Consider the following 57,671-nt stretch of genomic DNA (forward strand, 5'->3'; position numbering starts at 1 on the left):
CGGCAGCCACGGCGGGCGGGTGCCGTCCGCCGTGATCACCTGGTACGGGCCGGGGTTGCCCGCCAGGGCCTTCTCCACCAGGCGGGCCCGGTGCGGCTGCTTCTCCGAGGCCAGCAGGAAGGCGCCGCGCTCCGCGGCGAGCGCGGCGAGCAGCGCCGCCTTGCCGCCCGGACCGGCGCAGCCGTCCAGCCACCGGGCGTCGCGGCCCTCGACCGGTACGTTCGCCAGCGCCATGGCCACCAGCTGGCTGCCCTCGTCCTGGACGCCCGCGCGGCCGTCGCGGACCGCCTCCAGCGCCCCCGGCTCACCGCCCTCGGCCATCCGGACGGCGTACGGCGACCAGCGGCCCGGCAGCGCCGAGTCCTCGCCGACCGCCTCCAGCAGCTCCTGCGGAGTGGACCGGCCGGGCCGCGCGACGAGGGTGACCTCGGGGCGCTCGTTGTCGGCCTCGAGGAGGTCCTCGATACCGGCCCGGCCGCCGCCCAGGGAGTCCCACAGCGCGGAGACGACCCAGCGCGGGTGCGAGTGGACGATGGCGAGGTGGTCCTCGGCGTCCACGTCGTACGGCGGGGCGACCTGCTCCAGCCAGGCGTCCATGTCCTTCGCGGCGATCTTGCGCAGGACGGCGTTCACGAACTTGGCACGGCCGTCGCCCAGCACCACGCGGGCCAGCTCCACGCTCGCCGAGACGGCGGCGTGCGAGGGGATGCGGGTGCCGAGCAGCTGGTGCGCGCCGAGCGCGAGGACGTCCAGTACCGGCGGGTCGACCTCGCGCAGCGGCCGGTCGATGCACGCGCCGATGATGGCGTCGTACGTGCCCTGGCGGCGCAGCGTCCCGTAGACCAGCTCGGTCGCGAGCGCCGCGTCGCGCGCGTCGAAGCTCTCGTCCTTGCGGGCCTTGCGCAGCAGCGGCGGCAGCACCAGGTTCGCGTACGCGGCCCGCTCGTCCACCGCCCGCAGCGCCTCGAAGGCGAGGATCCGGACGGGGTCCTTCTTGGGCCGGCGGTACGGGTTGGCCTGCTTGCCGCCCGCGGCGGCGGGACGGCGGGGCTGTTCGCTCACGTGAAAGGTGCTCCGGAATTACGAGACGAGATGGAGGTGAGATCAAGCGGGTATCGGCTCAGCCGATGAGGCTCTGATACGCCAAAGCGACGAAGGGATGAAGCGATGACGGGACGAACCGATGAACTGTTGGACTGCCGAACTGCTGAACCGGTGAACCGGTGAACCGGTGAACCGGTGAAGCTACCGATCAGCCTACGTCGGCCCCGCCCAGCCGCTCGCCGGGAGCGATCCGCACGCCGCGCGCCCAGTCCGCCGCCTTCATCGGCTTCTTGCCCTGCGGCTGCACCCAGAGCAGCTCCACGGCGTGCGAGCCGGTCCCGACGTGGACGTTGTTCTTGGCGGGCGCCAGCTCGCCGGGCGTCAGGTCCGTGCGGTCGGGCACCAGGGCCATCGAGATCAGCTTGAGCCGCTCCCCGCGGAACACCGTCCACGCGCCCGGCGCGGGCGTGCAGCCGCGCACGACGCGGTCGGCGCGCAGCGCCGGGGCCGTCCAGTCCACCCGGGCGTCCTCGACCGAGATCTTGGGCGCGAGCGAGATGCCGTCGCGGTGCTGGTCGACGGCGCGCAGGGTGCCGTCCTCGATGCCGTCCATGGTGGCGGCGAGCAGACCGGCGCCGGCGAAGGCCAGGCGGGTCAGCAGGTCGCCGCTGGTGTCGGTGGGGCGGATCTCCTCGGTGAGGATGCCGTAGACCGGCCCGGAGTCCAGGCCTTCCTCGATCTGGAAGGTGGACGCGCCGGTGACCTCGTCCCCGGCCATGATCGAGTGCTGGACGGGCGCCGCTCCGCGCCAGGCGGGCAGCAGCGAGAAGTGCAGGTTGACCCACCCGTGGCGGGGGATCTCGATGGCGCTCTTGGGGATCAGGGCGCCGTAGGCGACGACCGGGCAGCAGTCCGGGCCGATCTCCCGGAGCCGGGCCTGGAACTCCTCGTCGCGCGGCCGGGCCGGCTTGAGCACCTCGATCCCGGCTTCCTCGGCACGTTCGGCCACCGGGCTCGCCACGAGTCGCCGACCGCGGCCCGCGGGCGCGTCCGGGCGGGTGATGACGGCGGCGACCTCATGGCGCCCGGAGGCGATCAGGGCGTCCAGGGCGGGTACGGCGACCTCGGGGGTGCCTGCGAAGACGAGCTTCACCGGTGTCTACCTCGCTATCTCGGCTGTCAGCAGCGCACCAGTCTATGGGTCGCCCGGGCGGCCCCCCACCGGCGGCCGCCCGCCCCCGGACCACCACCCACACGGGGGGCGTACGCACACGCGCGCGCCTCTCGCATATGCCGACACGCCCCCACAGCGTGACCAACGCGCCACGTGACGCGTTGGTCAAGAGAGATTGACCCGAAGCGGGCCGCGTGTGAACGGTGTGTGCGGCCCGATCCGCTCCTCAGCACCGGTTCGAGAGGCTTCTTCATGGCCGACCACGCCACCCACGACGCCCAAGCACGGGCCAGCCTGCACCTGCTGGTGCGGGACATCGAGCGGGTCCGCCGGCAGGTGGACGCACTGCGTACGCTCACCGCCCAGCTGGGCAACGTGTACCGACCGCGCCGCTCCGGCCCCTCCACGGGATTCGTCGTCTACGGGCGCGCGCCCGCCCCCACCGTGCGCCTGGCGCAGGAACTGCGGGACAGCGTCGAGACGCTGGTCACCGCCGCGGTGGACTTCGACCGCTCACTCGGTTTCTCGTGGGACGCGGTCGGCTCCGCCCTCGGGGTCACCAAGCAGGCCGTGCACCGGCGGTACGGGGCCCGGCGTGCGCAGGCCTCCGAGGCGGCGGAGCCGCTGGCCGAGGGCTCGACCACACGGACCCTGGGCATGCCGCCGATGTCCCCCATGCCCACCATTCCGGCGGCCCGCTCGGTCCCGCCGCAGCCGCAGCGCGAGGAATCCGCCGCCGCCGCCGCGGCCGCCTCCCTCCGCCCCCCGGCCTTCCCGGGCCCCCGCAACGGCTGACCCACCCCACCCGAGCCCCCAGCGGAAGCCACACCCAGCCCCGCCGCGTTTGAGGCGCCCCCGCAGCCGCCCACAGCCCCCGGCGGGGCCCTCAATCGCCGGGCAGGCTGAACCGCCACCACCCCCAGCCCCGCCGGCGATCGAGGCGCCCCCGGGGGGCCCACGCAGCCGCACACGGCCTCCGGCGGGCCCTCGAACGCCGGGCAGGCTGAACTAGCCCAGCCACCCCAGCCCCGCCGGCGATTGAGGCACCCCCGCAGGGCCCACGCAGCCGCAGACACACACGGCCGGACAGGCCGCCTCAGCCGATGTCCAGGGGGTCGATCCGCACCCGGATCGCATCCGCCGCCGCCACCCCCCGGGCAGTCCTCGCGGCCTGGGCCGCCTTGAGGGCCGCGGCGAGGGCGGCCCCACTCCCCGGCGGCACCCGCACCAGGGCCCGCTCCCCGGGCGAAGGCTCCCCCCGCCGCCCGTACACCGGTACCGGCCCCAGCACCTCCGCATCCTCCGGCAGCCCGGCCCCCGCCAGGAACGCCTCCAGCGCCTCCCGCCGCCCCGCCACGGCGGCCATCCGCGAGACCGGCGGGAACCCCAGCTCCGCCCGCTCGGCCAGCTCCCGTACCGCGTGCCCCACCGGATCCCACCGCACCAGCGCCTGCACCGGCCGCAGCGTCGGTTCGGCGACCACGACCACCTGGCCGTCCCCCCGCACCAGCGAGGCGGCGGCGATCCAGCGCCGCAGCGCCTCCTCCCCGGCCCGCAGGTCGGGCCGCGACAGCATGGCCCAGCCGTCGAGCAGCAGCCCCGCGGCGTACCCGGCGCCCTCGGCCACCGGCTCCGCGCCCGGCGTGCACACGATCAGCGCCGGCCGGTCGGGCACCGAATCCAGCACGTGGTCCCGCCCGGACGTCCGCACCGGCACCGCCGGAAAGGCCCGCCCCAGCTCCTCGGCGGTCCGCCGCGCGCCGACCACCTGGGCCCGCAGCCGTACGGACCCGCACTCCTCGCAGTGCCAGGACGGCTCCCCGCGCCCGCACCAGCCGCAGTGCAGCTCCCGCTCGTCGGGCGCCTCCAGCGGCCCGGCGCAGTGCCGGCAGCGGGCCGGGGTCCGGCACCGCTCGCACGCGAGCCGCGGTACGTACCCGCGCCGGGGCACCTGGACGAGGACCGGCCCGGTCTTGAGCCCCTCCCGTACGGTCTCCCAGGCCAGGCTGGGCAGCCGCGCGGCCCGCGCGGCCTCGTCCCGGGCCAGCAGTTCGTCGCCCACGGTCCGGATCCGGGGCGCGCATTCCCGTACCCGCTCCCGGTCGGCGGCCAGCGGCCGGGCCCAGCCGGACTCGACCAGCTGGGCGGCTTCGACGGTGCAGCTGGTGGAGCCGACGAGGAAGGCGCAGCCGTCGGTGACCGCGCGCAGCTCGAGCACTTCCCGCACGTGCGGGAAGGGGGCGTGGTCATCGCTGTGGCTGGAGTCGCCGTCGTCCCAGACGGCCACCAGGCCGAGATTCCGCACCGGCGCGAACATCGCGGCCCGGGTGCCGATCACCGCCCGGACCGAGCCGCGGTGGACGGCGAGCCACTGCCGGTAGCGCTTCTCGGGTCCGGATTCGGCGGTCAGCAGGGCGTGCCGTCCCGCGCCCAGCAGCGCGGTCAGCGCCGCGTCCACCCGGGAGGCGGTGCGCCCGTCGGGCAGGACGGCGAGGGCGCCGCGGCCGGAGGCGAGGGTGGCGGCCATCGCCCGGGCCAGCTCGTCGGCCCAGCCGGGCCCGGGCAGCGCCGTCCACACCGCGCGCGGGTCGCCGCCGCCCGCCAGGGCCCGCAGGAAGGCCGGCCCGGCCGGATAGCGCTCCCAGCCGCCGGGCTCGGGCGCGGCGGGCGCGGGCAGCGGCTCCGGCGAGGGCTTGGCCTCGGCGCGGGCGTTGCGCGGCGGGAGGGCGAGCTGGAGGACGTCCGCCAGGCTGCCGGCGTACCGGTCGGCGACGGCCCGCGCGAGGGCGAGCATGCGCGGCCCGAGGACGGCCTCGGGCGAGACGACCTGGGCGAGGGCGGCGAGCGGGCCGTTGTAGTCGGTGTCGGCGCGCCGCTCGACGATGAACCCGTCGATGAGGCCGCCGCCCTCGCGGCGGCCGCCGTGCACCTGGTGGGAGCCCGCGCCGAAGCGGACCCGGACCCGCACCCCGGGCTGCGCGGCCTCCGAGAGGTCCTCGGGGACGGCGTAGTCCCAGAGCTGGTCGAGGTGGAGCACACCCTTGTTGACGAGGATCCGCGCGACGGGCAGCTCCCGGGCCAGCGAGGCGCCGCGCCAGGTGCGGGGCTTGGCCTTGGGCGCCTTGGCCTTCGCCTCGGCGACCATCTCCCGCATCAGCGCGAGCTGTTCCGGCGCTCCGCCGGTCTCGGGTTCGGGTTCGTTCTGGCTGCTCACACCGGAATTCTCGCCCATGCCACCGACAGCCACGGTACGGACGGGCACGGTACGGACGGACGCGGCGCCCACGACGGCGAACGGCCCCGGACCGTGAGGTCCGGGGCCGTTCGCGGCGAACCGGTGGGGGCGGGCCCCCGGCGGACCGGCTTACAGACCGGCGGCGGCGCGCAGCGCGTCGACGCGGTCGGTGCGCTCCCAGGTGAAGTCCGGCAGCTCACGGCCGAAGTGGCCGTAGGCGGCGGTCTGGGCGTAGATCGGGCGCAGCAGGTCGAGGTCGCGGATGATCGCGGCCGGACGCAGGTCGAAGACCTGGGCGATCGCGTCCTCGATCTTCTGCACCTCGACCTTGGCGGTGCCGAAGGTCTCGACGAAGAGACCGACGGGCTCGGCCTTGCCGATCGCGTACGCGACCTGGACCTCGCAGCGCGAGGCCAGACCGGCGGCGACGACGTTCTTGGCGACCCAGCGCATGGCGTAGGCGGCCGAGCGGTCGACCTTGGACGGGTCCTTGCCGGAGAAGGCGCCGCCACCGTGGCGGGCCATGCCGCCGTAGGTGTCGATGATGATCTTGCGGCCGGTGAGGCCGGCGTCGCCCATCGGGCCGCCGATCTCGAAACGCCCGGTCGGGTTGACCAGCAGCCGGTAGCCCTCGGTGTCCAGCTTGATGCCGTCGTCCACGAGCTGCTTGAGGACGTACTCGACGACGAACTCGCGGATGTCGGGAGCGAGCAGCGAGTCGAGGTCGATGTCCGAGGCGTGCTGCGAGGACACGACGACCGTGTCGAGGCGGACGGCCTTGTCGCCGTCGTACTCGATGGTGACCTGGGTCTTGCCGTCGGGGCGCAGGTACGGGATGGTCCCGTTCTTGCGGACCTCGGACAGGCGGCGCGAGAGCTTGTGCGCGATGTGGATCGGCAGCGGCATCAGCTCGGGCGTCTCGTCGCACGCGTAACCGAACATCAGGCCCTGGTCGCCCGCGCCCTGCTTGTCCAGCTCGTCCTCGTCGCCCTCGACCCGGCTCTCGTACGCCGTGTCGACACCCTGCGCGATGTCCGGGGACTGCGCGCCGATGGACACCGAGACGCCGCAGGAGGCTCCGTCGAAGCCCTTCTTCGAGGAGTCGTAGCCGATCTCGAGGATCTTGTCGCGAACGAGCTGGGCGATCGGGGCGTAAGCCTTCGTCGTCACCTCGCCCGCGATGTGCACGAGACCGGTGGTGATCAGGGTCTCCACCGCGACGCGCGAGGTGGGGTCTTCCCTGAGCAGGGCGTCGAGGATGGTGTCGCTGATCTGGTCAGCGATCTTGTCGGGGTGGCCCTCGGTAACGGACTCCGAGGTGAAGAGGCGGCGGGACACATCGCTCCCTGGGGTTGCAGCGGCTGCTGGCTGATCAATTGGCGGAACACTACCGGGAGCTGCGCCTGGCCGTGTTCCTGGTGCAGTTTATCGGTCGCCACCGTTTGCCGGACCACCCGTCTCGCCTTGTGGGAGGCGTGTGACCTGCGGCACTGCATCTTGGACCCTATCTTGGCCCATCGAACAGCGGGTGAAAAGGTCCGACTTCTCAGGCGCGTCGGAGCGTGACGGGCGGTGCGAGCCGGGGCACCACCTGGTCCCAGATGACATCGGCGAGGGCTTCCTTGGGTCCATAGGGGACAGCCACATCCTCCCCATGAGAGGCAAGGATCACAGCCTCGTTCTCCTCGGAACCGAAGGTCTTGGTCTCGCCGACCTCATTGACGACGAGGAGGTCGCAGCCCTTGCGGAGCAGCTTCGCCCGCCCGTTGGCGAGTACGTCGTCGGTCTCGGCGGCGAACCCGACCACGATCTGGCCGGGCACGGAACGCTCGGCGGAAAGCTCCGCGAGTACGTCAGGATTGCGGACCAGGGCGACGGGCGCGGGCTCCTGCCCGTCCTGCTTCTTGATCTTGCCCTCGGCGTAGGCGGCGGGGCGGAAATCGGCCACGGCGGCGGCCATCACCACCGCGTCCGCGTCGGCGGCCGCCTTCAGGACGGCCTCCCGCAGCTGCAGGGCCGTCCCCACGCGCACGACGTCCACCCCGGCGGGGTCGGCGAGCGCCGCGTTGGCCGCGACCAGGGTGACCCGGGCGCCGCGCGCGACGGCCGTCCGGGCGAGGGCGTACCCCTGCTTGCCGGAGGAGCGGTTGCCGAGGAACCGGACCGGGTCCAGCGGCTCGCGCGTACCGCCCGCGCTGATGACCACGTGCCGACCGGCCAGGTCGGGCGCCTGCGCCCCGCCCGCGCGGCCGCGGCGCAGGACGTGCCGGCAGACCTCGAAGATCTCCTCGGGGTCGGGCAGCCGCCCCTTGCCGGTGTCCTTGCCGGTGAGCCGCCCGACGGCGGGCTCGATGACGACGGCGCCCCGGCGGCGCAGCGTGGCCACGTTCTCCTGGGTCGCGGGGTGCTCCCACATCTCGGTGTGCATGGCGGGCGCGAAGACCACCGGACAGCGGGCGGTGAGCAGGGTGTTCGTGAGCAGGTCGTCGGCGAGGCCGTGCGCGGCCTTGGCCAGCATGTCGGCCGTGGCCGGGGCGACCACGACGAGGTCGGCGCCCTGCCCGATCCGCACGTGGGGCACCTCGTGGACGCTCTCCCAGACCCGGGTGGAGGCGGGATTCCCGGACAGCGCGGCCCAGGTGGCCTCGCCCACGAAGTTCAGCGAGGCCTCGGTCGGCACCACGCGGACGTCGTGCCCGGACTCGGTCAGCCGGCGCAGCAGCTCGCAGGCCTTGTAGGCGGCGATCCCGCCGCTGACCCCGAGTACGACCTTCGGCTTGTCCACTGCTACTCCCACGGATCCATGAGACATGTCCGAGTCATGGCTCACACCACGACATGACACACCACAGGCCCGGCAGTCGGTCTACCGGGCCTGTGATGACAAAAATTAGGGTGTCGCGTTCCGCTTAGGTGGCCGGGGCCTCGATGGCCTCGGAGGTCAGCAGACCCGCGTTGATCTCGCGCAGCGCGATCGAAAGGGGCTTCTCGTGGACGTGGGTGTCCACCAGCGGCCCGACGTACTCGAGCAGGCCCTCACCGAGCTGCGAGTAGTACGCGTTGATCTGACGGGCACGCTTGGCCGCGTAGATCACGAGGCTGTACTTCGAGTCAGTGGCCTCGAGCAGCTCGTCGATCGGCGGGTTGATGATGCCCTCGGGCGCAGACATGGAAGAGGACACGCTCTACCTTCCGAAGATGGGTAATGATCAAACTAGGATCAAACAACTTCCATCAAGGCTAGCAGCTCACGGGCTACGTCCTCGACGGAGGTGTTGACAAGGGTGGTGTCGAACTCGGATTCCGCCGCGAGTTCGATCTTCGCGGCCGCCAGTCGGCGCTCGATGACCTCGGCCGACTCGGTCCCGCGACCGGTGAGCCGACGGACCAGCTCCTCCCAGCTGGGCGGAGCCAGGAAGACCAGCTGGGCCTCCGCCATCGACTCGCGGACGAGCCGGGCGCCCTGCAGGTCGATCTCCAGCAGTACCGGCTCGCCGTTGTCCAGGCGTTCCAGCACCGCGCCGCGCGGTGTGCCGTAGCGGTTGCCCGCGAACTCGGCCCACTCCAGCAGCTCGCCATTGGCGATCAGCTTGTCGAACTCGTCGTCGGTGACGAAGAAGTAGTGGACTCCGTGACGCTCACCGGGCCGCGGCTTGCGGGTGGTGGCCGAGACCGAGAGCCATACTTCGGGGTGAACCTTGCGCATATGCGCGACGACCGTGCTCTTACCGACCCCGGAGGGGCCGGAGAGCACGGTCAGACGCGGACGAACCTCTGCTGCCATAGAGCGATTATCCAGGCTCCCAGGCATGCCTGAGAACACCGGGAGAACTTCGGGTGACGCGTCAGGCGCCACTACCGCCGAACTCGCGCTCCAGGGAAGCGATCTGGTTGGAACCGAGACCTCGGACACGCCGGGACTCGGAAATGCCGAGGCGCTCCATGAGCTGCTTGGCGCGGACCTTGCCCACGCCGGGCAGAGACTCCAGGAGAGCGGACACCTTCATCTTGCCGATGACGTCGTTCTCCTGTCCCTGCTTGATGACTTCGTGCAGGGAGGCACCGGAGTGCTTGAGTCGATTCTTCACCTCGGCCCGCTCCCGGCGAGCCGCGGCGGCCTTTTCGAGCGCGGCTGCGCGCTGTTCAGGGGTAAGGGGCGGAAGAGCCACGCCTACGTCACCTCGGATGTCGAACTGTCGGATACGGACCGGTGGGGAACACAAGGCACCTCACCAGGCGAGCCCCACGAACGACGGTCCCGCAGGTCCGCCGTTCGTTCACTCTGGTCGGAGACTAGCGGCCAAGGCCGCTCCAGTCAGCGAGAACGGACGAAAAGTCCTGGTCAGCCTCCACTGAACCGTACATCACGGACAAAGTACCCCTGTTTTGTCCGGCGAAGGCCGTACGAATTCGTCAGGTGGTGCGATGAACGGGTCCGCGGCCGGGCGATCAGGCCGAGGCGACCGCCTTGCGGATCTCGTCCGCGAAGGTCAGGGCCGAGGCGCGCAGCGCGGCGGCGTCCGGGCCGTGGCGCAGCACCCCGCGCGAGACGTTCGGTACGACGTTGCGCACGGCCGCGCCGAAGACGGCCGGGAGGTCGGCGGCGCTCGCTCCCTGCGCGCCGATGCCCGGGGCCAGCAGCGGGCCGTTGATGTCGAGGTCGAAGGAGGACAGGTCCCCGAGGGTGGCGCCCACGACGGCCCCGAAGGAGCCCATCGGGTCGGCGCCCGCGTTCTCCGCGGCCAGGTGCGCCAGCATCGTCGCCCCGATGGTCCGGCCGTCCTCGCGCACCGCCCGCTGGACCTCCGCGCCCTCGGGGTTGGAGGTGAGGGCCAGCACGAAGAGGCCCGCGCCCGACTCCCGCGCCAGGTCCACGGCCGGCGCGAGCGAGCCGTAGCCGAGGTACGGGGAGACGGTCAGCGCGTCGGAGAAGAGCGGCGAGGCCGGGTCCAGGAAGGTCTGGGCGTACGCGGCCATCGTCGAGCCGATGTCCCCGCGCTTGGCGTCCATGACCACGAGGGTGCCCGCGGCGCGGGCGTCCGCGACGGTCCGCTCCAGCACCGCGATGCCCCGGGAGCCGAAGCGCTCGAAGAAGGCGGCCTGCGGCTTGAAGACGGCCACCTGGTCGGCCAGGGCCTCCACGACGGTCCGCGAGAACCGCTCCAGGCCCGCGATGTCGTCGTTCAGGCCCCAGGAGGCCAGCAGGGCCGCGTGCGGGTCGATGCCGACGCACAGCGGGCCGCGGGAGTCCATCGCCTCGCGCAGACGGGTACCGAAGGGGGTCACGGTCGGGCTCGCGGTCACTTGGCGGCCTTTCGGGTCTCGGCGCCGACGGCCTCGGCGAGGGTGGCGTACGGGCTGTTGGCGAGGCGCGCGGCCAGGCCCTTGTGGAGGGCGCGGGCGTAGAACGGGCCCTCGTAGATGAAGGCGCTGTAGCCCTGCACCAGCGTCGCGCCCGCCAGGATCCGCTGCCAGGCGTCCTCGGCGTTCTCGATGCCCCCGACGCCCACGAGGACGATCCGGTCCCCCACACGGGCGTACAGGCGGCGCAGGACTTCCAGGGAGCGGGCCTTGACCGGGGCTCCGGACAGGCCGCCGGTCTCCTTGACCAGTTCGGGCGCGGACTTCAGGCCGAGGCCCTCGCGCGCGATCGTGGTGTTGGTGGCGATGATCCCGTCCAGGCCGAGCTCCAGCGCCAGGTCGGCGACCGCGTCCACGTCCTCGTCGGCGAGGTCGGGGGCGATCTTGACGAGCAGCGGGACGCGGCGGCCGGTCACCGTGCGGTCGGCGGCCTCCCGTACGGCCGTCAGCAGCGGGCGCAGCGACTCCGTCGCCTGGAGGTTGCGCAGGCCCGGGGTGTTCGGCGAGGAGACGTTGACGACCAGGTAGTCGGCGTGGCGGGCGAGGCGCTCGGTGGAGGCGACGTAGTCCGCCACGGCCTCCTCCTCGGGCACGACCTTCGTCTTGCCGATGTTGACGCCGACGACCGTCCTGAAGACCGGCCGACGGGTCGCGAGGCGTTCGGCGACGGCCGCCGAGCCCTCGTTGTTGAAGCCCATGCGGTTGATCAGCGCCCGGTCGGGGACCAGCCTGAACAGCCGCTTCTTGGGGTTGCCGGGCTGCGGCTCGGCGGTGACCGTGCCGATCTCGATGTGGTCGAAGCCGAGCATCGACATGCCGTCGATGGCCACGGCGTTCTTGTCGAAGCCCGCCGCGAGGCCGAAGGGGCCGTGCATCCGCAGGCCGAGGGCCTCGGTGCGCAGCTCCTTGTAGCGGGGGGCGAGGGCGGCCGCGACGAAGGTGCGCAGGCCCGGCGTGCGGGCGGCGAGGCGGATCCACCGGAAGGCCAGGTAGTGCGCCTGCTCGGGGTCCATCCGCTTGAAGACCAGGTTGAAGAAGAGTTTGTACATGGGCTGAGGATCCTTCTGCGCTCATGAAGAGGGGGACACCCGGCGCGCGTACGGCGCGTCCGGTGTCCCCCTGCTTCTCTACGGCTGTCAGTCGCGGGCGGCGGTCAGGTGCTCCGCGTGCTCCTGGAGCGAGCGGACGCCCACGTCGCCGCGGTTGAGCGCGTCGATGCCCTGGACGGCGGCGGCGAGCGCCTGGACCGTGGTCAGGCACGGGACGCTGCGCGCCACGGCGGCCGTACGGATCTCGTAACCGTCGAGGCGGCCGCCGGTGCCGTACGGGGTGTTGACGATCAGGTCGACATCGCCGTCGTGGATGAGCTGGACGATGGTCTTCTCACCGTTGGGGCCCTCGCCCTCGCTGAGCTTGCGCACCACGGTGGCGTTGATGCCGTTGCGGCGCAGCACCTCGGCGGTGCCCGAGGTGGCTAGCAGCTCGAAGCCGTGGGCGACCAGCTCGCGCGCCGGGAAGATCATCGAACGCTTGTCGCGGTTGGCGACGGAGATGAAGGCGCGGCCCTTGGTGGGCAGCGGGCCGTAGGCGCCGGCCTGCGACTTGGCGTACGCCGTGCCGAAGACCGAGTCGATGCCCATGACCTCGCCGGTGGAGCGCATCTCCGGGCCGAGGACGGTGTCCACGCCCGCGCCGTGGATGTCGCGGAAGCGGCTCCACGGCATCACGGCCTCCTTGACGGAGATCGGCGCGTCGAGCGGCAGGGTGCCGCCGTCGCCGTTCTTCGGCAGCAGGCCCTCGGCGCGCAGCTCGGCGATGGTGGTGCCGAGCGAGATCCGCGCGGCGGCCTTCGCGAGCGGGACCGCGGTCGCCTTCGAGGTGAAGGGGACGGTGCGCGAGGCGCGCGGGTTGGCCTCCAGGACGTAGAGGATGTCACCCGCCATCGCGAACTGGATGTTGATCAGACCGCGTACGCCGACACCCTTGGCGATGGCCTCGGTGGAGGCGCGCAGCCGCTTGATGTCGTAGCCGCCGAGGGTGATCGGGGGCAGGGCGCAGGCGGAGTCGCCGGAGTGGATGCCGGCTTCCTCGATGTGCTCCATGACGCCGCCGAGGTACAGCTCGGTGCCGTCGTAGAGGGCGTCGACGTCGATCTCGATGGCGTCGTCGAGGAAGCGGTCGACCAGGACCGGCCGGGTGGGGCTGATCTCGGTGGACTCGGCGATGTACGACTCGAGGCGGGTCTCGTCGTAGACGATCTCCATGCCGCGGCCGCCGAGCACGTACGAGGGGCGGACGAGGACCGGGTAGCCGATCTCGTCGGCGATGGCCTTGGCGCCCGTGAAGGTGGTGGCGGTGCCGTGCTTGGGGGCGGGCAGCCCGGCCTCGGCGAGGACCTGGCCGAAGGCGCCGCGGTCCTCGGCGGCGTGGATGGCCTCCGGCGGGGTGCCGACGACGGGTACGCCGTTGTCCTTGAGCGCCTGGGCGAGACCGAGGGGGGTCTGGCCGCCGAGCTGGACGATGACACCGGCGATCGGGCCCGCGAGGGACTCGGCGTGCACGATCTCCAGCACGTCCTCGAGCGTCAGCGGCTCGAAGTACAGGCGGTCGGAGGTGTCGTAGTCCGTCGAGACGGTCTCGGGGTTGCAGTTGACCATCACGGTCTCGTAGCCCGCGTCGCTGAGCGCGAAGGAGGCGTGGACGCAGGAGTAGTCGAACTCGATGCCCTGGCCGATGCGGTTCGGGCCGGAGCCCAGGATGATCACCGCGGGCTTCTCGCGCGGGGCGACCTCGGACTCCTCGTCGTAGGACGAGTAGAAGTACGGGGTCTTCGCGGCGAACTCGGCGGCGCAGGTGTCGACCGTCTTGTAGACCGGGCGGACGCCGAGCGCGTGCCGGACCTCGCGGACGACGTCCTCGCGCAGGCCGCGGATCTCGGCGATCTGGGCGTCGGAGAAGCCGTGGCGCTTGGCCTCGGCGAGCAGCTCGGGGTGGAGCTTCTCGGCGGCGGCCAGGTCGTCGGCGATCTCCTTGATGAGGAACATCTGGTCGACGAACCAGGGGTCGATCTTCGTGTACTCGAAGACCTCTTCCTGGGTGGCGCCGGCGCGGATGGCCTGCATGACGGTGTTGATGCGGCCGTCGGTCGGGCGGACCGCGGTGCGCAGCAGCTCGTCCTTGTCGCCCGGCTCGCCGACGAAGGTGAACTGCGAGCCCTTCTTCTCCAGGGAGCGCAGGGCCTTCTGGAGGGCCTCGGTGAAGTTGCGGCCGATGGCCATGGCCTCGCCCACCGACTTCATGGTGGTGGTGAGGGTGGAGTCGGCGTTCGGGAACTTCTCGAAGGCGAAGCGCGGGGCCTTGACGACGACGTAGTCGAGGGACGGCTCGAAGGAGGCCGGCGTCTTCTCGGTGATGTCGTTGGGGACCTCGTCGAGCGTGTAGCCGATGGCCAGCTTGGCGGCGATCTTGGCGATCGGGAAGCCGGTGGCCTTCGACGCGAGCGCCGAGGACCGCGAGACGCGCGGGTTCATCTCGATGACGATGACCCGGCCGTCGGTGGGGTCGATCGCGAACTGGATGTTGCAGCCGCCGGTGTCGACGCCGACCTCGCGGATGATCGCGATGCCGATGTCGCGCAGCCGCTGGTACTCGCGGTCGGTGAGGGTCATCGCCGGGGCGACGGTGATCGAGTCACCGGTGTGGACGCCCATCGGGTCGAAGTTCTCGATGGAGCAGACGACGACGACGTTGTCCTTGGTGTCGCGCATCAGCTCCAGCTCGTACTCCTTCCAGCCGAGGATGGACTCCTCCAGGAGCACCTCGGTGGTCGGGGAGAGCGTGAGGCCCTGACCGGCGATGCGGCGCAGCTCGTCCTCGTTGTGGGCGAAGCCGGAGCCGGCGCCGCCCATGGTGAAGGAGGGGCGCACGACGACGGGGTAGCCGCCGAGGGTGTCGACGCCGGCGATGACGTCGTCCATCGTGTGGCAGATGACCGAGCGGGCGGACTCGCCGTAGCCGATCTTGGCCTTGACGGCCTCGACGACGCCCTTGAAGAGGTCGCGGTCCTCGCCCTTGTTGATGGCCTCGACGTTGGCGCCGATCAGCTCGACGCCGTACTTCTCCAGCACACCCTGCTCGTGCATGGAGATCGCGGTGTTGAGCGCGGTCTGGCCGCCGAGGGTCGGCAGGAGCGCGTCGGGGCGCTCCTTCGCGATGATCTTCTCGACGAACTCGGGGGTGATCGGCTCGACGTACGTGGCGTCGGCGATCTCCGGGTCGGTCATGATCGTCGCCGGGTTGGAGTTCACCAGGATGACGCGCAGGCCCTCGGCCTTGAGGATGCGGCAGGCCTGGGTGCCGGAGTAGTCGAACTCGGCTGCCTGGCCGATGACGATCGGGCCGGAGCCGATGACCAGGACGGACTGGATATCGGTGCGCTTAGGCACGATCGGCCTCCATCGGTGCGGTGCTCATCAAAGACGTGAAGCGGTCGAAGAGGTAGGCGGCGTCGTGCGGGCCCGCCGCCGCTTCGGGGTGGTACTGGACGCTGAAGGCCGGCTGGTCGAGCAGCTGGAGACCCTCCACCACGTTGTCGTTGAGGCAGACGTGGGAGACCTCGGCGCGGCCGTAGGCGGTGTCCGAGACCTTGTCGAGGGGCGCGTCCACGGCGAAGCCGTGGTTGTGCGCGGTGATCTCGACCTTGCCGGTGGTGCGGTCCTGCACCGGCTGGTTGATGCCGCGGTGGCCGTACTTCAGCTTGTAGGTGCCGAAGCCCAGCGCGCGGCCCAGGATCTGGTTGCCGAAGCAGATGCCGAAGAGCGGGGTCTTGCGGGCGAGGACGCCCTGCATGACGGCGACCGCGTGGTCGGCGGTGGCCGGGTCGCCCGGTCCGTTGGAGAAGAAGACGCCGTCGGGGTTCACGGCGTAGACGTCCTCGACCGTGGCGGTCGCGGGCAGCACGTGCACCTCGATGCCGCGCTCGGCCATCCGGTGCGGGGTCATGCCCTTGATGCCGAGGTCCACGGCGGCGACGGTGAACTTCTTCTCGCCGATCGCGGGGACGACGTACGTCTCCTTGGTGGCGACCTCGGCGGAGAGGTTCGCGCCCTTCATCTGCGGGGCGTCCTGGACGCGCGCCAGCAGCGCGGCGTCGTCGGCGACGCTCGCGCCGGAGAAGATGCCCACGCGCATCGCGCCGCGCTCGCGCAGGTGGCGGGTCAGGGCGCGGGTGTCGATGCCGGAGATCCCGACGACGCCCTGCGCGACCAGCTCCTCGTCCAGCGAGCGCTGCGAGCGCCAGTTGGAGGGGACCCGGGCGGGGTCGCGGACGACGTATCCGGCGACCCAGATGCGGGCGGACTCGGGGTCCTCGTCGTTGACGCCGGTGTTGCCCACGTGCGGGGCGGTCATCACGACGACCTGGCGGTGGTACGACGGGTCGGTCAGCGTCTCCTGGTAGCCGGTCATGCCGGTGGAGAACACGGCTTCGCCGAAGGTCTCCCCCACGGCCCCGTAGGCGCGCCCGCGGAAGATGCGGCCGTCCTCCAGGACGAGTACGGCGGGAGCTTTGGCTGCTCCCCTGGTGGAGGTCGTCATCGTTCGGCGCCTTCCGTCGTGGTGGATTGGTTCATGAGGTTGATGGCTTCGACCCAGGCGGCGTGTTCGGCCGCCCGGTCGGAGCGGAATCCGGAGTCGATCAGCTTGTCGCCGTGCGCCCAGGTGACGACGAGCAGACCGCCTTCGGTCAGTACCTTGCCCGCGATTCCCTTGTCGAGGCGGGCGCCGCGCAGCTGCGCGGCCGGTACGAAGAAGTCGGTGGCACCCGGACGGACCACGTCGAGGCCCGTGTCGGTGAGCGTCAGCTCGACCCGGCTGCGGATGCCCAGGCCGTGGGCGACGATCCGGTCGAGCCACTGGCCGGCGGTCGTGGAGCCGTGGTACCGGCCGGTCAGGGCCAGCCGGTGCTCGGGGAGACCGCTCGGAGCCGTGGGCAGCGCGGGCAGATCGTTCTGCAGTGCGCCGCGCCACTTCCAGCCTTGCCGCATCAGCCAGTACACGAACGCGATGAAGACGAGCAGACCGAGGACCCACGCGATGCGCGCGTCCCAGTCCGTCACCTCCGCCGACCGTCGTTCGGCGGCCTCGGCGGCCAGTTGGATTACTGCAGGTGTCACGCCAGTTTCCCGTCCACGACCGTTGCCCGGCCCCGCAGGAAGGTGTGAGTGACGCGTCCCGGAAGCTCACGGCCCTGGTAAGGCGTGTTGCGGCTGCGGGAGGCGAAATGTGCGGGGTCCACGACACCACGGTACGAGGTATCGACCAAGGTCAGGTTCGCGGGTTCACCTGCCGAGACGGAGCGGCCGTGGTTCTCCAGGCCGCCGATGCGCGCCGGGCGGAAGGACATCCGGTCGGCGACGCCCGCCCAGTCGAGCAGGCCGGTCTCGACCATCGTCTGCTGGACGACGGAGAGCGCGGTCTCCAGGCCCACCATGCCCATGGCGGCGGCGGCCCACTCGCAGTCCTTGTCCTCGTGCGGGTGCGGGGCGTGGTCGGTGGCGACGATGTCGATCGTGCCGTCGGCGAGCGCCTCGCGCAGGGCCATGACGTCGCGCTCGGTGCGCAGCGGCGGGTTGACCTTGTAGACCGGGTCGTACGAGCGGACCAGCTCGTCGGTGAGGAGCAGGTGGTGCGGGGTGACCTCGGCGGTCACGTCGATGCCGCGGGACTTGGCCCAGCGGACGATCTCGACGGATCCGGCGGTGGAGAGGTGGCAGATGTGCACCCGGGAACCGACGTGCTCGGCGAGGAGCACGTCGCGGGCGATGATCGACTCCTCGGCGACGGCGGGCCAGCCGCCGAGGCCCAGCTCGGCGGAGACGACGCCCTCGTTCATCTGGGCGCCCTCGGTGAGGCGGGGCTCCTGGGCGTGCTGGGCGACGACGCCGCCGAAGGCCTTCACGTACTCCAGCGCGCGGCGCATGATCACGGCGTCGTCGACGCACTTGCCGTCGTCGGAGAAGACGGTGACGCGGGCGGCGGACTCGTGCATGGCGCCCAGCTCGGAGAGCTGCTTGCCCTCCAGGCCGACGGTGACGGCGCCGATGGGCTGCACGTCGCAGTAGCCGGACTCCTTGCCCAGGCGCCAGACCTGCTCGACGACGCCGGCGGTGTCGGCGACCGGGAAGGTGTTCGCCATGGCGAAGACGGCGGTGTAGCCGCCGCTGGCGGCCGCGCGGGTGCCGGTGAGGACGGTCTCGGAGTCCTCGCGGCCCGGCTCGCGCAGGTGGGTGTGCAGGTCGACCAGGCCGGGGAGCAGGACCTGGCCGTCGGCCTCGATGACGGTCGCGTCGCCGGCCTCGATGCCGATCCCACTCCAGTCGATTTCGCCCTGCCGGGCGGTGGCGGCGATGGTCTCGCCGTCGATCAGGACGTCCTGCGCCTCGCCGCCGAGCACCTTCGCGCCACGAATAAGGATCTTGCTCATCTTTACTTGCTCTCCGAATCGACGGGGCGGGCGTGGCTGACGGCGGACTCGTTGCCGCCCAGAAGCAGGTACAGGACCGCCATGCGGATGGACACGCCGTTGGCGACCTGCTCGACGACGGTGCAGCGGTCGGAGTCGGCGACCTCGGCGGTGATCTCCATGCCCCGGACCATCGGGCCGGGGTGCATCACGATGCCGTGCGCGGGCATCTTGGCCATGCGCTCGCCGTCGAGGCCGTAGCGCCGGGAGTACTCGCGCTCGGTCGGGAAGAAGGCGGCGTTCATCCGCTCTCGCTGCACACGCAGCATCATGACCGCGTCGGACTTCGGCAGCACCTCGTCGAGGTCGTACGAGACCTCGCAGGGCCAGGTCTCGACGCCGATCGGGACCAGGGTGGGCGGGGCCACCAGGGTGACGTGCGCGCCGAGGGTGTGCAGCAGGTCGACGTTGGAGCGGGCGACGCGGCTGTGCAGGACGTCACCGACGAGGGTGATCCGCTTGCCCGCGAGGTCCTGGCCGAGCGCGTCGGGGCCGACCAGGCGACGGCGCATGGTGAACGCGTCGAGCAGCGCCTGGGTCGGGTGCTGGTGGGTGCCGTCACCGGCGTTGATGACCGGTACGTCGATCCAGCCCGAGGTGGCGAGGCGGTAGGGGGCCCCGGAGGCGCTGTGCCGGATGACCACGGCGTCGATGCCCATGGCGTCCAGGGTCTGGGCGGTGTCCTTGAGGGACTCGCCCTTGGAGACGCTGGACCCCTTGGCCACGAAGTTGATCACATCGGCGGAGAGGCGCTTCTCGGCGGCCTCGAAGGAGATGCGGGTGCGGGTCGAGTCCTCGAAGAAGAGGTTGCAGATGGTCAGGCCGCGCAGGGTGGGCAGCTTCTTTATCGGCCGGTCGGCGACCCGTGCCATTTCCTCGGCGGTGTCGAGGATGAGGACGGCGTCGTCGCGCGAGAGATCGGCGGCCGAGATGAGGTGACGCTTCATCTGGGTGCTCCGTTGAGTCCGTGGGTCGGGGAGGGCTGGCGGGCAGGCTGGATTGCGGGCGGGCGCCGCCGTGGGCGGACGTCCGCGCGGGCCCCACGAGCGGGGACCCTCACGGGTGGGGGCTACTGCCCGCCTGCCGGGGCGGTCCGCTGGCCGAGCAGTACGGCGTCGCGGCCGTCCTCCTCCTGGAGCTGGACCATGACGGTCTCCCGCAGCGAGGTGGGGAGGTTCTTCCCGACGTAGTCGGCGCGGATCGGCAGTTCGCGGTGGCCGCGGTCGACGAGGACCGCGAGCTGCACGGCGCGGGGGCGGCCGATGTCGCCGAGGGCGTCGAGGGCCGCGCGGATGGTGCGGCCGGAGAAGAGCACGTCGTCGACGAGGACCACGAGCCTGCCGTCGATGCCGTCACCGGGGATCTCGGTGCGGCCGATCGCGCGGGCCGGCTTCATCCGCAGGTCGTCGCGGTACATGGTGATGTCGAGGGAGCCGACGGGGACCTTGGTGCCGGTGATCTCTTCGAGCTTGGCGGCGAGCCGGCGGGCGAGGAAGACACCGCGGGTCGGAATGCCGAGGAGCACCACGTCGTCGGCGCCCTTGGCGCGTTCGACGATCTCGTGGGCGATGCGGGTCAAGACCCGCGCGATGTCCTGCGCCTCGAGTACGGGGCGGGCGGCATCGGCGTCGTGCCGGTCATGCTGAGCGTCCATGAAAAGGACCTCCTTCTCCGCCTCACGGGACGGACCTTAAAGGACGTCTGGCCGACCGCCAGAGGCAGCCGGGTCGTACGTCGTCCACGGTACCAGGGCCGCCCGGGACCGCCGGACCGGGGCGGCGCGAGCCCTCCCGGGAGGGCGATGGAGACCATTCGGCTTGACGCATCCAAGTAACGCTGCGTAACCTCACAGTGAGTTACCAGCCGCGCGGCGCAGCCGCACGTTGTCCACATCATCACAGCGTCACAGCGTCCGGGAGCGTTATGTCCAGCGAATACGCCAAGCAGCTCGGGGCCAAGCTCCGTGCCATCCGCACCCAGCAGGGCCTTTCCCTCCACGGTGTCGAGGAGAAGTCCCAGGGCCGGTGGAAGGCCGTGGTGGTCGGTTCCTACGAGCGCGGGGACCGCGCCGTGACCGTCCAGCGCCTCGCCGAGCTGGCGGACTTCTACGGTGTGCCGGTGCAGGAACTCCTGCCGGGCACCACGCCGGGCGGGGCGGCCGAGCCGCCGCCGAAGCTCCGTCTGGACCTGGAGCGCCTGGCCCACGTGCCGGCCGAGAAGGCGGGCCCGCTCCAGCGCTACGCGGCGACGATCCAGAGCCAGCGCGGCGACTACAACGGCAAGGTGCTGTCGATCCGCCAGGACGACCTGCGCACCCTCGCGGTCATCTACGACCAGTCGCCCTCGGTCCTGACCGAGCAGCTCATCAGCTGGGGCGTGCTGGATGCGGACGCCCGCCGTGCCGTGACGCACGAGGAGATCTGAGCGCTCTGAGCTCCGGGCCCAGGCCCAGCAGAAACGTTACCGGTGGGGGCCGGGAAGCCATGTGCTTCCCGGCCCCCACCGGTTTTTTCACCTCGTCCTCCGGGCGCGGACACGCGCAGGGCCCGCAGCGCGATGCGCTGCGGGCCCTGCGCGTGCCGACGGCCGGTCCGGAGCGCTAGTCGCGCTCGTCCCGCCGGAGCTTCGGCTTGAGGTCCTTGAAGCGGGCCAGCAGGCCGTTCACGAACCCCGGGGACTCGTCGGTGGAGAATTCCTTGGCGAGCTGGACGGCCTCGTCGATCGCCACGGCGTCCGGGGTCTCGTCGACCCAGATCAGCTCGTAGGCACCCAGCCGCACGATGTTCCGGTCCGCGACCGGCATGCGGTCGAGGTCCCAGTCCACGGCGTAGGTGACGATCAGGTCGTCGATGCGGTCCACCTTGTCGGCGTACCCCTCGACGAGGTTCATCGTGTACTCGCTCACCGCGGGCTGACGGCCGTCGGTGTCGTTCCGTGAGTGACGGACCCAGTCGGCGAGGACCTCACGCACGGGCACACCGCGCTGATCGGCCTCGAAGAGGATCTGGAAAGCACGCTTGCGGGCGTTGCTCCGGGCTCCCACGGTTAGCTGTTCACCCGGCCGAGGTAGTCGCTGGTACGGGTGTCGACCTTGACCTTCTCGCCGGTGGTGACGAAGAGCGGGACCTGGATCTCGTGACCCGTCTCCAGCTTGGCGGGCTTGGTGCCACCGGTGGAGCGGTCGCCCTGGACGCCCGGGTCCGTGTGCTCGATCACGAGCTCGACGGCGGCCGGGAGCTCGACGTAGAGCACCTCGCCCTCGTGCTGCGCGACGGAGGCGGTGAAGCCCTCGATCAGGAAGTTGGCGGCGGAGCCGACAGCCTTGCGGTCGACCATGAGCTGGTCGAAGGTGCTCATGTCCATGAAGACGAAGTAGTCGCCGTCCATGTACGAGAACTGCATGTCACGGCGGTCAATGGTGGCCGTCTCGACCTTGGTGCCGGCGTTGAACGTCTTGTCGACGACCTTGCCGGACATCACGCTCTTGAGCTTGGTGCGCACGAAGGCCGGGCCCTTGCCGGGCTTGACGTGCTGGAACTCGACGACGGACCAGAGCTGGCCCCCGTCGAGCTTGAGCACCATGCCGTTCTTGAGGTCGTTCGTGGAAGCCACGGTTGCGAAATCTCCTGGACTGGTGGACCACGGGTGGCGCGCACAGCAAAGCTAGAGCGCGAGCAGCTCCTTGGTCGTGATGGTGAGTAGCTCGGGTCCGCCGTCCGCCTCAGGGCGTACGACGAGCGTGTCATCGATCCGGACGCCGCCCCGGCCCGGGAGGTGAACCCCCGGTTCGACGGTGACCGGCACGCAAGCGTCCAGTTTACCCATTGCTGTAGGTGCAAGCTGCGGGTCCTCGTCGATTTCGAGGCCGACGCCGTGTCCGGTCCACGGAGCGAGGGCCTCGCCGTGGCCCGCGGAGTCCAGTACGGACCGTGCCGCGTGGTCCACGTCGCGGTACGCGGCCCCGGGCACCAGGGCCTCGCGGCCCGCCCGCTGAGCGGCGAAGACGAGGTCGTACAGCTCGATCTGCCAGTCCGCCGGGGTGGTGCCGATCACGAAGGTACGGCCGATCTCACACCGGTAGCCCCGGTAGTTCGCGCCCAGGCAGACGGAGAGGAAATCCCCTTCCTCCACCCGGCGGTCGGAGGGCCGGTGCCGGGAGCGGCCGGAGTGCGGGCCGGTGCCGACGGACGTGGGGAAGGCCGGGCCGTCGGCGCCGTGGTCCACGAGCCGCCGCTCCAGCTCCAGGGCGAGGTGGCGTTCGGTGCGGCCTACGAGAATGGACTCCAGGAGTTCGCCGAGGGCCTGGTCGGCGATCTCGGCGGCGATCCGCAGACAGGCGATCTCCTCCTCGTCCTTGATCAGCCGCTGCTGTTCGACGGCGAGCCCGAGGTCGGTCAGCCGCAGCCGGGGCGCCACCGAGCGCAGCGCCCGGTGCCGGGCGACCGTGAGGTGGTGTTCCTCGACGGCGAGCGCGTCGGCGCGCAGGTCCGTACCGCAGGCGAGGTCGGCCGCCGCGACGGCCGGATCGGCGCCGGTTCCGGACAGGACGGACAGCCGCAGGTGTTCGTCGATCCGGCCCTCGTCCGCTTCGCCCGTGGGCGAGGTGGCGCAGAAGAGCACGTCGTCGGCGGGCCCGATCAGCAGTACCGCGCCCTCCGGGAACGCCCCCGCGAGGTAGCGGACGTTGGCCGGACGCGTGATCAGTGCGGCGGAGTTGCCCGCCGCGGCACAGCGGTCGCGAAGCAGGGCCCGACGGGCCGCGTACACGTCTGACATGTCTTCGAGCGTACGAGCGCCCCGCCCATCCGGCCTGGCGAGCGCGTCCGGACGGGGCGCGGGCCCGCGGCGGCGGCGGCCTGGGTCACCAGCCGCCCGGGGCCGCGATGGCGCGGGCCAGGACCTCGTCGAGGGCGCGGGCGGTGCCCTCCACGTCGAGGTGGGAGTTGTCGATGATGGGCAGGCCGGAGCCGTACCAGCCCGCCATCCGGCCGTGGATCCGGGCGACTTCCTCGTCGGTGAGGCGGCGGTTGCCCGAGCGGGCCGCGTTGCGCTCCAGGACGATCTCCAGGCCGGGCAGCAGGACCACTGGCAGCAGCCCGGGCCCCACGTGCCGCTTCCAGCCGCCCAGGCCCACCACGGGCCGGTCGGGGAAGACCGCGTCGTCGAGGATGCAGGAGATCCCGTTGGCCAGGAAGTTGCGGGCGGCGAAGCCGCAGGTGCGGCGGGCGAGGCGGTACTGGGCCTCGGAGTGGTCGTTCCAGCCCGCCTGGGGGTCGGCGAAGCCCGAGCAGACCCATTCGCGCACGTCGTCCAGGCTGATGTGCGCGGTCGGCACCTGCCGGGAGCCCGCCCAGTGCCGGGCCACGGTGGTCTTGCCTGCGCCCGCGGGGCCGATGAGCAGGACGGCGAGGGTGGCGACCCCGGTACCGGGGGCGGGCGGGGCCACCGCCGGGAGCGGGATGTGCCCGGTCGCCTCGGGTACGGGCGCCACCGGGCCCGTGGGCCGCGTGCCCGTGCCGGGGACGTAGGCGGGCTGCTGCGGCGCCCCGTGCGGCGGGGGCACGGACAGCGGCGGGCCCTGCGGCGGACCCGCCGGGCGGGGCGGACCGGCGGGGTGCGGCGGGCTCGCCGGATGCGGCGGCCCGGCCGGGGCCGACGGGGGGTGCGGCGGACCGGCATGCGGCGGACCGGCGTGGGGCCGCGGCGGGCCCGCCGGGTGCGGCGCGCCGGCGGGCGGCGGCGCCCAGCCGGGCACGGGGGCTATCGGCGGCTGCGCGGGGGCGGCCGGGTGCTGTCCCGGCTCGCCCCATCCCCCCATTCCGTGCTGCATCCCGTGCCACTCCGTCTCGTTCGGGCGAGGACTGATGCGAGAACGTTATCTCAGCCCGCGGGCAGTTCCTCCGCCAGCGCGTGCAGCGCGAGCCGGTAGGAGCCGAGCCCGAAGCCCGCGACGGTCCCGGTCGCCACCGAGGCGATGACCGAGGTGTGCCGGAATTCCTCCCGGGCGTACGGGTTCGAGATGTGCACCTCGATCAGCGGCGCGGTGCGCTGCGCCGCCGCGTCCCGCATCGCGTACGAGTAGTGCGTGAAGGCACCGGGGTTGATGACGACCGGGATCTTCCCGTCCGCCGCCTCGTGCAGCCACCGCACCAGCTGGCCCTCGTCGTTGGTCTCGCGGACCTCGACCTCGAAGCCCAGCTGCCTGCCGAGGCTCTGGCAGCTCTCGACGAGCCCCGCGTACGAGGTGGCCCCGTACACGTCGGGCTCGCGCGAGCCGAGCCGGCCCAGGTTCGGGCCGTTCAGCACGAGCACCCTGCGGCTCACGCGGACACCTCGCCGTAGGCCGCGATCAGCACGGCCGGGTCCGGTCCCTCCAGGACGGTCGGCTTGGCCAGCCCGTCCAGCACGATGAAGCGCAGCAGGTCTCCGCGGGACTTCTTGTCGACCTTCATGGTCTCCAGCAGCTTGGGCCACTGGTCGCCGCGGTAGGTCAGCGGCAGGCCCACCGAGGCGAGCACGCTCTTGTGCCGCTCGGCGGTCGCGTCGTCGAGCCGTCCGGCGAGCCGTCCCAGCTCGGCGGCGAAGACCATGCCGATCGACACGGCCGCACCGTGGCGCCACTTGTAGCGCTCGTTCTTCTCGATCGCGTGGGCGAGGGTGTGACCGTAGTTGAGGATCTCCCGCAGGCCCGACTCCTTGAGGTCGCTGGAGACCACGTCGGCCTTGACCTGGATGGAGCGCACGATCAGCTCGGCGGTGTGCGGGCCCTCGGGGGTCCGGGCCGCCTGCGGGTCGCCCTCGATCAGGTCGAGGATCACCGGGTCGGCGATGAATCCGGCCTTGATGATCTCGGCGAGGCCGCTGACGTAGTCGTTGACCGGCAGCGAGTCGAGGGCCGCCAGGTCGCAGAGCACCCCGGCGGGCGGGTGGAAGGCACCGACGAGGTTCTTGCCCTCGGCGGTGTTGATGCCCGTCTTGCCGCCCACGGCCGCGTCGACCATCGCGAGGACGGTCGTCGGTACGGCGATCCAGCGCACCCCGCGCAACCAGGAGGCCGCGACGAAGCCGGCGAGGTCGGTGGTGGCGCCACCGCCGACGCCGACGATCACGTCGGTGCGGGTGAAGCCGGACTGCCCGAGGGCCTTCCAGCAGTACGCCGCGACCTCGACGGTCTTGGCCTCCTCGGCGTTGGGCACCTGGATGGCGACCGCCTCGTAGCCCTGGGCCGCGAGGTCGTCGCGCAGCGCCTCCCCCGTGGAGGCCAGCGCCTCGGGGTGGATGACGGCGACGCGCTGTGCCTTGGTGCCGATGAGGGTGCCCAGCTCACCGAGCAGCTGCCGGCCGACCAGCACGTCGTACGCGTCGTGTCCGGCGCTCGCGCCGACCTGGATACGCGTCACCTGGTCTGTCATACGTCCTTCAACTCCAGAGCGTCGAGGACCGCCTGGGCGACCTCTTCGGGGGTGCGGTCGTCGGTGGCCACCACGACGCGCGCGACTTCGGTGTACAGGTGGCGGCGTGCGTCCATCAGCTCACGCCACTGGCGGCGCGGGTTGACGGCGAGCAGCGGGCGGGCCGCGCCGAGGCCGACCCGGCGGACCGCCTCGTCGATGTCCATCGACAGGTAGACGACGGGCAGCCCGGCGAGCAGGGCCCGGGTGCCGTCGTCGAGGATGGCGCCGCCGCCGAGGGCGAGGACGCCGGTGTGCCCGGAGACGGCGTCGGCGACGGCCGCGCGCTCCAGGTCGCGGAAGTACGGCTCGCCCTCGTCGACGAACAGGTCGGCGATCGGCCGGCCCTGGGCGGCGACGATGTCGGCGTCCGTGTCCCGGTAGGGCACGCCGAGCCGCTCGGCGAGCAGCTGCCCCACCGTGGACTTGCCGGACCCCATCGGTCCGACGAGGACGACCAGGGGGCCGCCCGTCACCGGATCTGCAGGTTGTCGAGGTACGAGCGGACGTTGCGCCGGGTCTCGTTCACCGAGTCACCGCCGAACTTCTCCACGACGGCGTCGGCCAGCACGAGGGCGACCATCGCCTCGGCGACGATGCCGGCCGCGGGGACGGCACACACGTCGGAGCGCTGGTGGTGGGCGACCGTCGCCTCGCCGGTGGCCACGTCGACGGTGGCGAGCGCGCGGGGCACGGTCGCGATCGGCTTCATGGCGGCCCGTACGCGCAGCAGCTCACCGGTGGTCAGTCCGCCCTCGGTGCCGCCGGAGCGGCCGGAGGTGCGCTTGATGCCCTCGGGGGTGGAGACGATCTCGTCGTGGGCCTTGGAACCCGGGACGCGGGCCAGGTCGAAGCCGTCGCCGACCTCGACCCCCTTGATCGCCTGGATGCCCATGAGCGCGGCGGCGAGCCGCGCGTCGAGGCGGCGGTCCCAGTGCACGTGCGAACCGAGGCCCACCGGGACGCCGTAGGCGAGCACCTCGACGACGCCGCCGAGGGTGTCGCCGTCCTTGTGGGCCTGGTCGATCTCCGCGACCATCGCCTTCGACGCGTCGGCGTCGAGGCAGCGGACCGGGTCGGCGTCGAGCTTGTCGACGTCCGCGGGGGTCGGGTAGACGCCGTACGGGGCCTTGGCGGAGGCCAGTTCGACCACGTGGGAGACGATCTCGATGCCCGCGGTCTCCTTGATGAAGGAGCGGGCGATGGCGCCGAGGGCGACGCGGGCGGCCGTCTCGCGGGCGCTGGCACGCTCCAGGATCGGGCGGGCCTCGTCGAAGCCGTACTTCTGCATGCCGGCGAGGTCGGCGTGGCCGGGGCGGGGGCGGGTCAGCGGGGCGTTGCGCCCGGAGCCTTCCAGCTCGGCCGGGTCGACCGGGTCGGCCGACATGACCTTCTCCCACTTGGGCCACTCGGAGTTGCCCACCATGACCGCGACCGGGGAACCGAGCGAGAGACCGTGGCGGACGCCGCCGAGGAAGGTCACCACGTCCTGCTCGAACTTCATCCGGGCACCGCGGCCGTATCCGAGCCGGCGGCGCGCCAGGTGGTCGGCCACCAGTTCGGTGGTGACCGGAACGCCGGCGGGAAGCCCCTCCAGCGTCGCTACCAACGCCGGTCCGTGCGACTCCCCGGCGGTCAGCCAACGCAACCTGCTCAACGATGCTCCTCATGCTCGCGCCTGGCACAGCTACGGCGCGACCGGGTGCGCCGCCCGGGCCCGCCGACCCCGATCCTCCCATGTCCGGAGCGATGTCCCGGCCTCACGTCCAGCTATCGGACGCCACTGTGGCAGGTCGGGTGGTGATCGCGCCGGGCGGGGAAGCGTGCGGCGACGATCATGCCCGATGGATCTACCGCCCGGCGAGGGCCCGTTCCCCGGCGGCGCGCATCGCGGCGAGCGGCCCGGGAGAGCGGCCGGTCATCTGTTCGACCTGGAGGACGGCTTGGTGGACGAGCAGGTCGAGACCGCCGACCAGCTGCCCCCCGCGCCCGGTCCAGGCCGCCGCCAGCGCGGTCGGCCAGGGGTCGTAGAGCACGTCGAACAGGGTGCCCGGCCGCTCGGGGACGGCCCCGGCCAGGGCGTCGGTGGCCCCGGCCGGGGTGGTGGCGATCACCAGCGGCGCGCTCAGCGCCTCGGCCGCCGCCGACCAGTCGGCGGTCCGGACGGGCACGCCGAGCCGCTCGCCCCACCGGAGCATCTCGTCCGCCCGCTCGGCGGACCGGACGTACGCCGTGACCTCGCCCGAACAGATCCGGGAGAGGGCGGCCAGCGCGGAGGAGGCCGTCGCCCCCGCGCCCAGGATGGCCGCGGCCGGGACCTTCTCCACGCCCCGCTCGCGCAGCGCGGCGACGATCCCGGGGATGTCGGTGTTGTCGCCGACCCGGCGGCCGTCCTCGGTGAAGACGACCGTGTTGACCGCTTCGACGGACGCGGCGGTCTCGCTGACCTCGTCGAGCAGCGGCATGACCGCCCGCTTGAGCGGCATGGTCAGCGACAGGCCCGCCCAGTCGGCGCCGAGCCCGGCGAGGAAGCCGGGGAGCGCGGCCTCGTCGATCTCGAACCGGTCGTAGGACCAGTCGGCGAGGCCGAGCTCCCGGTAGGCGGCGCGGTGCAGCACCGGTGAGAGGGAGTGCTCGATGGGCGAACCCAGCACCGCGGCCCTTATCCGTGACATGTTCCCGCTACCCACCGCTCTGCTGTTGCTTCTTCTGTGCCTGACGTGCGTTGAACTCCTCGACGAGCTTGTTGTGCTCGGCCAGGGTCTTGGTGAAGCTGGTCTTGTCGCCGTCGACCGAGACGAAGAACATCCACCCGTCCTTGTCCGGGTTCAGGACCGCGTTGAGCGCGTCGGCGCCGGGGTTGCTGATGGCCCCGGGCGGCAGGCCCCTGTTCTTGTACGTGTTGTACGGGTCCTCGATGGCACGTGTCTCCTCGCGGGAGACGTTGATGTTGCTCGTGCCCTTGATGTAGTTGATCGTCGAGTCGAATTCGAGCTTCTGGTTGGTGACGGTGTTCGAGGGCTTGAGGCGGTTGTAGATGACGGCCGCCATCTTCCGGTAGTCCTCGTGCTTGTTGCCCTCGGCCTGGACCAGGCTCGCGACCGTGACCACTTCCAGCGGGGACTTGAGGTTCAGGTCCTTGGCCTTGCCCTCGATGCCGAGCGCCGCGTACTTCTCCGTGGCGTTCTTGACCATCTTCTTGAGCAGGTCCTGCGGGGTGATCCCGGTGCTCAGGTCATAGCGGGCCGGGTAGAGGAACCCTTCCAGCGGGTCCTTGATGTTCTGGCCGTCCTGGGCCCAGGCGGGCAGGCCGAGCGTCTTGACCTCACGCTTGGCCAGCTCCGCGGTGGTGCCTTCCTGGAGCTTGAGCTTCTTGTCGATCGCGCCGTAGACCTGCACGTTGCGCAGGCCCTCGGCGACGATGATCACGTTCAGCTTCGAGGGGTCGGACATCACCTCGACGACGGACTTGGCCGACATCTGCTTGCGCAGCGGGTAGAGACCGGGCTGGATCCCGCTGCCCTTGGGGTGTTCCTGCGCCGCGTTCACGAAGGCCTGGGCGCTGGCGACCACGCCGGCCTTCTCCAGGATCGCGCCCATCTGGCCCAGGGTCGCGCCCTTGGGGATCTCCACGTCGACCGAGGTGGTGCCCTCGCCGGAGTAGTCCTCGGCCATGCCGAGCTTCGCCTTGATGTAGGAGAAGCCGTAGTAGCCGACGCCGCCGACCGCGCCCACGATGACCACGGCGGCGATCAGGCAGGCGGAGCCGGTGCGCTTGGTTCCCTTGCTCTTGCCGCCCTTGCCCTTGCCGCGGCCCCGTCGGCCGCCCGGCGGCTCGTCGTCGTCGCCGTGACCACCGGCGGCGAGGAAGGATCCCTCTTCCTCGTCCTGCGGCTCGGCGCTGTCGTCCTGCCACTCGGTGGAGGGCTCGGGGACGAGGTGGCGGCGGCCGGGGGGCTGCGGCGGCGGGTAGGCCTCGGGCGTGGCGTAGTCGTCCGGGGTCTCCCCCGGATAGGCCACGGCCTGCTGGGCATACGGGTCCACACCGTAGGGCACGGCCTGCTGGCCCTGGCCGGTGTCCCAGTTCTGCGCCTGCTGCCCGTCGTACACGGGCTGCTGCACGGCCTGCTGCTGGGGCTGCGGCTGCTGGGCGTACTGCGGCTGCTGCGGGTGTTCGGGCGCGTAGCCCTGGTACTCCGCGGGGTACTGCTGCTGCGCGAACTGCGGCTGGGGCTGGGGCTGCTGCTCGTACTGCTGCGGCTGCTGGTGCTGCGGCTGCTGGTACTGCAGCGGCTGCCCCTGGTACTGCGGCTCCTGCGGATACTGCTGCTGGCCGACGGCGTAGGGCACCTGACCCTGTGGGGTCTGGTGGGCCCACGCCGGGTCCCCGTAGAGAGGGTCCTCTGGGTGCCACGGTTCGGGGCCAGAGCCCCGTCCATACTCGGTCATCGGTCCCCTAGAGCCGCGAGACGGAGGCAGCGGCTGTGTGTGGGCCGCGGCACCCGGTTCCGCCTCTGAAGTGGTGGGCGACGGCTGTTCGAATGCCGTCACATCGCGCGGAACGTTACCGTATCGCGATCAGACAACCACTTCGACGCACTCACCGGGCGGATTACCTGATACCCGTTCGGTCTCCAGAGCGTTCTGGAGGATGACCACAGCGGCTGCCTGGTCGATGACCGAGCGCCCCTTCTTGGCGTTGCGGCCCGAGGCCCGCAGCCCCTGGGCCGCGGTGACCGTGGTCATCCGCTCGTCCACCAGGCGCACCCCCACGGGCTTGATGCCCTTGGCCAGCTCCATGGCGAAGGCCCGGCACTTGGCCGCGGCCGGCCCCTCCCGCCCGCTGAGCGAGCGGGGGAGGCCGACCACGACTTCAAGGGGTTCGTACTCCGCCACGAGCTGCCGCAGCCGCTTGTGCGCGGCCGGGATGTCACGTCCCGGCACGGTTTCGACCGGTGTGGCCAGCACCCCGTCGGGGTCGCACGAGGCGACCCCGATCCGGGCGTCGCCGACATCGATCGCGAGGCGTCGGCCGCGGCGCAGTGTCATCGTCAGGCCGTCTCGCCGACGAGGCGCTCGACCGCGGCGATGGCCTCGCCGATGGCGTCCGGGTTCTGACCGCCGCCCTGGGCGACGTCCGGCTTGCCGCCGCCACCGCCGCCGAGGGTCTTGGCGGCCGTACGCACCAGCTCGCCGGCCTTGAGACCGCGCTCGCGGGCGGCCTCGTTGGTGGCGATGACGGTGAGCGGGCGACCGCTCGCGACCGTGAAGAGCGCCACGACGACCGGCCGGTCGCCCGCGCCGTTCAATGCCTGCAGCCGGCCGCGGACGTCGAGGACCAGCTTGCGCAGGTCGTCGGCGCCGGTGCCGTCGGGCACCTGGCCGGTGACCACGGCGACACCGCGGACGTCGTGGGCGCCGGCGGCGAGACCCGCGGCGGCCTGGAGCACCTTCTCGGCGCGGAACTTCTCGATCTCCTTCTCGGCGTCCTTCAGCTTGCCGAGCATGGAGGCGATCTTCTCCGGCAGCTCCTCGGGGCGGCCCTTGACCAGCTCCTGGAGCTGGGCGACGACCGTGTGCTCCTTGGCGAGGAAGTTGTACGCGTCCACGCCGACCAGGGCCTCGACGCGGCGCACGCCGGAGCCGATGGAGGACTCGCCGAGCAGCTTGACCAGGCCGAGCTGCGCGGTGTTGCCGACGTGGGTGCCGCCGCACAGCTCCTTGGAGAAGTCGCCGATGGTGACGACGCGCACGCGCTCGCCGTACTTCTCGCCGAACTCGGCGATGGCGCCCTGCTTCTTCGCCTCGTCGATGCTCATGACCTCGGCCGTGACCTCGAGCTCGCGCGACAGCACGTCGTTGATCTTCTGCTCGACGTCGGTGAGCACCGTGCCGGGGACGGCGTTCGGCGAGCCGAAGTCGAAGCGGAAGCGGCCGGGCGAGTTCTCGGAACCGGCCTGGGCGGCCGTCGGGCCGAGGGCGTCGCGCAGGGCCTGGTGGGTCAGGTGGGTGGCCGAGTGGGCGCGGGCGATGGCGCGGCGGCGGAGGACGTCGATGACGGCGTACGCGGTCGCGCCCACCGTCACCTCGCCGACCTGGACGACACCCTTGTGCACGTGCACGCCCGGGACGGGCTTCTGCACGTCGCGGATCTCGACGACGGCGCCGGAGTGCAGCTTGATCCGGCCCTGGTCGGCGAGCTGGCCTCCGCCCTCGGCGTAGAACGGGCTGCGGTCGAGGACGATCTCGACCTCGTCGCCCTCGGAGGCGGCCGGGGAGGAGACGCCGTCGACGAGGAGGCCGACGATGGTGGACTCGCCCTCGGTGGAGCCGTAGCCGGTGAACTCGGTCTCGCCGGAGTTGTCGGCGACCTCGCGGTAGGCGGACAGGTCGGCGTGACCGGTCTTCTTCGCGCGGGCGTCGGCCTTGGCCTTGTCGCGCTGCTCCTGCATCAGGCGGCGGAAGCCCGGCTCGTCCACGGAGAGGCCCTGCTCGGAGGCCATCTCGAGGGTGAGGTCGATCGGGAAGCCCCAGGTGTCGTGGAGCAGGAACGCCTTGTCGCCGGCCAGGACCGAGCCGCCGGCGGCCTTGGTCTCGGTGATGGCGGTGTCGAGGATGTTCGTACCGCCCTTGAGGGCCTTGAGGAAGGCGGCCTCCTCGGCGAGGGCGACGGTCTCGATCCGCTTGCGCTCGGTGACCAGCTCCGGGTACTGGAGGCCCATGGTGTCGATGACGACGCCGATGAGGTCCAGGACGACCGGGCCGGTGGCGCCCATGAGGCGCATGTTGCGGATGGCGCGGCGCATGATGCGGCGCAGCACGTAGCCGCGGCCCTCGTTGCCGGGGGTGACCCCGTCGCCGATGAGCATGGCGGAGGTGCGGATGTGGTCGGCGACCACGCGCATCGAGACGTCGCTGGCCTGGGCCGCGCCGTAGCGCACGCCGGTCAGCTCGGTGGCCTTGTCCATGACGACGCGCAGGGTGTCGGTCTCGAACAGGTTCGGCGCGCCCTGCAGGATCATCGCGAGGCGCTCGAGGCCGAGGCCGGTGTCGATGTTCTTCGACGGCAGGTCCCCGAGGATCGGGAAGTCTTCCTTGTTCTCGCCGGCGCCGCGCTCGTACTGCATGAAGACCAGGTTCCAGATCTCCACGTACCGCTCGTCGTTGACGGCCGGGCCGCCCTCGACGCCGAATTCGGGGCCACGGTCGTAGTTGATCTCGGAGCACGGGCCGCAGGGACCCGGGACGCCCATGGACCAGAAGTTGTCCTTCTTGCCCAGGCGCTGGATGCGCTCGGCCGGGACGCCGATCTTCTCGCGCCAGATCTGCTCGGCCTCGTCGTCGTCGAGGTAGACCGTGATCCAGAGCTTCTCGGGCTCCAGGCCGTAGCCACCGTCCGCCACGGAGCTGGTGAGCAGCTCCCAGGCGTACGTGATGGCGCCTTCCTTGAAGTACTCCCCGAAGGAGAAGTTGCCGCACATCTGGAAGAACGTGCCGTGGCGGGTGGTCTTGCCGACCTCTTCGATGTCCGGCGTACGCACGCACTTCTGCACGCTGGTCAGCTTCGAGGCAGGCGGCTTGACCTCACCCAGGAAGTACGGCTTGAACGGGACCATGCCCGCGTTGACCAGCAGCAGAGTCGGGTCGTCCGCGATGAGCGACGCCGAAGGGACAACGGTGTGACCGCGCTCCTCGAAGAAGCTCAGCCAGCGGCGGCGGATTTCAGCCGACTCCATCAGTGGTCCTCATTCCGGTTGTACGAAAGATATGGGTGGGTCTTGGGGGTGTTCTTGTTGCCCGGGTCGGTCCCGAGGGCCCGCAGCCGCCGCGGCCCGGGGAGGGCGGTGACGTTGTCGGGCCGGTCGGGGTCCTGGTGCAGACCCAGCGCGTCGTTCAGCTCGTCCTCGCGCTGCGTCATTCCCGCTTTGACGTCGAGGGCGAAGTCCTTGAGCCGGTGGCCCGTCTCGAGCGCCTTGTCGGCGGCCCGCGCGGCGAGGCTCTCCGGCGTCAGCTGCTTGAGCTTACGGTTCACCTTGGTGGTGGCCCACACGCCGGCGGCAGCGCCTGCGGTGAACCAGAAGGTACGGCGGAACATCGCGGTCTCAGTCCTTCTGCTTCCGGCGCCGGGCCGCCGGCACGGTCCGCCCGACGATCACGGTACGCCTGGGTGTCCGCGCGGGCGCGCCGTTCGGGGCGGCCGCGGCCGCCTCCTTGCGCCCGAGCGCCTTGCGCACTCCGTAGCCGAAGGCCGCGACCTTGACCAGCGGGCCGCCGAAGGCGGAGGCCACGGTGCTCGAGAGCGCGGAGGCGTTGGAGGTGACTTCCTGGACGTCGCTGGCGATGGCGTCGACCCGGTCGAGCTGGGTGCGCGCGGAGCGTACGGTCGTGGAGGCGTCCGCCAGCAGCGGGACGGCCTGCTCGGTCACCTCGGCCACCAGTCTGGTGGCCGCCTTGAGCGTCTGGGCCAGTCGCGCCAGCGCGAGCGCGAGGAACGAGACCAGGATCGCCCAGAAGACGGCCACGAGGATGCCGGCCACCTCTCCACCGGACACTTTGCACCGCTCTCTGCGTGTTGAAAACTCGTCCCCCGACCCTATCGCGCCGGAGATCCGCGGCCCTACCGGAATTCGGGGGTTCCGGGACGCGCCTTGTACGCGGCGCATCCGGACGAGTACCCTCCGTGTCCCATGCGACGACCCGACGACTCTCCCCCGGCCACACCGGCGTGCGGCAATCTTCCCTCGGAGCTGAACGGCTTCGTCGGCCGGGGCCCGGAACTCGCGGAGCTGGCACGGCTGCTGGGCGCCGCGCGCCTGGTGACGGTGACCGGCGTGGGCGGGGTGGGCAAGTCCCGGCTGGTCCTCGCGGCCGCGCGGCAGGCGCAGGAACGCTACTGCGACGGCGTCTGGCTGGCCGAGCTGTCGGCCGTACGCGATCCCGCCCTGCTGGAGCTGACGCTCGCCGAGGCCCTCGGGCTGACCGACCACACCACCCGCCCGCCCCGGACCGTGCTGGCCGAGCACCTGGCGGAGCGTCGGCTGCTGCTCGTCCTGGACGGCTTCGAACAGCTGGTCGAGGAGTGCGCGGATCTGGTGCACGAGCTGCTGCGGCGCTCCCCCGGCCTGCGCGTGCTGGCCGCCGGGCGGCGGCCGCTCGCGGTCGACGGCGAGCGGTCCTTCCCGCTGGCCCCGCTGGACGCGGACGACGCGCTGGCGCTGCTGGCCGAGCGGTCGGCCGAGGCCGACCCCGCCTTCGCGGTCACCGGGGAGAACCGGGCGGCGCTCGGCGAGCTGTGCGCCCGCCTCGACGGCATCCCGCTGGCCCTGGAGCTGGCCGCGGGCCGGCTGCGGACGCTGTCCCCGGCGCAGGTGCTGGACCGGCTGGAGGACCGCTTCGCCCTGCTGACCGGCGGGGCGCGCGGGGCGCTCCCCCGCCACCGGGCGCTGCGGACGGCGATCGGCTGGAGCCACGAACTGTGCACGGCCGGGGAGCGGCTGCTGTGGGCGCGGCTGTCGGTCTTCGCGGGCCGCTTCGACCTGGAGGCCGCCGAATACGTGTGCGCGGGCCCGGACCTGCCGGTGGAGGGGGTGCTGGACCTGGTCGGCGAGCTGCTCGCGCAGTCGCTGCTGGTGCGCGAGCAGACCCCGGCGGGGGTCCGCTACCGGATGCTGGAGACCGTACGGATGTACGGCGCGGGCTGGCTGGAGTCGCTGGGCGACGCCGGGCGGCTGCGCCGGCGCCACCGCGACTGGTACATGGGCCTGGCGACCTGGTGCGAGCTGGACTGGTTCAGCCCGCGCCAGCACCAGGTGGCCGCCCTGGTCGAGGCGGAGCTGGCGAACCTGCGGCTCGCGCTGGAGTGCTGTCTGGAGGATCCGGACGACATCCACCTGGGCCAGTACCTGGCGGGCACCCTGTGGTTCTACTGGGCGGGCTGCGGGCGGCTCACCGAGGGGCGGCTGTGGCTGGACCGCGCGCTCGAGCAGGACGGGCGCCCCGGGACGGAGCACGAACCGGCGCGGCTCAAGGCCCTGTGGGTGCTGGGTTACGTGGCGGCCCTCCAAGGGGACGCGGTGGCGGCGATGAGCGCCCTGCACGAGTGCCGGGACACGGCCCGGATCTCCGGGAACCCGGTGGCCACGGCCTACGCGGTGCACCGGATGGGCTGCCTGGCGCTGCTCTCGGACGACATGGCGCGGGCCGGGGAGCTGCTGGGGGCGGCGCTGGCCCACTACCGGGAGGCCGGGGAGCTGAACAGCAACGTCCTGATGTGCCAGGTGGAACTGGCGATGACGAGGGCGTTCCAGGGGGACCTGCCGGGCGCGCTGGCGCTGTGCGAGGAGGCCCGGGAGATCTGCGAGGACCGCGGGGAGCGCTGGGCGAAGGCGTACGCGCTGTACGTCCTCGCGTACGCGGCGCTGGACGCGGGCGGCGCGGCCGAGGCACGGCGCCTGCTGAACGAGTGCGTGACGATCAACCACGCGTTCCACGACCTGCTGGGGCTGGTGCTGGCGCTCGAACTGCTGGCGCTGGTGACGGTGGCCGAGGGGGAACCGGCGGAGGCCGCGGTGCTCCAGGGCGCGGCGGAACCGCTGTGGGGTTCGGTGGGGCTGCGGCTCTTCGGCTCGGGCTACTTCAACGCGCCGCGCCTGATGTGCCAGGAGCGGGCGGGCGAGCTGCTGGGCGCGGAGCGGTACGCGGCCGGAGCGCGGCACGGGCGCGGCCTGACGCTGGACGCCGTGGTGGAACGGGCCCTGCGGGGACCGGAACCGCGGGCGGGGCAGGGTCCGGGAGGGAACGAGGGCGGCGTACCGAGGCCGCGCGGAACGGCGGAAAGCCCGCCCCCTCCCCCGAAGGGGAGCGGACGGGCTTCCGTCGAGACGAACAGCCTGTGAGGACCGCGCTCGCTGAGGGAAATCAGCGGGCGTAGTACTCGACGACGAGCTGCTCGTCGCAGATGACCGGGATTTCCTTGCGGTTCGGGTCACGGTCGAGGCGGAAGGCCAGGGCCTTCAGGTTGATCTGCAGGTAGCGGGGGGCCTCACCCTCGCCGGCGTAGCCACCCTCACGAGCAACCTGGAAGGGGTGCTTGTCGCGGCTGCGCTCGCGGACCGTGATGACGTCGTCCGGGCGGACACGGAACGACGGCTTGTCGACCTTGCCACCGTTGACCTCGATGTGGCCGTGAACGACCATCTGGCGCGCCTGGTAGATGGTGCGGGCGATGCCCGAACGCAGGACCAGGGCGTCGAGGCGACGCTCGAGCTCGACGACAAGCGCCTCGCCCGTCTTGCCTTCGGCCTTCTTCGCGCGGTCGTACGCGCGGGCCATCTGGCGCTCGGAGATGTCGTACTGGGCGCGCAGACGCTGCTTCTCGAGCAGACGCACCTTGTAGTCCGAGTTCTGCTTGCGGCCACGGCCGTGCTCGCCCGGCGGGTAGGGGCGGGCCTCGAAGTACTTGACGGCCTTCGGGGTCAGCGCAATGCCGAGGGCACGCGACTTCTTGACCTTGGGTCGCTTCTGGTTCACGTGGAACCTACCTCCATGTAAGTTAGGTGAGGCTTACCTTAGCGAGGAGGACGTAATGTCTCGACCACATGGGATCCCCCTGCCCAGTGCGCGTCGAAGTTCAGATCCAAACAAGACAGGATCTGCTTTCGACGACGATTGGCAGAGTCAGCCGCGTCCCAGGGAAGGCGCTCGACAGCTCACCGGAGCCGAGCGCGTACGAACCCTCGTAGAGTCCAACGCCTCAGTATCCCTCACTCTGCCGGGTGCTCACGACACGCATGAGCCCGACGGATGGGGGACAGGAATGCCGGCCGCACGGACCGTCACACCGGACGGGGACGTGATTCTCCTTGTGTCAGGGGAATCCGCGGCTGCCAGGGCAGCCGCTCACGCCCAGGACGACGACCTCACCGCCGTGATCGAGATCACGGACGTGGCGCCGGTGTCCGTGCCCCATCGTATCCGAGGCCGCGCGTGGCTGGCGGGCTGGCTCACCCCGGTGCGCGGGGACGACCGCGCCGCCTGCGCCGCGCTGCTCGCCGAGCGCCATCCGGTGGGCGAGCTGCTGGGCATGGGCGAGGCGCTCGACCCCGCTCCCGAGCCCGGCCGGTACGGGCGCCCCGCCTGGATGCTGCTGCGGCTGGAGGTCGGCGAGATCAGGGTCGAGGACCTGTGGGGCTCCGGCCCCGTGGACCCCGACGAGCTGGCCGGCGCCGAGCCGGACCCGATGGCGGCCCACGAGAGCGAGCTGCTCCAGCACCTGTACGCCGACCACGCGGACCGGGTCCGCGAACTGTGCGGCCTGCTGGGTCCGCGCGGCGGCGACGGGCTGGACGCGGTCCCCCTCGCCCTGGACCGGCTGGGGCTGCGGGTCCGCTTCACGGGCGCCACGGCCGGCCCGTTCGACGCCCGCTTCGACTTCCCGGCGCCGGTCCGCGACATCCGCGGACTGCGCCGGGCGATGCACACGCTCTTCGCCGCGGCCGGTCACTGACCCTGCGGGCAGCTGCCCAGCAGCTCCTGGAGGGCGAGCTTCTCGGGCGGGGTGACGGACAGCCGGTACTTGTGCTCGATGCCGGTGTAGCGGCGCGCGTACTCGCACCAGTACTCCCGGCGGGGCGGGCGCCACTTGTCCGCGGTCTTGCTGCCCTTGTCCTGGTTCGTCTGCTTGTCCGCCGCGAGCAGGACGTCCAGGTCGTTGGCGTACTCCAGCCTGCGCCGCGGGGTCCAGGCGTAGGCGCCCGCGCGCCAGGCGGCGCCGAGGGCGACGACGTGGTCGGTCTGGATCTGCGAGGCCCGCCGGTAGGAGTAGGGGATCCGCTTCCCGGTGTACGGATCGTCCAGCACGCCGGACACCACGACGCAGGGGTTGCGGTCGCCCGCGCGCAGCTCGCTCAGATCGCGGCGCAGTACGTCGTCGCGGGTGTCGCAGCCGTTGCGGCCGCCGATGGCGTCGGTGTCGTCGGACCAGTACCTGCCGAAGCTCTCCCGCTGGTACGTCTCCCAGTTCTTCCCCCACTCGACGGCGAGGCCCGCCAGCCGCTCCCGGGCGGCGTCAGCCCTCAAACGCCGGGCAGGCTCAGGTCGCCCTCACGTCCCGGGCAGCTGAGGTCGCCCTCAAACACCGGGCGGCTGGGACCCCCGGCGGGCCCTCAAACGCCGCGCGGGCTGAGGTCGCCTCCGGCGGGCCCTCAAATGCCGCGCAGGCTGAGGTCGCCTCCGGCGGGCCCTCAAACGCCGGGCAGGCTGAATTGCCGCAGGCAATTCCAGCCTCGCCGGCGTTTGAGGCGCCCCCGGAGGGCACACCGAGCCGCGCCGGAAAGACGGGCGCACCCTCAGCCCCGCCGGCGTTTGAGGCGCCCCCCGAGGGGACGCCGAGCCGCGGCGGAAAGAGTGGGCGCACGCCCGGCCGCGCCGGCCGGTCGGGCCGGGGCCGGGCACGGGTCAGTCGCCGCGGAGGCGGTTGCGGACTCGCTCGACCACGTCCGCGTACCGCGCCTCCGCCCCGTACCGCGTCGGCTCGTAATACCGCTTCCCGTGAATCTCATCCGGCGCATACTGCTGCGCCGCGATCCCCCCCGGCACGTCGTGCGGATACACGTACCCCACGGCGTGCCCCAGCTTCGCGGCCCCCTTGTAGTGCCCGTCCCGCAAGTGCGCCGGCACCGACCCCGTCAGCCCCGCCCGGACATCGGCCAGCGCGGCCCCGATCGCCGTGGTCGCGGTGTTCGACTTCGGCGCCAGCGCCAGCGCGATCGTCGCGTGCGACAGCGTCAGCGCGGCCTCCGGGAAGCCGATCATCGCCACCGCCTGGGCCGCCGCGACGGCGGTCGGCAGGGCCGTCGGGTCCGCGAGCCCGATGTCCTCGCTCGCCGAGATCATCAGACGGCGCGCGATGAACCGCGGGTCCTCCCCCGCATCGATCATCCGCGCCAGGTAGTGCAGCGCCGCGTCCACGTCCGAGCCGCGGATCGACTTGATGAGGGCGCTGGCCACGTCGTAGTGCTGGTCGCCGTCCCGGTCGTACGTGACCGCCGCCCGGTCGACCGCCTCCTCCACCGTCTGGAGGGTGATCTCGGCCTCGCCCTTCGCGATGGCCGAGCCGGCCCCCGCCTCCAGCGCCGTCAGCGCGCGCCGCGCGTCACCGCCCGCGATCCGCAGCAGGTGCGCCTCGGCGTCGGCGGGCAGGGTCACCGCTCCGCCCAGGCCGCGCTCCTCGGTGAGCGCCCGCCGCATCAGGGCGCTGAGGTCCCCGTCGGTGAGCGGTTCGAGCGTGAGCAGCAGGGAGCGCGAGAGCAGCGGGGAGATGATCGAGAAGTACGGGTTCTCGGTGGTCGCCGCGATGAGGGTGACCCAGCGGTTCTCCACGGCCGGGAGCAGGGAGTCCTGCTGGGCCTTGCTGAACCGGTGGATCTCGTCGAGGAAGAGGACGGTCTCCTTGCCGTACCCCCCGGCGGCCCGCCGCGCGCCCTCGATGACCGCGCGGACCTCCTTGACCCCGGCGGTGATCGCCGAGAGTTCCACGAACCGCTTCTGGGTGGCCTGGCTGACGACGTACGCCAGGGTGGTCTTCCCGATGCCGGGCGGACCCCACAGGATCACCGAGGAGGCACCGGCCGGACCGCCCGCTCCGTCGCCCACGAGGCGTCGCAGCGGTGAGCCCCGCTTCAGCAGGTGCTGCTGGCCGACGACCTCGTCCAGGGTGCGCGGGCGCATCCGGACGGCGAGCGGAGAACTCGAGGGGTCTTTCTCCTGGCGGTCCTCGGCGGCTGCGGTGAAGAGGTCTGGTTCCACACCGGAAGCCTATGCGAGCCCACCGACAATCCGGGCGGGTCCCTCAGGAGGTCCAGAAGTCCCACCAGCGCGTCAGGATCAGCATGCCGATGATCCCGACGTGCAGCACGGGCAGGACCCACGCGAACTCTCCGAGGAAGCTCCGCAGCCAGGCCGGCGCGGGCAGCAGGCGCTCGCGGACGTTGTGCGCGGTGACGTACCAGAAGAGGAAGATCGTCGCGACCCAGGCCAGGCAGCACCACAGGCACAGGGAGTTGATGCGGTACAGCGACTGGTACATCAGCCAGGTGCAGAAGCCGACGCCGAAGAGCGCGCCCGCGTTCAGCGTCAGCCAGTACCAGGGCCGGAACCGGGCCCCGGCCAGCAGGCTCATGCCCACGCAGACGACGATCCCGTACGCGACCAGGCCCAGCATCGGGTTCGGGAAGCCGAAGGCGGACGCCTGGTCGCTCGTCATGATGTTGCCGCAGGAGACGACCGGGTTGAGGCTGCAGCCCGGGGTGAAGTTCGGGTCTTCCAGCAGCTTGAACTTGTCGATGGTGATCACCCAGGCGGCGAGCAGGCCCGCGGCTCCCGTGATCACCAGCAGCCAGGCCAGCGCCCGGCTCCCGCCGACGGTCCGCGGAACGTCACTACCGGTGGTGGTCGTCATACGGCCGCTCTCCCACATCTGCGCCAGCAAGGTCGACAAGCAGGGGCCATTGTGCCGCACGGGGCTGTGATCCACCGTTCGGTGGACATAAGGACGCCCGCGCCCCGGCCGGTGACGGCAGGGGCGCGGGCGTGGGCGCGGCGGAGCCGGCCTGGCGGTCAGGCCAGCTTCGCGCGCACCGCTTCGACGACGTCGGCCAGGGCGACCGGGGTCTGCTCCCCGGACTCCATGTCCTTGAGCTGGACGACGCCCTCGGCGAGGTCGCGGTCGCCGGCGACGACGGTGAGGCGGGCGCCGGAGCGGTTGGCGTCCTTCATCGCGCCCTTGAGGCCCTTGCCGCCGTAGGAGAAGTCCGCCGCGATACCCGCCCGGCGCAGCTCCGTCACCTTGGCGAACAGGGCCCGTCGGGCGTCCTCGCCGAGCGCCACCGCGAAGACCGACGTGGCCGCCGGGACGTCCAGCGTGACGCCTTCCGCCTCCAGCGCCAGCACCGTACGGTCCACGCCGAGCGCCCAGCCGACGGACGGCAGCGCGGGGCCGCCGATCATCTCGGACAGGCCGTCGTACCGGCCGCCGCCGCCCACCGCGGACTGGGAGCCCAGACCGTCGTGGACGAACTCGAAGGTGGTCCGGGTGTAGTAGTCCAGACCGCGGACGAGCTTCTCGTCGTCCTCGAAGACCACGCCCGCCGCCGTCACCAGCGCCCGCACTTCCTCGTGGTACGCCTTGCACGCGTCGCACAGGTAGTCGCGCAGCACGGGCGCGCCGACGAGCTGCTTCTGGACGTCGGCCCGCTTGTCGTCGAGGACGCGCAGCGGGTTGATCTCGGACCGGCGGACGGTGTCGGCGTCCAGGTCCAGACCGCGCAGGAACGCCTGGAGGGCCTCCCGGTACACCGGGCGGCACTCCTTGTCGCCGAGCGAGTTCAGCAGGATGCGGAAGTTGCGCAGGCCGAGCGAGCGGTACGCCTGGTCGGCGAGGATGATCAGCTCGGCGTCCAGCGCCGGGTCCTCGGCGCCGATCGCTTCGGCGCCGACCTGCGAGAAGTGGCGGTAGCGGCCCGCCTGGGCGCGCTCGTAGCGGTAGTACGAGCCGGAGTACCAGAGCTTGACGGGCAGCAGGCCGGCCTTGTGCAGGTTGCCCTGGAGCGCCGCGCGCAGGACGGAGGCGGTTCCCTCGGGGCGGAGCGCGAGCTGGTCGCCGCCCTTCGTCGTGAGCGTGTACATCTCCTTGCTCACGATGTCGGTGGACTCGCCGACGCCGCGCGAGAACAGCTCGACGTTCTCGAAGCCGGGGGTCTCGACATACCCGTAGCCCGAGTTCTTGAGCGGCCCCGAGATCGCCTCGCGCACCGCCAGGAAGGTGGCGGAGCGGGGCGGCAGCAGGTCGTACGTGCCCTTGGGGGCCTGAAAAGTACTCACGAAACTCGTCACATTCCTCGTCGTGGAGCGGGGCCCGCTCCGTGGCCGGCGGCGACTTCCCTCAGGTAGGGGTTGGTCGCGCGCTCACGGCCGATGCTGGTCTGGGGACCGTGTCCGGACAGCACCACGGTCGAGTCGTCGAGCGGCAGGCACACGCGGGCCAGCGATTCGAGCATCTCGGCGTGGGAGCCACCGGGCAGGTCGGTGCGTCCGACGGAGCCGGCGAAGAGCAGGTCGCCCGAGAAGAAGACCGACGGGACGTCGGCCGCCTCGGGGACCTGGAAGGTCACCGACCCCTTCGTATGCCCCGGCGCGTGCGCGACGGTGAACTCCAGACCGGCCAGGCTCAGCTTGGCGCCGTCGGTCAGCTCGCGGACGTCGTCCGGCTCGCCCACGGTCAGCTCGCCCATGAGCGGCATCCCGATGGAGCGGCCGAGGGCCTTCTCCGGGTCGCTCATCATGTAGCGGTCCCGCGGGTGGATCCAGGCGGGTACGTCGTGTGCTCCGCACACGGGGACCACCGAGGCCACGTGGTCGATGTGGCCGTGGGTGAGGACGACCGCGACGGGCTTGAGCCGATGCTTCTTCAGCGTCTCCTCGACACCCTGGGCGGCCTGGTGGCCCGGGTCGATGATGACGCACTCCTCACCCGCGGCGGGGGCGACCAAGTAGCAGTTGGTCCCCCAGGCCCCGGCGGGGAACCCGGCAATCAGCACGTTCGTCCTCAATCCTCGGATGGGGTTGATGCAGATCAGAGCCTACCGGCGACGCTCATCACACAGCGAACCCATATACGGTACGGCCTCAGCGGTTCCTACAGCCCTACAGCCCACAGTCCCACTGCAACGAGGAGACAGACCCGGTGGTCACGAACGATCAGCGGCGGCGCCAGCTCGCCAGGGAGAAGTTCGAGCGTCAGCAGGAGCGCAGGGCCAAGGCCCGGCAGAAGGCCCGCAGACGGACTGCGGTGATCGGCGCGGCCGCGGCCGTGGTCGTCGCGGTGCTGGTCGGCCTCACGGTGGGGGGCGTGTTCGACTCCAAGAAGGACACGAAGGACGCCGCCGCCCCGGAGCCTTCGGCCTCGCCCACGCCGACGCCGAAGACGTCCCCGTCGCCCGCCATGGCCGTCGACGCCAAGGCGAAGTACACCTTCTCCCTCAAGACCAACGAGGGCGAGATCAAGATCGACATGGATGCGGCGAAGACCCCGCAGACCGTGAACTCGTTCAAGTCGCTCGCGGACAAGGGCTTCTTCGACAACACCAAGTGCCACCGCCTGACCACCGAGGGGATCTTCGTCCTCCAGTGCGGCGACCCCGAGGGCACCGGCATGGGCGGCCCGGGCTACACCATCGCGGACGAGAACCTCGACGGGCTCGGCAAGCCGGGCGCGGACGGCAAGGTCGTCTACCCGACGGGCACGGTCGCGATGGCCAACACCGGCCAGCCCGGCTCCGGTGGCAGCCAGTTCTTCCTGGTCTACAAGGACAGCCCGCTGCCGCCCACCTACACCCCCTTCGGGACGATGGACGCCGGCGGTCTGAAGATCGTCCAGGACGTGGCCAAGGAGGGCGTGGCCGACGGCGACAAGGCTCCCGCCCCGAAGAAGCCGGTGACGATCGAGAAGGCCGCGGTCACCAAGAACTAGCGGCGACGGGCCCCGGCGGCCGACGAGATTCCGTCGTGCTGGATGCGGACAGCCGGGGCGACGGTCGCCTATGTTGGCGTTGTGCGGGGCGGGCGCTGCCCGCCCTAGGAAACTGTGGACGATGCCAGGGGGCGAACACCCCCGCAGGCATCATGTGGAGGAGGCGCTGTGAGCAGCGACCCGTGGGGCCGCGTCGACGAGACGGGCACCGTGTACGTGCGTACTGCCGATGGCGAACAGGTCGTCGGCTCCTGGCAGGCGGGCACCCCTGAGGAGGCCCTGGCCTACTTCGAGCGCAAGTACGAGGGCCTGGTGGTCGAGATCGGCCTGCTCGAGCGGCGGGTACGGACCACCGATCTGTCCTCCAAGGACGCGACGACGGCGATCGACCACCTGCGCAAGCAGGTCGACGAGCACCACGCGGTGGGCGACCTCGCCGCGCTGCGGGTGCGCCTCGACAAGCTGGTAGCGACCGTGGACTCGCGTCGCGAGGAGCGCAAGGTCCAGAAGGCGAAGCAGACCGACGAGGCCCGCGTCGCCAAGGAGAAGCTGGTCACCGAGGCCGAGGAGCTGGCGCAGAGCGACCAGTGGCGCAGTGCCGGCGAGCGGCTGCGGGCGCTCGTGGACACCTGGAAGGCGTTGCCGCGGCTCGACCGCAAGTCGGACGACGAGCTGTGGCACCGCTTCTCGCACGCCCGCTCCGCCTTCTCCAAGCGTCGCAAGGCGCACTTCGCGTCCCTGGACGCGCAGCGCGAGGACGCGCGCAAGGCCAAGGAGAAGCTGGTCGCCGAGGCGGAGTCGCTGTCGAAGTCGACCGACTGGGGTCCGACGGCGGCGCGCTACCGCGAGCTGATGTCGGACTGGAAGGCGGTCGGCCGGGCGCAGCGCGAGTCCGAGGACGACCTGTGGAACCGTTTCCGCGGGGCGCAGGACGTGTTCTTCGCGGCGCGCGGCGAGGTCTTCGCGGAGCGCGACGCCGAGCAGGACGAGAACCTCAAGCTCAAGGAGGAGCTGGCCGACGAGGCCGAGAAGCTCCTGCCGATCACGGACCTGAAGGCGGCCCGGGCCGCGTTCCGTTCGCTGAACGAGCGCTGGGAGGCCATCGGCCACGTACCGCGTGACGCCCGGCCCAAGGTCGAGGGCCGGATGCACACGGTCGAGCGGGCCCTGCAGGAGTCCGAGGAGAGCGAGTGGCGCCGGACGAACCCGGAGGCGCGTGCGCGCGCCGCGGGTCTGACGGGTCAGCTGCAGGCGGCCGTGGACAAGCTGCGCGGCCAGGTCGACGCGGCGCGCGCCGCGGGCAACAACGCGAAGGCCGACAAGCTGGCGCGTGAGCTGGAAGGCCGTCAGGCACTGCTGGACCAGGCCCTCAAGGGCCTGGAGGAGTTCGGCGGCTGAGTCCCGCCTACCGGGGCCCGGCGGTGGAAGCTGTTTCCACCGCCGGGCCCCGCGCTCGTTCCGGCGTTCCGGCCTTCCGGCGTTCCGACGGCACCGCCGCCGGCACGGGCTCCCCGCGGCCTCGGCTGCGTCCTCAGCGGACGCGCGGGCCGCTCTCGGCGATGTCGAGGGCGTGCTTGAGCACCTCGCAGGCCTCGATGTGGTTGCCGGATTCCTGGAGCAGGTCCGCCAGCCGCCGGCAGATCAGGACGGCCTCCGGCCCGTACGCCTTGTGCAGCTGCTGGAACGCCGATTCCAGCACCGTGGTGGCCTCCCCGAGGTGGCCGGTGTCGGCGAGCAGCTCCGACAGCTCCAGCTGGACGGCGAAGAGCGTGCCCTGGCCGTCGGGCGGCTGTTCCTGGAGGGCGAGGCGCAGGATCGGCAGCGCGTCGCGCGGGTGGCCCTCCTCGCGCAGCATCCGGGCGACCTTGAGCCCCGTGGCCACGGCGGCGGTTCGGACGTCCGCGGCCAGCACCGGCCCCGCGGGGGTGTGGGCTCCGGCCCGGGCGCGATTGCGGGCCAGGGGCAGTGCGCCGACCCCGTTCTCCTGTGAGCGCTGCGGCAGCGGCCGGTTCTTGGCGTGCAGCCGTGCCGTGAGTTCGCGGTAGAGGGTGTCGAGGTCCAGCAGTTCGGGTGCGCCGGGTATGCCGTAGCGCAGGATGCGCAGGAGTTCGGCGGTGAACGCGGTGTGCCGTTCGCCGTCGGGGGCGAGGGCCACGCGGTCCCGGGGGGCGGCGGTCAGTACGTACGCCCCGTCGACGGCGGCCTGTCCGGCGATGGTGTCGGCGGCGCCGGAGAGGGTGAGGGCCGCCCTGCCGCTGAAGCAGCAGTCGAGGACGACCACCTTGCGGCGGGCCCAGGAGGAGCGCAGGGCGGCCCGCAGGTGCCGGTAGGCGACCGCCGAGTAGCCGATCCCGTCGCGGGAGCCGCCGAGCCCGAGGTAGAGGTCGGCGGAGTCCGGGTCGCGCATGCCGTGGCCCGCGTAATAGACGAGCAGGGTGTCGGTGGCCTCGTCGGCCGCCTGGTGCACCGGGTCCAGCATCTCCGCGGCGCTCTGCGGGTCGGCGACCACCGTGCAGTGCTGGACGGGCAGTCCCCACACGGTGGCGTCGCACAGCTCGGTGGCCAGGTCGACCAGGTTGGCCTCGACGGCCGGGAGCTGTTCCAGGTGCAGGTAGGAGGCGGTGCCGATGAGGACGGCGCGCGAGCTGCCCGGGTCAGCGAGTGTCGTCATCGCCCCGCGCCCGCTCGTTCCCGGCGAGCCGGTCCCCGTCGGGCGCCCGCGTCCCGGGAACCGCCGTCTCCTGGGCGCGGAGGAGGCCGACGATCCGGCGTACCGTCGCCTCGTCGGCGGCGGCCGGTGCGTCCAGCCGGACCTCCACACCGCCGCCGCTGATCGTGACGGTGGCCGGGCGGCGCAGGGCGGCCCGCCACTGCAGGACGGACAGGACGAGACCGCCGAGCCCCAGCCCGCTGGAGACGGCGAACTGCAGCAGCTCGAAGCCGCCTCCCATGCTGCCGGGAGCGGGCGGCCGCCCCGCGGCCGCGCACCGCACCGGCGAGCGCGTCGTCCCCGCTCACCCAGCGCAGCAGGGCGCGCAGCGCGGCTTCGTCGTCTTCCGTGCCGGTGACGTGTACGGCGATCTCAGGCACCGCTGGATTCCTTTCGCTGGTCCACCGCGGCGTTGACCCGGGCGAACGTGTCGACGGCTTGGGCCCCGGCGCCCAGCCTGGCCAGGCAGACGCCCTGCCAGTACTGGGCGGTGAGGGTGGTCGGGTGCCCGGCCCCCAGGGCGGAGGTGCAGACCGAACTGAGCACGGCGAGCATCTGCGAGGCCTCTTGGAGCTGGTTGGCGAGGGCCAGGTTGACGGCTTCGCGCAGCCGGGAAACGGCCTTCTGCTCGTCCATGGCGCTCATGACGGTGTGCCGGAACCCGATGCTGAGGGTGACGGGCCGCAGCCGGCCGGGCGCGCGGACGGGGGGCCCGGCCTGACCGGAGCCTTCCGGACCGGCGTCCTCGTGGGAGTCGAACGCGGCGTCGGCCTCGCCGGCGGTCGCGTGCGAGTCGAGTTGCCGCAGGGGCTCCGGCCCGGTGTCCTCCGGGGCCACCGGCGTCGGATCGCCCGCCGCGGCCCGGGCGACGGGGGGTTCGTACAGGGGCGGCGGGGCCTGTGCGAAGGCCACCTCGACCGCGGAGTCCCGGATCTGGTTCCGCATCCGGCGGGCGAGCGCGTGCCGCCCGCTGTCCACCAACGGGGGCAGGGCGCTCGCCACGGCCGCCGCGGAGAGCGGCCGCGCGCCCGGGTCCTTGGCACAGAGGGAGTCGATCAGCTCGTTGAGCCGGCCGGGGTAACCGGGGTTGGCGCCGCTCAGCCGCGGGATCCCGTCGCCCAGTGCCTGGACCATCACCGCGCCGAGGTCGGCGCGGTCCCCCAGGGGCAGTTCTCCCGTCGCCATGAGGTGCAGACAGGCGCCCAGGGAGTACAGGTCACCGGCCCGGGAAGGGACACCGCCCGCCATGACCTCGGGCGCCATGAACTGCGGGGTGCCGACCCGCTCCCCGGCGGCGGTGATGCCCGCCTCGCCCACCAGCTGGGCCAGGCCGAAGTCGAGGAGCACGACCTCGCCGCCGGAGGTGACGCCGACGTTGGAGGGTTTGAGGTCGCGGTGCAGCACACCGGCGGCGTGCACCGCGCGCAGCGCGTCGGCCATGCCGAGCCCGACCCAGGCGGCCTCGGCCGCGCTCAGGGGCCCGCTCGCCTCGACGAGCTGGGCCAGGTTCATCCCGTCGAGGAACTGCATGACGAGGTAGGGCTTGTTCTGGTGGACACCCGAGTCGTGCAGGGTGACCACCCCCGGGTGGTGGAGCCGGGTCAACGCCTCCGCCTCCCGGTGGAAGCGGACGAGCCCGGCGCCGCCCCCGTCGTCGGGGGCGGCGATCTCCGTGAGGATCTTCAGGGCGACGCGCCTGCCCAGCTTCACGTCCTGGGCCTCGTACACCACGCCGACGCTGCCGCTGCCGAGCAGCCGCCGCAGCAGGTAGCGCCCTTCGACTAAGTCGCCCTCGCCCACGGACCTCGTACCCCCTCGCCTCGGCAGGTCAGCCTAGGGCCTGCGGGCCGAGGTGACGCGGTAGACGTCGTAGACGCCCTCCACGCCGCGGACCGCCTTCAGGACGTGGCCCAGGTGCTTCGGGTCGCCCATCTCGAAGGTGAAGCGCGAGGTGGCGACGCGGTCGCGGGAGGTCTGGACGGCGGCCGACAGGATGTTCACGTGCTGGTCCGACAGGACCCGGGTGACATCCGACAGCAGCCTGGACCGGTCCAGCGCCTCGACCTGGATGGCGACCAGGAAGACGGACGACTGGGTGGGCGCCCATTCGACCGCGAGGATCCGCTCGGGCTGCTGCGAGAGCGAGTCGACGTTGACGCAGTCGGCCCGGTGCACCGACACGCCGCTGCCGCGCGTGACGAAGCCGATGATCGGGTCGCCGGGCACCGGCGTGCAGCACCGGGCCAGCTTCACCCAGACGTCGTCGACGCCCTTGACCACGACGCCCGGGTCGGCGTTCTTGCGGCGCGTACCGCGGCTGCGCGAGGGCGGGACGCTCTCCTCGATGTCCTCGTTGGCCGCGTCCTCGCCGCCGAGGGCCTGGACGAGCTTCTGTACGACGCCCTGCGCGGCCACGTGGCCCTCGCCGATCGCCGCGTACAGGGAGGAGATGTCGGGGTAGCGCATCTCGTGGGCGAGGGTGACGAGCGAGTCGCCGGTGAGGATGCGCTGGATCGGCAGGTTCTGCTTGCGCATGGCCCGCGCGATGGCGTCCTTGCCCTGCTCGATGGCCTCGTCCCGGCGCTCCTTGGAGAACCAGGCGCGGATCTTGTTGCGGGCGCGCGGCGACTTGACGAAGCCCAGCCAGTCGCGGGACGGGCCCGCGCCTTCGGCCTTGGAGGTGAAGACCTCGACCAGGTCGCCGTTGTCGAGGGTGGATTCGAGCGGGACCAGGCGCCCGTTGACCCGGGCCCCTATGGTGCGGTGGCCGACCTCGGTGTGCACGGCGTACGCGAAGTCCACCGAGGTGGCGCCCGCGGGCAGGGCGATGACGTCGCCCTTGGGCGTGAAGACGAAGACCTCGTTGCGCGAGAGGTCGAAGCGCAGCGAGTCGAGGAACTCGCCCGGGTCCTCGGTCTCCTTCTGCCAGTCCAGCAGCTGGCGCAGCCAGGCCATGTCGTTGACGGTGTCGTGGCCGGCGCTGCCCTTGGCGGCCTGCGGGACGTCGGTGCGGACCTTGGAGGTGCCGGCGACGGTCTGCTGCTTGTACTTCCAGTGCGCGGCGATGCCGTATTCGGCGCGGCGGTGCATGTCGAACGTACGGATCTGCAGCTCGACGGGCTTGCCGCTGGGGCCGATGACCGTCGTGTGCAGCGACTGGTACATGTTGAACTTCGGCATCGCGATGTAGTCCTTGAACCGGCCGGGGACCGGGTTCCATCGCGCGTGCACGGTGCCGAGGGCGGCGTAACAGTCGCGGACGGTGTCCACGAGCACCCGGATGCCGACCAGGTCGTAGATCTCCGCGAAGTCGCGCCCTCGCACGATCATCTTCTGGTAGACGCTGTAGTAGTGCTTGGGGCGGCCGGTGACGGTGGCCTTGATGCGGGCGGCGCGCAGGTCGCTCTGCACCTCGTCGGTGACGATGGTGAGGTACTCGTCCCGCTTGGGCGCGCGCTCGGCGACGAGGCGGACGATCTCGTCGTACATCTTGGGGTAGAGGATCGCGAAGGCGAGGTCCTCCAGCTCCCACTTGATGGTGTTCATGCCCAGGCGGTGGGCCAGCGGAGCGTAGATCTCCAGCGTCTCGCGGGCCTTCTTCTCCTGCTTTTCCCGCTTGAGGTAGCGCATGGTGCGCATGTTGTGCAGGCGGTCGGCGAGCTTGATGACCAGGACGCGGGGGTCCTTGGCCATGGCGACGACCATCTTGCGGACGGTCTCGGCCTGGGCGGCCTCGCCGAACTTGACCCGGTCGAGCTTGGTGACGCCGTCGACGAGGAGGGCGACGGCGTCGCCGAAGTCGCGTCTGAGCTGCTCCAGGCCGTACTCGGTGTCCTCCACGGTGTCGTGGAGCAGACCCGCCATCAGGGTGGCGGGGTCCATGCCGAGCTCGGCGAGGATGGTCGTCACCGCGAGCGGGTGGGTGATGTACGGGTCGCCGCTCTTGCGCTTCTGGCCGCGGTGCCAGCGTTCGGCGACCTGGTAGGCCTGCTCGATCTGGCGGAGGGTCGCCGTCTCGATCTTCGGGTCGTTGCTGCGGACTATGCGCAGCAGGGGTTCCAGGACCGGGTTGTACGGATTCGACTTCTGCACGCCCAGCCGGGCGAGCCGGGCGCGCACCCGGTTGGAGGACCCGCCGGGCTTGGCGGGCGCGGGGCGGGCCGGGGGGGCCGGGGCGGGTGCCGGGGCCGGTGCCGGGGCCGCGGATCGCGGGGGCGTGGCGGGCTGCTCGGGCTCGCCCTGCGGGTCGGGCTGCGCGGCGGAGAGTGGCTGGACCTCGTCTGGCAAGAGCGCTCCTCAGGGGGTCCCCCCGCACGGAGTGTGGGGGAGGATCCGGGGCCCGGTCAGGTCCGGATAACCCATGGTAGCGAGGCCTCAGCCCCCTCGTCCGCCCCGCCCACCCTCGAACCCCCCGAACCCACCCCCCGCGCGAGCCGACCCGGCCCACCTTTTCCAGCCGGCCCGGCACACATCCAGCCCCGCCGGCACCTGGGCCGCTCGCGTGCCCCGCCCGGATACGCCGAAGCGGCGGGCCCCCCGCAGGGGGTCCGCCGCTTGGGGTGGGACGGGGTCAGACGACGATGAGGGCGTCCAGCGGGGCACCCGCCAGGGCCGGCTCCAGCCGCGCACGCCCCGGCAGGAACGAGAGCTCCATCAGGACCGCGACACCGGCCACCTCGGCCCCGGCCCGCCGGATCAGCTCCAGCGAGGCCTCGGCCGTACCACCGGTGGCCAGCACGTCATCGATGACCATGACCCGGTCCCCCGGTGCCAGATCCTCCGCGTGGACCTCGATCTCCGCGGTGCCGTACTCCAGCTCGTACGACTGGGCCAGGGTCGCCCCCGGCAGCTTGCCCGCCTTGCGGACCGGCACGAAGCCGATCCCCGAGCGGACGGCGGCCGGGGCCGCCAGGATGAACCCGCGCGCCTCCAGCCCGACGATCTTCGTCGCGCCGCGCGCCTCGCACAGCGCGGCCAGCGCCTCCGTCAGCGCGGCGAACGCCTTGGGGTCCGCCAGCAGCGGGGTGATGTCCTTGAACATCACGCCCGGCTTCGGGTAGTCCGCCACGTCCTTGATCCGGCTGAGCAGCAGCTCACGCACTTCTTCGGTCAGCACGCTCATCGGCGCCGCCCCGAAGCACGCCCGGTGCGGCCCTGGGCCACGACCTCGGTGGGGTCCCCCGACTCCTCGGTGAAGTCGTCCGGCGACTCCCCCTTGGCCTCGGCGGCCGCCCGCTTCGCGAGCACCCGCTTCTTGAGCGCCTTCATCGCCGGCTCGCGCTCCTTGAGGTCGACGACCAGCGGGGTCGCGATGAAGATCGAGGAGTACGCACCGGCGGCGAGGCCGACGAACAGCGACAGCGAGATGTCGTTGAGCATGCCCGCGCCCAGGAAGCCGCCGCCGATGAACAGCAGCGCGCCGACCGGCAGCAGCGCCACGACGGTGGTGTTGATCGAGCGGACCAGGGTGCCGTTGATGCTGCGGTTGGCCACCTCGCTGAAGGTCCAGCGGGTCTGCTTGGTGATGTCCTTCGACCCCTCCTTGAGACCGTCGAAGACGACGACGGTGTCGTAGAGGGAGTAACCGAGGATGGTCAGCAGACCGATCACGGTGCCCGGGGTGACCTCGAAGCCGACGAGCGCGTACACGCCGACGGTGATCGTGAGGTCGTGGATCAGGGCGACGAGCGCGGCGACGGCCATCCGCCACTCGAAGGCGATCGCGAGGTAGATCACCACGAGGACCATGAAGACGCCGAGGCCGGTCCAGGCCTTGTTGGCGATCTGCTCGCCCCAGCTCGCGCCGACCTGGTCGGAGTTGATGTCCGCGGCGTTGACCTTGAGGTCGGCGGCGAGCTTCTTGCTCACCTCGGTCGCGGCGGCCGGGTCCAGCTCGGAGATCTGGATCCGCAGGCTGCCGGTACCGAGCTTCTGCACGGTCGCGGCGTGGCCGGAGGCCTTCTGGGCGGCTTCGGTGGCCTTGGCGACCGAGACGGACGTCTTCGGGGTGGTGAAGACGGCACCGCCCTTGAACTCGATGCCCATGTTGAGGCCCTGTACGGCCAGGGCGACGACCGCCGTAATGGTGATCAGGATGGAAACGCCGTACCAGAGAAAGCGCTTGCCGACGAAGTCGTATCCGACCTCACCGCGGTACAGCTTGGCGCCGAGATCTCCCAGCTTCGACATCTCTCACGCCTCCTTTGCGTCGACGGGGGCGGAGACTGCGGCGGCGCTCGCACCGGAACCGGTACGACGGGACCGGCGCAGCGGGGGCTTGGCGCCGAGCCGCTTCGGGTCCAGCCCGGACCACGGGTGGCCGCTGGAGAAGAACTTCGTGCGGGCCAGCAGGGTCATGACCGGCTTGGTGAAGAGGAACACCACGACCACGTCGAGCAGGGTGGTCAGACCCAGGGTGAAGGCGAAGCCCTGCACCTTGCCGACGGTGACGATGAACAGCACCGCGGCGGCGAGGAACGACACGAAGTCGGACACCAGGATGGTGCGCCGGGCGCGCGGCCAGGCGCGCTCGACGGCCGGACGCAGGGTGCGGCCCTCGCGGATCTCGTCGCGGATGCGTTCGAAGTAGACGATGAACGAGTCCGCGGTGATACCGATGGCGACGATCGCACCGCAGACGGCGGGCAGGTTCAGCGCGAAGCCGATGGCATGTCCGAGCAGCGCCATGATCGTGTAGGTGAGGATGCCGGACACGACGAGGCTGACGATCGCGATGAACGCCAGGCCGCGGTAGTAGGCCAGCAGGTAGATCACGACGAGGGCGAGGCCGATGGCGCCGGCGATGAGCCCGGCCTTCAGCTGCTCGCCGCCGAGCGCGGCGGTGACCGTGGTGACGTTGTCCTCCTGGAAGGACAGCGGCAGGGCGCCGTACGAGAGCATGTTGCCCAGGTCCTGCGCGGTCTGCTGGGTGAAGCCGCCGGAGATCTCGGCGCTGCCGCCGGTCAGGGCCTGGCTGACGTACGGGTCGGAGACGACCTCGTTGTCGAGGACGATCGCGAACTGGTTCTGCGGGGACTGCTTCGTCGCCAGCTCACCGGTGATCTTCGCGAACTTGTCCGAGCCCTTGTCGGTGAACTGCATGGTGACGATCCACTGGCCGCGCTGGGTGTCGATGACACCCTTCGCGTCCTTGACGTCCTTGCCGTCCACGCCGGCCGGGCCGAGCAGCCACTTGCCCCAGGTGCCGCCGCGCTTGCCGCAGGCGAGGGTCGGGTCGGTGGGCTTGACGCCCAGGCCGACGGCCGCGCGCTGCTTCTCGTTCGTGCAGTCGAGGTCCATGAACTTCTGCTGCAGGCTGGAAGCGGCGTCCGACGGGGCCGGGGTCGGCGCCTTGTTGTCGTCTGCCTTCTTCGACTCGCTCGCCGAGGGCGAGGGAGAGGGGCTGCCGGTGGCCATCAGGGCCTCGGGTACGGCGCGGCCCTGGGAAGTGGCGCTGGACGACGGGCTGGGCGACTGGCTCTTGCCGCCATCGGTCTTCGGGGCACCCGAGGTGCTCGCCGAGGGCGACGGGCTGCCGGAGGCGCCCGTGGACGGAGTGGGCTCGGGAGCGATCGGCTTGCCGTCCGCGAACGCGAGGACGGGGCGGAAGTACAGCTGCGCGGTCGTGCCGACCTGGTCGCGGGCCTGCTTCTCGTTCGCACCCTTGGGGATGTTCACGATGATGTGGTCGCGGCCCTGGGTCTGGACCTCGGCCTCCGACACGCCGAGACCGTTGACGCGGCGCTCGATGATGCCGACCGCCGTGTTCATGTTGGTCTCGTTGATCGCGTCCGGCTTGCCGGGTTCGCTCTTGGCCTTGAGCGTGATGCTCGTACCGCCCGCGAGGTCGATGCCAAGCCGGGGAGTCGTCTGACCGGTCAGGAACATCCCCGCGGTGAGCGCCACCATCGCGATCAGGATGATGGCCAGGGCACGCCCCGGCCTCCCCTGAGCCCCCGTGGGCCGCCGGCCCTTCTTCGGTGCTGCCACCTTGTCGTATCTCCCTGTCCAACCGCCCCGCGCCGGGTCAGCGCGCAGACGGCCACGAAATGTGTGTGGGGACCCCTGCCCCCCGCAGAATCGGGTCACTGAAGGGGACCGCCGCGGCCACCGATCAGGCGCCGTGCGGTCCCCCGCCGAGCGCTACTTGGCGCCGGCCTCGCCGTCGGTCTTGCCGTCGGTCTTGCCGTCCGTGGTGTCCTCGGGCGCGTCGGCCGCCGTCTCGTCCTTCTTGCCGAGGTCGAGCTTGGGGGCTTCCGCCTTGTCGGCGTCGGCGGGCTCGTCCTTGAGCAGCGAGGAGGCGTCGTCCGGGACGACCGGCGTGTCGATGGTCAGATCATCGCCGGTGCCGTGGACGATGCGGTTGTACTCCTCGTCCTCGAGGACGGCGCCGATGGCGTTCTTCGCGTAGACCGCGTGCACGCCCGGGGCCACTTCCAGAGTGACGGTGTCCTCACCGATCTCCTTGACCGTGGCGTACATGCCACCGATGGTGCGCACGCCGGAGCCGGGGCCCAGCTGGTCACGCATGGTCACCGCCGCCTGCTGCTTCTTCTTGGCGGAGCGCGTCATCAGGAACATCGCCCCGATGAGCACGACGAACGGGAGGAAGGTCAAGAGGCTACTGTTCACGGGACGAAGATCCTTCGCACGACCGCACGGGAAGCGGCCTTTTTCTACGGGGGGTGGGCATGCCGGCCGTTACGGCCAGCATCGGCGGAGTCTAGGCGAGTCCACACCGATGGAACAACGCCCAGCATGGCACCGCAGTTCCTGACCCGGCGAACCTCCGCGCCGTCAGGCCCCGAACAAGCCACCTTGTCCGGCCGATCCGCTCCCGGGCCGGACCGGCGGTACGAGCCCCAGGTGAGCCCATGCGGCGGGCGTCGCCACCCGTCCCCTGGGCGTCCGCGCGAGCAGGCCCTCGCGCACCAGGAACGGCTCGGCGACCTCCTCCACGGTCTCCCGCTCCTCCCCCACCGCGACGGCGAGGGTCGACAGGCCCACCGGACCGCCGCCGAACAGCTTGAGCAAGGCCTCCAGCACGGCCCGGTCCAGCCGGTCCAGCCCGCGCTCGTCCACCTCGTAGACCTTCAGGGCGGTGGCGGAGACGGCGCGGTTGATCACTCCGTCGGCCCGGACCTGGGCGTAGTCGCGCACCCGGCGCAGGAGCCGGTTCGCGATGCGCGGGGTGCCCCGGGAGCGGCCCGCGATCTCGGCGGCGCCCGCGGTGTCGATCTCCACGTCCAGGAGGCGGGCGGAGCGGTGGATGACGCGTTCCAGCTCCTCGGGGGCGTAGAACTCCATGTGTCCGGTGAATCCGAAGCGGTCGCGCAGCGGCGGCGGCAGCAGGCCGGCACGGGTGGTCGCTCCGACGAGGGTGAACGGCGGCAGCTCCAGCGGGATCGCGGTCGCGCCCGGGCCCTTGCCGACGATCACGTCGACGCGGAAGTCCTCCATCGCCATGTAGAGCATTTCCTCGGCGGGCCGCGACATCCGGTGGATCTCGTCGAGGAAGAGCACCTCGCCCTCCTGGAGGGAGGAGAGGATCGCGGCGAGGTCGCCCGCGTGCTGGATGGCCGGGCCGGAGGTGATCCGGATCGGGGCGCCCATCTCGGCCGCGATGATCATCGACAGCGTGGTCTTGCCGAGGCCCGGCGCGCCGGAGAGCAGCACGTGGTCGGCGGTGGCGCCGCGCTGGCGGGCCGCCTTGAGCACAAGGTCGAGCTGCTGGCGCACCTTCTCCTGGCCGACGAACTCCCCGAGGTCCTTGGGGCGCAGGGCCGCCTCGACCGCGCTGTCCTCGCCGTCGGCGGCGGCCGCGACGAGCCGGTCCGGCTCGTCGTCCTCGCGGTGGTCGCTCTCGTCGTACCCGTTCACGGTGTCAGTCTGCCTTCTCGGTCTGTGCGGTTCGCGCGGCGCGTACGGGCCGTCGGCGGGGGCGGTGTCGGCGGGCGCCGCGGCGGTCCCGGCGGGCGCGGCGACGGGGCCGGGGCCGGCGGGCGCGGTGTCAGCGGGCGCGGTTCAGGGTCTGCAGGGCGGCGCGCAGCAGCTGCGGCACCGGAGCCGGGCCGCCGGCGGCGAGGGCGGCCTCGGCCTGCGGGGTCACCGCGGAGACCGCCTCCTCCGCCTCGCGGGAGGCGTAGCCGAGGCCGATCAGGGCGGCCTGGAGCTGCTCGGTCCAGGGGGCGGGCCCGGCGGCCCGCTGCGCCCCGACCAGGGCGCCCGTGCCCAGCGGCTGGCCCAGCTTGTCCTTGAGCTCCAGGAGCAGCTTCTGGGCTCCCTTCTTGCCGATGCCGGGCACCGCCATCAGGGATTTCTCGTCGCCGGTGGAGACCGCGAGGCGCAGGGCGTCCGGGCTGTGCACGCCGAGCATGGCCTGCGCCAGGCGCGGACCGACGCCGCTCGCGGTCTGCAGCAGCTCGAAGACCTGCCGCTCGTCGTCGTCCGCGAAGCCGTACAGGGTCAGGGAGTCCTCGCGGACGACCAGGGAGGTCGCGAGCTTGGCTTCCTGGCCCAGGCGCAGTCCGGCGATGGTGTTCGGCGTGCAGTGCACGGCCATGCCCACGCCCCCGACCTCGATGACGGCCAGGGTGGGGGCGAGCGCGGCGACCGCGCCGCTGACGAAGGCGATCATCGGGTACGGCCT

Annotated in this window: 53 protein-coding genes (2 of these 53 only partly in view); 6 read left to right on the plus strand and 47 right to left on the minus strand. The window is 71.8% G+C overall.

What is annotated here, in order from left to right:
- Both ABT084_RS13320 and fmt read right to left on the minus strand, forming a co-directional pair.
- On the minus strand, positions 1-1,062 hold the 5' portion of the coding sequence (locus ABT084_RS13320) for an RsmB/NOP family class I SAM-dependent RNA methyltransferase (RefSeq protein WP_351042046.1). The gene continues 396 nt to the left of window position 1, outside the view; 1,062 of the gene's 1,458 nt are visible here — the first part of the coding sequence; its start codon is at positions 1,060-1,062; its stop codon lies off the left edge, out of view.
- 190 nt (positions 1,063-1,252) lie between these two features.
- On the minus strand, positions 1,253-2,197 hold the full coding sequence (fmt, locus tag ABT084_RS13325) for a methionyl-tRNA formyltransferase (RefSeq protein ID WP_351042049.1): 945 nt from the start codon (positions 2,195-2,197) through the stop codon (positions 1,253-1,255).
- A gap of 273 nt (positions 2,198-2,470) precedes the next feature.
- Between fmt and ABT084_RS13330 the strand changes: the two genes are divergently transcribed.
- Positions 2,471-3,013 carry a hypothetical protein gene (locus ABT084_RS13330; protein ID WP_351042052.1) on the plus strand — a complete coding sequence of 181 codons (543 nt, stop codon included), beginning with the start codon at positions 2,471-2,473 and terminating at the stop codon, positions 3,011-3,013.
- 301 nt (positions 3,014-3,314) lie between these two features.
- On the opposite strand, the gene ABT084_RS13335 is transcribed toward ABT084_RS13330, so the two are convergent.
- The 14 genes from ABT084_RS13335 to pyrR form a co-directional block, all read right to left on the minus strand.
- On the minus strand, positions 3,315-5,432 hold the full coding sequence (locus tag ABT084_RS13335) for a primosomal protein N' (RefSeq protein WP_502968923.1): 2,118 nt from the start codon (positions 5,430-5,432) through the stop codon (positions 3,315-3,317).
- A 150-nt stretch (positions 5,433-5,582) separates the two neighbouring features.
- Entirely contained in the window at positions 5,583-6,791 is a 1,209-nt protein-coding gene (gene metK, locus ABT084_RS13340) for a methionine adenosyltransferase (RefSeq protein ID WP_351042058.1), read from the minus strand.
- A gap of 208 nt (positions 6,792-6,999) precedes the next feature.
- Positions 7,000-8,265, minus strand: coding sequence for a bifunctional phosphopantothenoylcysteine decarboxylase/phosphopantothenate--cysteine ligase CoaBC (coaBC, locus tag ABT084_RS13345; RefSeq protein ID WP_502968924.1), 1,266 nt, complete (start codon positions 8,263-8,265; stop codon positions 7,000-7,002).
- 97 nt (positions 8,266-8,362) lie between these two features.
- Positions 8,363-8,635 carry a DNA-directed RNA polymerase subunit omega gene (gene rpoZ / locus ABT084_RS13350; RefSeq protein WP_283451425.1) on the minus strand — a complete coding sequence of 91 codons (273 nt, stop codon included), beginning with the start codon at positions 8,633-8,635 and terminating at the stop codon, positions 8,363-8,365.
- A gap of 38 nt (positions 8,636-8,673) precedes the next feature.
- Positions 8,674-9,237, minus strand: coding sequence for a guanylate kinase (gmk, locus tag ABT084_RS13355; RefSeq protein ID WP_351042061.1), 564 nt, complete (start codon positions 9,235-9,237; stop codon positions 8,674-8,676).
- A 61-nt stretch (positions 9,238-9,298) separates the two neighbouring features.
- The gene (locus tag ABT084_RS13360; protein ID WP_330329439.1) at positions 9,299-9,622 is read right to left on the minus strand and encodes an integration host factor; all 324 of its coding nucleotides are present in this window, start codon (positions 9,620-9,622) and stop codon (positions 9,299-9,301) included.
- A 280-nt stretch (positions 9,623-9,902) separates the two neighbouring features.
- The gene (gene pyrF / locus ABT084_RS13365; RefSeq protein WP_351042064.1) at positions 9,903-10,757 is read right to left on the minus strand and encodes an orotidine-5'-phosphate decarboxylase; all 855 of its coding nucleotides are present in this window, start codon (positions 10,755-10,757) and stop codon (positions 9,903-9,905) included.
- Positions 10,754-11,863 (minus strand): quinone-dependent dihydroorotate dehydrogenase, encoded by a 1,110-nt coding sequence (locus ABT084_RS13370; protein ID WP_351042067.1) that lies wholly within the window; start codon positions 11,861-11,863, stop codon positions 10,754-10,756. The genes pyrF and ABT084_RS13370 overlap by 4 nt, the downstream gene beginning before the upstream one ends.
- An 87-nt stretch (positions 11,864-11,950) precedes the next feature.
- On the minus strand, positions 11,951-15,259 hold the full coding sequence (gene carB / locus ABT084_RS13375; RefSeq protein ID WP_351042070.1) for a carbamoyl-phosphate synthase large subunit: 3,309 nt from the start codon (positions 15,257-15,259) through the stop codon (positions 11,951-11,953).
- A complete protein-coding gene (gene carA / locus ABT084_RS13380; protein ID WP_351042073.1) occupies positions 15,252-16,409 on the minus strand; it encodes a glutamine-hydrolyzing carbamoyl-phosphate synthase small subunit in 1,158 nt (385 codons plus the stop codon). Before carA ends, carB begins: the two co-directional genes overlap by 8 nt.
- Complete coding sequence (locus ABT084_RS13385) at positions 16,406-16,987, minus strand: PH-like domain-containing protein (RefSeq protein ID WP_351042075.1); 582 nt, start codon at positions 16,985-16,987, stop codon at positions 16,406-16,408. The genes carA and ABT084_RS13385 overlap by 4 nt, the downstream gene beginning before the upstream one ends.
- Positions 16,984-18,297 (minus strand): dihydroorotase, encoded by a 1,314-nt coding sequence (locus ABT084_RS13390; RefSeq protein WP_351042078.1) that lies wholly within the window; start codon positions 18,295-18,297, stop codon positions 16,984-16,986. Before ABT084_RS13390 ends, ABT084_RS13385 begins: the two co-directional genes overlap by 4 nt.
- A 2-nt stretch (positions 18,298-18,299) precedes the next feature.
- A complete protein-coding gene (locus ABT084_RS13395; protein ID WP_351042080.1) occupies positions 18,300-19,283 on the minus strand; it encodes an aspartate carbamoyltransferase catalytic subunit in 984 nt (327 codons plus the stop codon).
- A gap of 122 nt (positions 19,284-19,405) precedes the next feature.
- On the minus strand, positions 19,406-19,990 hold the full coding sequence (pyrR, locus tag ABT084_RS13400) for a bifunctional pyr operon transcriptional regulator/uracil phosphoribosyltransferase PyrR (protein ID WP_351042083.1): 585 nt from the start codon (positions 19,988-19,990) through the stop codon (positions 19,406-19,408).
- A gap of 269 nt (positions 19,991-20,259) precedes the next feature.
- Here pyrR and bldD point away from each other — a divergent pair, with 269 nt between their 5' ends.
- Positions 20,260-20,760, plus strand: coding sequence for a transcriptional regulator BldD (bldD, locus tag ABT084_RS13405; protein WP_283451446.1), 501 nt, complete (start codon positions 20,260-20,262; stop codon positions 20,758-20,760).
- Between the two features lie 175 nt (positions 20,761-20,935).
- On the opposite strand, the gene nusB is transcribed toward bldD, so the two are convergent.
- From nusB to ABT084_RS13475, 14 genes are all read right to left on the minus strand, one after another.
- Complete coding sequence (nusB, locus tag ABT084_RS13410) at positions 20,936-21,379, minus strand: transcription antitermination factor NusB (protein WP_351042086.1); 444 nt, start codon at positions 21,377-21,379, stop codon at positions 20,936-20,938.
- 2 nt (positions 21,380-21,381) lie between these two features.
- Positions 21,382-21,948, minus strand: a complete 567-nt coding sequence (gene efp / locus ABT084_RS13415) for an elongation factor P (RefSeq protein ID WP_351042088.1) — start codon at positions 21,946-21,948, stop codon at positions 21,382-21,384.
- A gap of 51 nt (positions 21,949-21,999) precedes the next feature.
- Positions 22,000-23,112 carry an aminopeptidase P family protein gene (locus ABT084_RS13420; protein WP_351042091.1) on the minus strand — a complete coding sequence of 371 codons (1,113 nt, stop codon included), beginning with the start codon at positions 23,110-23,112 and terminating at the stop codon, positions 22,000-22,002.
- 85 nt (positions 23,113-23,197) lie between these two features.
- Complete coding sequence (locus tag ABT084_RS13425) at positions 23,198-24,166, minus strand: AAA family ATPase (protein ID WP_502968925.1); 969 nt, start codon at positions 24,164-24,166, stop codon at positions 23,198-23,200.
- A gap of 50 nt (positions 24,167-24,216) precedes the next feature.
- The gene (aroQ, locus tag ABT084_RS13430; protein WP_351042094.1) at positions 24,217-24,660 is read right to left on the minus strand and encodes a type II 3-dehydroquinate dehydratase; all 444 of its coding nucleotides are present in this window, start codon (positions 24,658-24,660) and stop codon (positions 24,217-24,219) included.
- Positions 24,657-25,748 (minus strand): 3-dehydroquinate synthase, encoded by a 1,092-nt coding sequence (aroB, locus tag ABT084_RS13435; RefSeq protein ID WP_351042097.1) that lies wholly within the window; start codon positions 25,746-25,748, stop codon positions 24,657-24,659. The genes aroQ and aroB overlap by 4 nt, the downstream gene beginning before the upstream one ends.
- Positions 25,745-26,263: a shikimate kinase gene (locus ABT084_RS13440; RefSeq protein WP_351042100.1), complete on the minus strand. Its 519-nt coding sequence runs from the start codon at positions 26,261-26,263 to the stop codon at positions 25,745-25,747. The genes aroB and ABT084_RS13440 overlap by 4 nt, the downstream gene beginning before the upstream one ends.
- Positions 26,260-27,444: a chorismate synthase gene (gene aroC / locus ABT084_RS13445; RefSeq protein WP_351042103.1), complete on the minus strand. Its 1,185-nt coding sequence runs from the start codon at positions 27,442-27,444 to the stop codon at positions 26,260-26,262. The genes ABT084_RS13440 and aroC overlap by 4 nt, the downstream gene beginning before the upstream one ends.
- A gap of 193 nt (positions 27,445-27,637) precedes the next feature.
- Positions 27,638-28,462, minus strand: coding sequence for a shikimate dehydrogenase (locus ABT084_RS13450; RefSeq protein ID WP_351042106.1), 825 nt, complete (start codon positions 28,460-28,462; stop codon positions 27,638-27,640).
- 7 nt (positions 28,463-28,469) lie between these two features.
- Positions 28,470-30,137 carry an endolytic transglycosylase MltG gene (gene mltG / locus ABT084_RS13455; RefSeq protein WP_351042109.1) on the minus strand — a complete coding sequence of 556 codons (1,668 nt, stop codon included), beginning with the start codon at positions 30,135-30,137 and terminating at the stop codon, positions 28,470-28,472.
- A 228-nt stretch (positions 30,138-30,365) separates the two neighbouring features.
- Positions 30,366-30,836, minus strand: a complete 471-nt coding sequence (ruvX, locus tag ABT084_RS13460; RefSeq protein WP_330329458.1) for a Holliday junction resolvase RuvX — start codon at positions 30,834-30,836, stop codon at positions 30,366-30,368.
- A 2-nt stretch (positions 30,837-30,838) separates the two neighbouring features.
- On the minus strand, positions 30,839-33,523 hold the full coding sequence (gene alaS / locus ABT084_RS13465) for an alanine--tRNA ligase (RefSeq protein ID WP_351042112.1): 2,685 nt from the start codon (positions 33,521-33,523) through the stop codon (positions 30,839-30,841).
- Positions 33,523-33,882, minus strand: coding sequence for a DUF6167 family protein (locus tag ABT084_RS13470; protein ID WP_351042115.1), 360 nt, complete (start codon positions 33,880-33,882; stop codon positions 33,523-33,525). The genes alaS and ABT084_RS13470 overlap by 1 nt, the downstream gene beginning before the upstream one ends.
- A gap of 7 nt (positions 33,883-33,889) precedes the next feature.
- Positions 33,890-34,339 (minus strand): DUF948 domain-containing protein, encoded by a 450-nt coding sequence (locus ABT084_RS13475; RefSeq protein WP_351042117.1) that lies wholly within the window; start codon positions 34,337-34,339, stop codon positions 33,890-33,892.
- A 135-nt stretch (positions 34,340-34,474) separates the two neighbouring features.
- Between ABT084_RS13475 and ABT084_RS13480 the strand changes: the two genes are divergently transcribed.
- Complete coding sequence (locus ABT084_RS13480) at positions 34,475-36,682, plus strand: ATP-binding protein (RefSeq protein WP_351042119.1); 2,208 nt, start codon at positions 34,475-34,477, stop codon at positions 36,680-36,682.
- 22 nt (positions 36,683-36,704) lie between these two features.
- Here the strand turns inward: ABT084_RS13480 and rpsD are convergent, their stop codons facing one another.
- Positions 36,705-37,316 carry a 30S ribosomal protein S4 gene (gene rpsD, locus ABT084_RS13485; RefSeq protein ID WP_283451479.1) on the minus strand — a complete coding sequence of 204 codons (612 nt, stop codon included), beginning with the start codon at positions 37,314-37,316 and terminating at the stop codon, positions 36,705-36,707.
- Positions 37,317-37,371: 55 nt separating this feature from the next.
- Between rpsD and ABT084_RS13490 the strand changes: the two genes are divergently transcribed.
- Positions 37,372-38,292: a DUF2470 domain-containing protein gene (locus ABT084_RS13490; RefSeq protein WP_502968926.1), complete on the plus strand. Its 921-nt coding sequence runs from the start codon at positions 37,372-37,374 to the stop codon at positions 38,290-38,292.
- Here ABT084_RS13490 and ABT084_RS13495 read toward each other — a convergent pair.
- From ABT084_RS13495 to ABT084_RS13515, 5 genes are all read right to left on the minus strand, one after another.
- Entirely contained in the window at positions 38,286-38,864 is a 579-nt protein-coding gene (locus ABT084_RS13495) for an HNH endonuclease family protein (protein WP_351042124.1), read from the minus strand. The genes ABT084_RS13490 and ABT084_RS13495 overlap by 7 nt on opposite strands.
- Before the next feature lie 378 nt (positions 38,865-39,242).
- Positions 39,243-40,592 carry a replication-associated recombination protein A gene (locus ABT084_RS13500; protein WP_351042127.1) on the minus strand — a complete coding sequence of 450 codons (1,350 nt, stop codon included), beginning with the start codon at positions 40,590-40,592 and terminating at the stop codon, positions 39,243-39,245.
- Positions 40,593-40,635: 43 nt separating this feature from the next.
- A complete protein-coding gene (locus ABT084_RS13505; protein WP_351042129.1) occupies positions 40,636-41,244 on the minus strand; it encodes a vitamin K epoxide reductase family protein in 609 nt (202 codons plus the stop codon).
- Between the two features lie 158 nt (positions 41,245-41,402).
- Positions 41,403-42,665, minus strand: coding sequence for a histidine--tRNA ligase (gene hisS / locus ABT084_RS13510; RefSeq protein ID WP_351042132.1), 1,263 nt, complete (start codon positions 42,663-42,665; stop codon positions 41,403-41,405).
- 8 nt (positions 42,666-42,673) lie between these two features.
- Positions 42,674-43,381, minus strand: coding sequence for an MBL fold metallo-hydrolase (locus tag ABT084_RS13515; RefSeq protein ID WP_351042135.1), 708 nt, complete (start codon positions 43,379-43,381; stop codon positions 42,674-42,676).
- A 146-nt stretch (positions 43,382-43,527) separates the two neighbouring features.
- Here ABT084_RS13515 and ABT084_RS13520 point away from each other — a divergent pair, with 146 nt between their 5' ends.
- Positions 43,528-44,313: a peptidylprolyl isomerase gene (locus ABT084_RS13520; RefSeq protein ID WP_351042138.1), complete on the plus strand. Its 786-nt coding sequence runs from the start codon at positions 43,528-43,530 to the stop codon at positions 44,311-44,313.
- A 168-nt stretch (positions 44,314-44,481) separates the two neighbouring features.
- Positions 44,482-45,711, plus strand: a complete 1,230-nt coding sequence (locus ABT084_RS13525) for a DUF349 domain-containing protein (protein ID WP_351042140.1) — start codon at positions 44,482-44,484, stop codon at positions 45,709-45,711.
- Between the two features lie 133 nt (positions 45,712-45,844).
- Here ABT084_RS13525 and ABT084_RS13530 read toward each other — a convergent pair whose 3' ends face one another.
- The 11 genes from ABT084_RS13530 to ruvC all read right to left on the minus strand — a co-directional run.
- Positions 45,845-46,984 carry a caspase, EACC1-associated type gene (locus ABT084_RS13530; RefSeq protein ID WP_351042143.1) on the minus strand — a complete coding sequence of 380 codons (1,140 nt, stop codon included), beginning with the start codon at positions 46,982-46,984 and terminating at the stop codon, positions 45,845-45,847.
- On the minus strand, positions 46,968-47,306 hold the full coding sequence (locus ABT084_RS13535) for an effector-associated constant component EACC1 (RefSeq protein ID WP_351042146.1): 339 nt from the start codon (positions 47,304-47,306) through the stop codon (positions 46,968-46,970). The genes ABT084_RS13530 and ABT084_RS13535 overlap by 17 nt, the downstream gene beginning before the upstream one ends.
- An 89-nt stretch (positions 47,307-47,395) precedes the next feature.
- Positions 47,396-48,823, minus strand: coding sequence for a serine/threonine-protein kinase (locus tag ABT084_RS13540; protein WP_351042149.1), 1,428 nt, complete (start codon positions 48,821-48,823; stop codon positions 47,396-47,398).
- A gap of 33 nt (positions 48,824-48,856) precedes the next feature.
- Positions 48,857-51,310 carry a RelA/SpoT family protein gene (locus ABT084_RS13545; RefSeq protein WP_351042152.1) on the minus strand — a complete coding sequence of 818 codons (2,454 nt, stop codon included), beginning with the start codon at positions 51,308-51,310 and terminating at the stop codon, positions 48,857-48,859.
- A 283-nt stretch (positions 51,311-51,593) separates the two neighbouring features.
- On the minus strand, positions 51,594-52,145 hold the full coding sequence (locus ABT084_RS13550) for an adenine phosphoribosyltransferase (RefSeq protein WP_351042155.1): 552 nt from the start codon (positions 52,143-52,145) through the stop codon (positions 51,594-51,596).
- Positions 52,142-53,212: a protein translocase subunit SecF gene (gene secF, locus ABT084_RS13555; RefSeq protein WP_351042158.1), complete on the minus strand. Its 1,071-nt coding sequence runs from the start codon at positions 53,210-53,212 to the stop codon at positions 52,142-52,144. Before secF ends, ABT084_RS13550 begins: the two co-directional genes overlap by 4 nt.
- 3 nt (positions 53,213-53,215) lie before the next feature.
- Positions 53,216-55,012: a protein translocase subunit SecD gene (secD, locus tag ABT084_RS13560; RefSeq protein ID WP_351042160.1), complete on the minus strand. Its 1,797-nt coding sequence runs from the start codon at positions 55,010-55,012 to the stop codon at positions 53,216-53,218.
- A gap of 153 nt (positions 55,013-55,165) precedes the next feature.
- A complete protein-coding gene (gene yajC / locus ABT084_RS13565; protein WP_351042163.1) occupies positions 55,166-55,654 on the minus strand; it encodes a preprotein translocase subunit YajC in 489 nt (162 codons plus the stop codon).
- 165 nt (positions 55,655-55,819) lie between these two features.
- Positions 55,820-56,902, minus strand: a complete 1,083-nt coding sequence (gene ruvB / locus ABT084_RS13570; RefSeq protein ID WP_351042166.1) for a Holliday junction branch migration DNA helicase RuvB — start codon at positions 56,900-56,902, stop codon at positions 55,820-55,822.
- Positions 56,903-57,032: 130 nt separating this feature from the next.
- Positions 57,033-57,659, minus strand: a complete 627-nt coding sequence (gene ruvA / locus ABT084_RS13575; protein ID WP_351042169.1) for a Holliday junction branch migration protein RuvA — start codon at positions 57,657-57,659, stop codon at positions 57,033-57,035.
- Positions 57,656-57,671, minus strand: partial view of a crossover junction endodeoxyribonuclease RuvC gene (gene ruvC / locus ABT084_RS13580; protein ID WP_351042171.1) — the end only. It continues 572 nt past the right edge of the window; 16 of the gene's 588 nt are visible here — the last part of the coding sequence; the start codon falls outside the window, past its right edge; the stop codon is at positions 57,656-57,658. The genes ruvA and ruvC overlap by 4 nt, the downstream gene beginning before the upstream one ends.

This window comes from Streptomyces sp. NPDC002138, assembly GCF_040296485.1.
Taxonomy (GTDB): domain Bacteria; phylum Actinomycetota; class Actinomycetes; order Streptomycetales; family Streptomycetaceae; genus Streptomyces.

Bases quoted from the DNA above. Each gene is read 5' to 3' on its own strand.
- ABT084_RS13330 (WP_351042052.1), top strand. From the start codon at position 2,471: ATGGCCGACCACGCCACCCACGACGCCCAAGCACGGGCCAGCCTGCAC.
- coaBC (WP_502968924.1), bottom strand. From the start codon at position 8,265: ATGTCTCATGGATCCGTGGGAGTAGCAGTGGACAAGCCGAAGGTCGTA.
- gmk (WP_351042061.1), bottom strand. From the start codon at position 9,237: ATGGCAGCAGAGGTTCGTCCGCGTCTGACCGTGCTCTCCGGCCCCTCC.
- ABT084_RS13370 (WP_351042067.1), bottom strand. From the start codon at position 11,863: ATGTACAAACTCTTCTTCAACCTGGTCTTCAAGCGGATGGACCCCGAG.
- carA (WP_351042073.1), bottom strand. From the start codon at position 16,409: ATGACGACCTCCACCAGGGGAGCAGCCAAAGCTCCCGCCGTACTCGTC.
- ABT084_RS13390 (WP_351042078.1), bottom strand. From the start codon at position 18,297: ATGAGCAAGATCCTTATTCGTGGCGCGAAGGTGCTCGGCGGCGAGGCG.
- ABT084_RS13395 (WP_351042080.1), bottom strand. From the start codon at position 19,283: ATGAAGCGTCACCTCATCTCGGCCGCCGATCTCTCGCGCGACGACGCC.
- pyrR (WP_351042083.1), bottom strand. From the start codon at position 19,990: ATGGACGCTCAGCATGACCGGCACGACGCCGATGCCGCCCGCCCCGTA.
- bldD (WP_283451446.1), top strand. From the start codon at position 20,260: ATGTCCAGCGAATACGCCAAGCAGCTCGGGGCCAAGCTCCGTGCCATC.
- ABT084_RS13420 (WP_351042091.1), bottom strand. From the start codon at position 23,112: ATGTCAGACGTGTACGCGGCCCGTCGGGCCCTGCTTCGCGACCGCTGT.
- ABT084_RS13425 (WP_502968925.1), bottom strand. From the start codon at position 24,166: ATGCAGCACGGAATGGGGGGATGGGGCGAGCCGGGACAGCACCCGGCC.
- aroB (WP_351042097.1), bottom strand. From the start codon at position 25,748: ATGACAGACCAGGTGACGCGTATCCAGGTCGGCGCGAGCGCCGGACAC.
- ABT084_RS13450 (WP_351042106.1), bottom strand. From the start codon at position 28,462: ATGTCACGGATAAGGGCCGCGGTGCTGGGTTCGCCCATCGAGCACTCC.
- ruvX (WP_330329458.1), bottom strand. From the start codon at position 30,836: ATGACACTGCGCCGCGGCCGACGCCTCGCGATCGATGTCGGCGACGCC.
- alaS (WP_351042112.1), bottom strand. From the start codon at position 33,523: ATGGAGTCGGCTGAAATCCGCCGCCGCTGGCTGAGCTTCTTCGAGGAG.
- ABT084_RS13470 (WP_351042115.1), bottom strand. From the start codon at position 33,882: ATGTTCCGCCGTACCTTCTGGTTCACCGCAGGCGCTGCCGCCGGCGTG.
- ABT084_RS13480 (WP_351042119.1), top strand. From the start codon at position 34,475: ATGCGACGACCCGACGACTCTCCCCCGGCCACACCGGCGTGCGGCAAT.
- ABT084_RS13490 (WP_502968926.1), top strand. From the start codon at position 37,372: ATGTCTCGACCACATGGGATCCCCCTGCCCAGTGCGCGTCGAAGTTCA.
- ABT084_RS13505 (WP_351042129.1), bottom strand. From the start codon at position 41,244: ATGACGACCACCACCGGTAGTGACGTTCCGCGGACCGTCGGCGGGAGC.
- ABT084_RS13530 (WP_351042143.1), bottom strand. From the start codon at position 46,984: ATGACGACACTCGCTGACCCGGGCAGCTCGCGCGCCGTCCTCATCGGC.
- ABT084_RS13550 (WP_351042155.1), bottom strand. From the start codon at position 52,145: ATGAGCGTGCTGACCGAAGAAGTGCGTGAGCTGCTGCTCAGCCGGATC.
- secF (WP_351042158.1), bottom strand. From the start codon at position 53,212: ATGTCGAAGCTGGGAGATCTCGGCGCCAAGCTGTACCGCGGTGAGGTC.
- ruvA (WP_351042169.1), bottom strand. From the start codon at position 57,659: ATGATCGCCTTCGTCAGCGGCGCGGTCGCCGCGCTCGCCCCCACCCTG.